Source organism: Planctomycetia bacterium (assembly GCA_015075745.1).
GTDB lineage: Bacteria > Planctomycetota > Phycisphaerae > UBA1845 > UTPLA1 > UTPLA1.
Window position 1 is genome coordinate 3,229,601 of sequence record JABTTW010000001.1, and the last position, 56,501, is coordinate 3,286,101.

At 61.1% G+C, this 56,501-nt stretch carries 57 protein-coding genes (2 of these 57 running past the window's edge); 27 read left to right on the top strand and 30 right to left on the bottom strand.

The genetic code is table 11. The features are described from left to right. Positions 1 to 269, bottom strand: the 5' portion of a protein-coding gene (locus HS101_12760) for a hypothetical protein (protein MBE7507132.1). 472 nt of this gene lie to the left of the window's left edge; the window shows 269 of its 741 coding nt (coding positions 1-269); the start codon lies at positions 267 to 269; its stop codon lies beyond the left edge, outside the window. Between the two features lie 298 nt (positions 270 to 567). On the opposite strand from HS101_12760, the gene HS101_12765 reads away from it, so the two are divergent. Next, a complete protein-coding gene (locus HS101_12765) occupies positions 568 to 1,209 on the top strand; it encodes a hypothetical protein (GenBank protein ID MBE7507133.1) in 642 nt (213 codons plus the stop codon). A 45-nt stretch (positions 1,210 to 1,254) separates the two neighbouring features. On the opposite strand, the gene HS101_12770 is transcribed toward HS101_12765, so the two are convergent. The 5 genes from HS101_12770 to HS101_12790 form a co-directional block, all read right to left on the bottom strand. Further along, positions 1,255 to 1,812, bottom strand: a complete 558-nt coding sequence (locus HS101_12770) for a hypothetical protein (GenBank protein MBE7507134.1) — start codon at positions 1,810 to 1,812, stop codon at positions 1,255 to 1,257. A 301-nt stretch (positions 1,813 to 2,113) separates the two neighbouring features. Further along, positions 2,114 to 3,283 carry an ImmA/IrrE family metallo-endopeptidase gene (locus HS101_12775; GenBank protein ID MBE7507135.1) on the bottom strand — a complete coding sequence of 390 codons (1,170 nt, stop codon included), beginning with the start codon at positions 3,281 to 3,283 and terminating at the stop codon, positions 2,114 to 2,116. A 97-nt stretch (positions 3,284 to 3,380) separates the two neighbouring features. After that, positions 3,381 to 3,998 (bottom strand): hypothetical protein, encoded by a 618-nt coding sequence (locus HS101_12780; GenBank protein MBE7507136.1) that lies wholly within the window; start codon positions 3,996 to 3,998, stop codon positions 3,381 to 3,383. A gap of 203 nt (positions 3,999 to 4,201) precedes the next feature. After that, positions 4,202 to 4,846, bottom strand: coding sequence for a hypothetical protein (locus HS101_12785; protein ID MBE7507137.1), 645 nt, complete (start codon positions 4,844 to 4,846; stop codon positions 4,202 to 4,204). Positions 4,847 to 5,325: 479 nt separating this feature from the next. Then, on the bottom strand, positions 5,326 to 5,871 hold the full coding sequence (locus HS101_12790) for a hypothetical protein (protein ID MBE7507138.1): 546 nt from the start codon (positions 5,869 to 5,871) through the stop codon (positions 5,326 to 5,328). Positions 5,872 to 6,038: 167 nt separating this feature from the next. Between HS101_12790 and HS101_12795 the strand changes: the two genes are divergently transcribed. Together HS101_12795 and HS101_12800 are read left to right on the top strand one after the other, a co-directional pair. Further along, complete coding sequence (locus HS101_12795) at positions 6,039 to 6,566, top strand: GNAT family N-acetyltransferase (GenBank protein ID MBE7507139.1); 528 nt, start codon at positions 6,039 to 6,041, stop codon at positions 6,564 to 6,566. A gap of 33 nt (positions 6,567 to 6,599) precedes the next feature. Further along, a complete protein-coding gene (locus HS101_12800; GenBank protein MBE7507140.1) occupies positions 6,600 to 7,049 on the top strand; it encodes a ClbS/DfsB family four-helix bundle protein in 450 nt (149 codons plus the stop codon). A 12-nt stretch (positions 7,050 to 7,061) separates the two neighbouring features. Here HS101_12800 and HS101_12805 read toward each other — a convergent pair whose 3' ends face one another. Further along, complete coding sequence (locus tag HS101_12805; GenBank protein MBE7507141.1) at positions 7,062 to 8,105, bottom strand: class I SAM-dependent methyltransferase; 1,044 nt, start codon at positions 8,103 to 8,105, stop codon at positions 7,062 to 7,064. Between the two features lie 107 nt (positions 8,106 to 8,212). Between HS101_12805 and HS101_12810 the strand changes: the two genes are divergently transcribed. Further along, positions 8,213 to 9,394: a hypothetical protein gene (locus HS101_12810; GenBank protein ID MBE7507142.1), complete on the top strand. Its 1,182-nt coding sequence runs from the start codon at positions 8,213 to 8,215 to the stop codon at positions 9,392 to 9,394. Between the two features lie 53 nt (positions 9,395 to 9,447). On the opposite strand, the gene HS101_12815 is transcribed toward HS101_12810, so the two are convergent. Next, positions 9,448 to 9,645 (bottom strand): hypothetical protein, encoded by a 198-nt coding sequence (locus tag HS101_12815; GenBank protein ID MBE7507143.1) that lies wholly within the window; start codon positions 9,643 to 9,645, stop codon positions 9,448 to 9,450. Positions 9,646 to 9,986: 341 nt separating this feature from the next. On the opposite strand from HS101_12815, the gene HS101_12820 reads away from it, so the two are divergent. The 7 genes from HS101_12820 to HS101_12850 all read left to right on the top strand — a co-directional run bounded on the left by HS101_12820 (position 9,987) and on the right by HS101_12850 (position 18,709). Beyond that, positions 9,987 to 10,724, top strand: coding sequence for a hypothetical protein (locus HS101_12820; protein MBE7507144.1), 738 nt, complete (start codon positions 9,987 to 9,989; stop codon positions 10,722 to 10,724). A 41-nt stretch (positions 10,725 to 10,765) separates the two neighbouring features. Further along, positions 10,766 to 11,020: a 50S ribosomal protein L27 gene (rpmA, locus tag HS101_12825; GenBank protein MBE7507145.1), complete on the top strand. Its 255-nt coding sequence runs from the start codon at positions 10,766 to 10,768 to the stop codon at positions 11,018 to 11,020. A gap of 127 nt (positions 11,021 to 11,147) precedes the next feature. After that, the gene (gene obgE, locus HS101_12830) at positions 11,148 to 12,173 is read left to right on the top strand and encodes a GTPase ObgE (protein ID MBE7507146.1); all 1,026 of its coding nucleotides are present in this window, start codon (positions 11,148 to 11,150) and stop codon (positions 12,171 to 12,173) included. 421 nt (positions 12,174 to 12,594) lie between these two features. After that, a complete protein-coding gene (locus HS101_12835; GenBank protein ID MBE7507147.1) occupies positions 12,595 to 13,437 on the top strand; it encodes a PEP-CTERM sorting domain-containing protein in 843 nt (280 codons plus the stop codon). A 220-nt stretch (positions 13,438 to 13,657) separates the two neighbouring features. Further along, positions 13,658 to 14,158, top strand: coding sequence for a sigma-70 family RNA polymerase sigma factor (locus HS101_12840; GenBank protein ID MBE7507148.1), 501 nt, complete (start codon positions 13,658 to 13,660; stop codon positions 14,156 to 14,158). Positions 14,159 to 15,124: 966 nt separating this feature from the next. Next, positions 15,125 to 16,762: a VWA domain-containing protein gene (locus HS101_12845; protein MBE7507149.1), complete on the top strand. Its 1,638-nt coding sequence runs from the start codon at positions 15,125 to 15,127 to the stop codon at positions 16,760 to 16,762. Between the two features lie 264 nt (positions 16,763 to 17,026). Next, positions 17,027 to 18,709 carry a peroxiredoxin gene (locus HS101_12850; protein ID MBE7507150.1) on the top strand — a complete coding sequence of 561 codons (1,683 nt, stop codon included), beginning with the start codon at positions 17,027 to 17,029 and terminating at the stop codon, positions 18,707 to 18,709. A 71-nt stretch (positions 18,710 to 18,780) separates the two neighbouring features. Here HS101_12850 and HS101_12855 read toward each other — a convergent pair whose 3' ends face one another. From HS101_12855 to HS101_12880, 6 genes are all read right to left on the bottom strand, one after another. Further along, a complete protein-coding gene (locus HS101_12855) occupies positions 18,781 to 19,014 on the bottom strand; it encodes a type II toxin-antitoxin system MqsA family antitoxin (protein ID MBE7507151.1) in 234 nt (77 codons plus the stop codon). Between the two features lie 92 nt (positions 19,015 to 19,106). Next, positions 19,107 to 19,910: a GIY-YIG nuclease family protein gene (locus HS101_12860; protein MBE7507152.1), complete on the bottom strand. Its 804-nt coding sequence runs from the start codon at positions 19,908 to 19,910 to the stop codon at positions 19,107 to 19,109. A gap of 70 nt (positions 19,911 to 19,980) precedes the next feature. Further along, the gene (gene hydA / locus HS101_12865; GenBank protein ID MBE7507153.1) at positions 19,981 to 21,384 is read right to left on the bottom strand and encodes a dihydropyrimidinase; all 1,404 of its coding nucleotides are present in this window, start codon (positions 21,382 to 21,384) and stop codon (positions 19,981 to 19,983) included. A gap of 155 nt (positions 21,385 to 21,539) precedes the next feature. Beyond that, positions 21,540 to 23,267, bottom strand: a complete 1,728-nt coding sequence (locus tag HS101_12870) for a hypothetical protein (GenBank protein ID MBE7507154.1) — start codon at positions 23,265 to 23,267, stop codon at positions 21,540 to 21,542. A 14-nt stretch (positions 23,268 to 23,281) separates the two neighbouring features. Then, positions 23,282 to 24,046: an ABC transporter ATP-binding protein gene (locus HS101_12875; protein ID MBE7507155.1), complete on the bottom strand. Its 765-nt coding sequence runs from the start codon at positions 24,044 to 24,046 to the stop codon at positions 23,282 to 23,284. A gap of 19 nt (positions 24,047 to 24,065) precedes the next feature. Beyond that, positions 24,066 to 24,911 carry a hypothetical protein gene (locus HS101_12880; protein ID MBE7507156.1) on the bottom strand — a complete coding sequence of 282 codons (846 nt, stop codon included), beginning with the start codon at positions 24,909 to 24,911 and terminating at the stop codon, positions 24,066 to 24,068. 221 nt (positions 24,912 to 25,132) lie between these two features. Here HS101_12880 and HS101_12885 point away from each other — a divergent pair, with 221 nt between their 5' ends. Then, positions 25,133 to 25,897, top strand: coding sequence for a hypothetical protein (locus HS101_12885; protein MBE7507157.1), 765 nt, complete (start codon positions 25,133 to 25,135; stop codon positions 25,895 to 25,897). A 13-nt stretch (positions 25,898 to 25,910) separates the two neighbouring features. Here the strand turns inward: HS101_12885 and HS101_12890 are convergent, their stop codons facing one another. Next, positions 25,911 to 26,426, bottom strand: a complete 516-nt coding sequence (locus HS101_12890; GenBank protein MBE7507158.1) for a hypothetical protein — start codon at positions 26,424 to 26,426, stop codon at positions 25,911 to 25,913. A gap of 180 nt (positions 26,427 to 26,606) precedes the next feature. Next, positions 26,607 to 27,854 carry an RHS repeat-associated core domain-containing protein gene (locus tag HS101_12895; GenBank protein MBE7507159.1) on the bottom strand — a complete coding sequence of 416 codons (1,248 nt, stop codon included), beginning with the start codon at positions 27,852 to 27,854 and terminating at the stop codon, positions 26,607 to 26,609. Between the two features lie 459 nt (positions 27,855 to 28,313). Here HS101_12895 and HS101_12900 point away from each other — a divergent pair, with 459 nt between their 5' ends. Both HS101_12900 and HS101_12905 read left to right on the top strand, forming a co-directional pair. Beyond that, the gene (locus HS101_12900; GenBank protein MBE7507160.1) at positions 28,314 to 28,604 is read left to right on the top strand and encodes a hypothetical protein; all 291 of its coding nucleotides are present in this window, start codon (positions 28,314 to 28,316) and stop codon (positions 28,602 to 28,604) included. Continuing rightward, positions 28,601 to 29,107: a transposase gene (locus HS101_12905; GenBank protein MBE7507161.1), complete on the top strand. Its 507-nt coding sequence runs from the start codon at positions 28,601 to 28,603 to the stop codon at positions 29,105 to 29,107. Before HS101_12900 ends, HS101_12905 begins: the two co-directional genes overlap by 4 nt. A gap of 175 nt (positions 29,108 to 29,282) precedes the next feature. Here HS101_12905 and HS101_12910 read toward each other — a convergent pair whose 3' ends face one another. The 4 genes from HS101_12910 to HS101_12925 form a co-directional block, all read right to left on the bottom strand. Continuing rightward, the gene (locus HS101_12910) at positions 29,283 to 29,687 is read right to left on the bottom strand and encodes a DUF983 domain-containing protein (GenBank protein ID MBE7507162.1); all 405 of its coding nucleotides are present in this window, start codon (positions 29,685 to 29,687) and stop codon (positions 29,283 to 29,285) included. 95 nt (positions 29,688 to 29,782) lie between these two features. Next, a complete protein-coding gene (locus HS101_12915; protein MBE7507163.1) occupies positions 29,783 to 33,028 on the bottom strand; it encodes a thrombospondin type 3 repeat-containing protein in 3,246 nt (1,081 codons plus the stop codon). After that, positions 33,025 to 33,996 (bottom strand): hypothetical protein, encoded by a 972-nt coding sequence (locus tag HS101_12920; GenBank protein MBE7507164.1) that lies wholly within the window; start codon positions 33,994 to 33,996, stop codon positions 33,025 to 33,027. Before HS101_12920 ends, HS101_12915 begins: the two co-directional genes overlap by 4 nt. 335 nt (positions 33,997 to 34,331) lie before the next feature. Continuing rightward, entirely contained in the window at positions 34,332 to 34,847 is a 516-nt protein-coding gene (locus tag HS101_12925) for a hypothetical protein (protein ID MBE7507165.1), read from the bottom strand. Positions 34,848 to 35,073: 226 nt separating this feature from the next. Between HS101_12925 and HS101_12930 the strand changes: the two genes are divergently transcribed. The 8 genes from HS101_12930 to HS101_12965 all read left to right on the top strand — a co-directional run bounded on the left by HS101_12930 (position 35,074) and on the right by HS101_12965 (position 39,933). Continuing rightward, a complete protein-coding gene (locus HS101_12930) occupies positions 35,074 to 36,399 on the top strand; it encodes a class I SAM-dependent rRNA methyltransferase (GenBank protein ID MBE7507166.1) in 1,326 nt (441 codons plus the stop codon). A gap of 26 nt (positions 36,400 to 36,425) precedes the next feature. Then, entirely contained in the window at positions 36,426 to 36,659 is a 234-nt protein-coding gene (locus HS101_12935) for a DUF4160 domain-containing protein (protein MBE7507167.1), read from the top strand. Further along, positions 36,643 to 36,897, top strand: a complete 255-nt coding sequence (locus HS101_12940; GenBank protein ID MBE7507168.1) for a DUF2442 domain-containing protein — start codon at positions 36,643 to 36,645, stop codon at positions 36,895 to 36,897. The genes HS101_12935 and HS101_12940 overlap by 17 nt, the downstream gene beginning before the upstream one ends. A gap of 25 nt (positions 36,898 to 36,922) precedes the next feature. Then, on the top strand, positions 36,923 to 37,069 hold the full coding sequence (locus HS101_12945) for a hypothetical protein (GenBank protein MBE7507169.1): 147 nt from the start codon (positions 36,923 to 36,925) through the stop codon (positions 37,067 to 37,069). 62 nt (positions 37,070 to 37,131) lie between these two features. Beyond that, complete coding sequence (locus tag HS101_12950) at positions 37,132 to 37,311, top strand: hypothetical protein (protein ID MBE7507170.1); 180 nt, start codon at positions 37,132 to 37,134, stop codon at positions 37,309 to 37,311. A 24-nt stretch (positions 37,312 to 37,335) separates the two neighbouring features. Beyond that, positions 37,336 to 37,533, top strand: coding sequence for a DUF2283 domain-containing protein (locus tag HS101_12955; protein MBE7507171.1), 198 nt, complete (start codon positions 37,336 to 37,338; stop codon positions 37,531 to 37,533). Between the two features lie 310 nt (positions 37,534 to 37,843). Continuing rightward, positions 37,844 to 38,404 carry a hypothetical protein gene (locus HS101_12960; GenBank protein ID MBE7507172.1) on the top strand — a complete coding sequence of 187 codons (561 nt, stop codon included), beginning with the start codon at positions 37,844 to 37,846 and terminating at the stop codon, positions 38,402 to 38,404. A gap of 578 nt (positions 38,405 to 38,982) precedes the next feature. Next, positions 38,983 to 39,933, top strand: coding sequence for a DMT family transporter (locus HS101_12965; protein MBE7507173.1), 951 nt, complete (start codon positions 38,983 to 38,985; stop codon positions 39,931 to 39,933). A 133-nt stretch (positions 39,934 to 40,066) separates the two neighbouring features. Here HS101_12965 and HS101_12970 read toward each other — a convergent pair whose 3' ends face one another. Next, positions 40,067 to 40,435, bottom strand: coding sequence for a hypothetical protein (locus HS101_12970; protein MBE7507174.1), 369 nt, complete (start codon positions 40,433 to 40,435; stop codon positions 40,067 to 40,069). Between the two features lie 136 nt (positions 40,436 to 40,571). On the opposite strand from HS101_12970, the gene HS101_12975 reads away from it, so the two are divergent. Beyond that, entirely contained in the window at positions 40,572 to 40,946 is a 375-nt protein-coding gene (locus tag HS101_12975; protein ID MBE7507175.1) for a sulfurtransferase, read from the top strand. Between the two features lie 22 nt (positions 40,947 to 40,968). Here the strand turns inward: HS101_12975 and HS101_12980 are convergent, their stop codons facing one another. From HS101_12980 to HS101_12995, 4 genes are read right to left on the bottom strand one after another with little or no spacing between them, the layout of a single operon-like run. After that, positions 40,969 to 41,421 (bottom strand): GAF domain-containing protein, encoded by a 453-nt coding sequence (locus HS101_12980; GenBank protein ID MBE7507176.1) that lies wholly within the window; start codon positions 41,419 to 41,421, stop codon positions 40,969 to 40,971. A gap of 32 nt (positions 41,422 to 41,453) precedes the next feature. Then, entirely contained in the window at positions 41,454 to 42,440 is a 987-nt protein-coding gene (locus HS101_12985) for a diguanylate cyclase (protein ID MBE7507177.1), read from the bottom strand. A gap of 15 nt (positions 42,441 to 42,455) precedes the next feature. Beyond that, a complete protein-coding gene (locus HS101_12990; GenBank protein MBE7507178.1) occupies positions 42,456 to 44,510 on the bottom strand; it encodes a response regulator in 2,055 nt (684 codons plus the stop codon). Continuing rightward, a complete protein-coding gene (locus HS101_12995) occupies positions 44,507 to 46,321 on the bottom strand; it encodes a PAS domain S-box protein (GenBank protein MBE7507179.1) in 1,815 nt (604 codons plus the stop codon). The genes HS101_12990 and HS101_12995 overlap by 4 nt, the downstream gene beginning before the upstream one ends. Before the next feature lie 285 nt (positions 46,322 to 46,606). Between HS101_12995 and HS101_13000 the strand changes: the two genes are divergently transcribed. Beyond that, positions 46,607 to 47,200 (top strand): hypothetical protein, encoded by a 594-nt coding sequence (locus tag HS101_13000; GenBank protein ID MBE7507180.1) that lies wholly within the window; start codon positions 46,607 to 46,609, stop codon positions 47,198 to 47,200. Between the two features lie 33 nt (positions 47,201 to 47,233). Here HS101_13000 and HS101_13005 read toward each other — a convergent pair whose 3' ends face one another. Together HS101_13005 and HS101_13010 are read right to left on the bottom strand one after the other, a co-directional pair. After that, on the bottom strand, positions 47,234 to 47,659 hold the full coding sequence (locus HS101_13005) for a rhodanese-like domain-containing protein (GenBank protein ID MBE7507181.1): 426 nt from the start codon (positions 47,657 to 47,659) through the stop codon (positions 47,234 to 47,236). Between the two features lie 29 nt (positions 47,660 to 47,688). Continuing rightward, a complete protein-coding gene (locus HS101_13010; protein MBE7507182.1) occupies positions 47,689 to 48,807 on the bottom strand; it encodes an aminopeptidase P family protein in 1,119 nt (372 codons plus the stop codon). Positions 48,808 to 49,152: 345 nt separating this feature from the next. Between HS101_13010 and HS101_13015 the strand changes: the two genes are divergently transcribed. Continuing rightward, positions 49,153 to 49,731, top strand: a complete 579-nt coding sequence (locus HS101_13015; protein MBE7507183.1) for a CHRD domain-containing protein — start codon at positions 49,153 to 49,155, stop codon at positions 49,729 to 49,731. A 292-nt stretch (positions 49,732 to 50,023) separates the two neighbouring features. Here the strand turns inward: HS101_13015 and HS101_13020 are convergent, their stop codons facing one another. Beyond that, entirely contained in the window at positions 50,024 to 51,343 is a 1,320-nt protein-coding gene (locus HS101_13020; GenBank protein ID MBE7507184.1) for an IS1380 family transposase, read from the bottom strand. A 146-nt stretch (positions 51,344 to 51,489) separates the two neighbouring features. Between HS101_13020 and HS101_13025 the strand changes: the two genes are divergently transcribed. After that, positions 51,490 to 52,206, top strand: a complete 717-nt coding sequence (locus tag HS101_13025; protein ID MBE7507185.1) for a hypothetical protein — start codon at positions 51,490 to 51,492, stop codon at positions 52,204 to 52,206. A gap of 181 nt (positions 52,207 to 52,387) precedes the next feature. On the opposite strand, the gene HS101_13030 is transcribed toward HS101_13025, so the two are convergent. Beyond that, positions 52,388 to 53,260 (bottom strand): hypothetical protein, encoded by an 873-nt coding sequence (locus tag HS101_13030; GenBank protein ID MBE7507186.1) that lies wholly within the window; start codon positions 53,258 to 53,260, stop codon positions 52,388 to 52,390. Positions 53,261 to 54,260: 1,000 nt separating this feature from the next. Between HS101_13030 and HS101_13035 the strand changes: the two genes are divergently transcribed. Next, positions 54,261 to 56,186 (top strand): NCS2 family permease, encoded by a 1,926-nt coding sequence (locus HS101_13035; protein ID MBE7507187.1) that lies wholly within the window; start codon positions 54,261 to 54,263, stop codon positions 56,184 to 56,186. Here HS101_13035 and lpxA read toward each other — a convergent pair. Then, positions 56,162 to 56,501 carry the 3' end of an acyl-ACP--UDP-N-acetylglucosamine O-acyltransferase gene (gene lpxA / locus HS101_13040; GenBank protein ID MBE7507188.1) on the bottom strand. 473 nt of this gene lie beyond the right edge of the window, so 340 of the gene's 813 nt are visible here — the last part of the coding sequence; the start codon falls outside the window, past its right edge; it ends in the stop codon at positions 56,162 to 56,164. The two genes, HS101_13035 and lpxA, sit on opposite strands and share 25 nt — an antisense overlap.

Here is a 56,501-nt window from a genome sequence, read left to right on the forward strand (position 1 = left end):
TGAGTCTTGTCCTTCGCGTAATCGCCGATTGGAACGTCCACGATATCTAGAACTTGGAGTGGCGAGCCATCCTCCAACTTCATGTGGCGAGGTAGCAACTCCCCCTCTGGCTGGTCGCTGATCGGGCGAATCCAATTACCCACAGTGCCATCGTCACCAAGTTCGCGGCCAGCAACGCACCTTCCGGGCTTCTTCTTGTATGAGTTTGCGAGCACGATAATTCGCTTCGACGGCATGGGAATCTGGGCCTCCGGTCGTTCGGCAATCATAGGGTCATTTGGACTTCCTGTGGATGCGAATGCAGAGGCTGCATGCCCTGCAACCCCGCCTGGAGCCGAGGCTCGATACCAAGGTAATTATAAGCGTCGTTTGGTCGTCGGGGGGAGTGAGGCGCCGTTGGATGGGGCTTCACCTTTCATTGGCATCAGCGGCTCAACGCCCGCCGTGAGTCATCAGACACTTGAGTTTCTCTTGCCCGCAATCAGTCCTTGGCGTTTTCGTCGCCCTTGGGCGGCCCGAGCAGGCGGAATGCCGCAAAGGCGCGTACCATGCATCTCTGTGAGAACGATGCTGAGAATCATCCATACCGCTCTATCGCGCCGAAAGTTCTGCTGGCATGTCCTGATGGTCGGCTTACTGCTGTCCGCCGGGTGCAGCCGTAAGTCCGCCAAACGGTGGAACCCGGGCTCGCCGGAGCCGGGGCAGACCTGCGTCTTTCTCCTGTTGGGGTTTGGCGATCTGGACGGATCGCAAGGGCTTGACCAACTCGCCGCGACGCTCAAGGACAAGGGGTGCTTTGCCGATCTCGAACCCTATCGCAAATGGAAAGCCATCGCGCGAGACGTTCTGAAAAATCCGCCGGCCAGGCTCGTGCTCATCGGGCATTCGCACGGTGGCGTGGATGCGATCAATATCGCCCATGTTCTGAATGAGAAGGGCGTGAGCGTGCAGCTCCTCGTGCTGCTGGACGTGGGCCGGCCGGACCCGATTCCGGCGAATGTCGATGTGGCGGTGCATTACTATGTGAACCCGCCCACCCTGTCATTCCGAGATGGGCCGCGGTCCAAGCTGGAGCCGGGCAACACGCACACGCAATTGATCCATGTCGCCGTGGGGCCGGAGGGCGATCTGCCGGAGGCACGGGATGTCGATCACATGGACATCTGCGCATCGCCCGCGATACAGAAGCTGATCGCGGACAGATTGTGAGCACGTGAGTTTGGCTCGGAAGGGGTCAGATCACTCCGTCACTGCTCAATGCGGCCAGCGCCACGCAAAAATCAGCCCCGTAATCACCCCGTACACAATCCCATCCAGAATCCCCGCCACGATCGTGCGCCGGTACGATCCGAACCAGATGTTGTTCGGGATGAACGAAAACGCATACGTCAAAATGCCCGCCGTGCCGACGACCTGAAAGACCTTGCCGAACGCCGCCGGACTCGGCAGGGCGACCGAGGCGAGATACGCGATGAAGGTGCTCGCGATGAGATAGACGACAAACGTCGCGATCATCTTCCCGCCCATCGTCAGCGGCGGCTGCCACAGGCTCAGGTGGCCGATCGGGCCTTCGTTGATGAGCTTGTTGATCCGCTCCGACTTCATCGCCTCGCGGCCGCGGAAGTCGGGGAAGACATAGTTGCCCGGCTTGATGCCGCTCTTGCGGATGAAATCCAGGAACGCGTCCTCGTCGGGCATGCCGATGAAGTCGTTCTTGTGATGGGGCAGGGCCATCCAGACGATGGCCGAGACGATCCAGACGGCTGCGGAAGAAATGAGAATGGGCAGCCACAGGGTAGAAAGAAATTCCATGGTTGGGTCCCTTTCATGTTGGCCGGGCGGTAGTGCAATCGAAAGCGCGGGAAAAGGGAAGGGAAAAGTTGGATACTCTGTCCCCCATTCAATAGGCTTGTCCTACGGTATCACCCCGCGAACGCTCGTCAGCGTCGAAAACTCCACCCCGTCCAGCAGCCGCGGCTCCAGCGCCGTAATCCGCCAGCCGCCACGCGCCCAAGTGAAGCTGGCCTGTTACGAGATCCAATTATTCGCCGGCCCCATTTACTTTTGCAGATAAACTGCATGGACCGCGAGGACTCAAGTTCTTCCTATGTACTTAGGAATCGTCAGACTGCACGTAATCGGACATGCGAAAGATGCGGCCCGTTCTTTGCGAGACGATGGAATCATAGGAAGTTTTTGGCATCTGCAGCGACACTTCAGTCTTCGGATACGCTGGAGGAGCCAATGATAAGCCAAGATTCTTCTCTATGTCTCTAATCGTACCTGCCCCGAGTTTTTCAAAATCGCTCAGTTTGACGCCAGAGTCTTTTAACACCATTTGGATCGCTCTTCGAAGCAACCGCGGCTCTTCAGTAGGAATCTCATTATCAAGCGGCTCACGCGTTCTCCAAGATCGGCGATTCAACTCGGTCATAGCGCGTCGATAGGAATGCTCGCTCAACAGTCCAAGTTGAGAGGCACGAACGAGAATCGCAGAAATTGAGAGCCCCCAAAGTTTCTTCAACGCGATTAAGTCATCGAGCCCACCACGAACAAACGACTTTCCAAAAGTAGACGCCGGCGCCAAGAAAGCTCCGGCAAAGCGATGCGCCTGTTTTTCCAAGGCCTTGTGAATCTCGGGCAATGTTTCCATGTCGATCTGGCGATGCAACACCATATGTGCCAACTCGTGAACCGCATCAAACCGAGACCTCACTGCCGATCGCTTTTCTGTGTTTAATGCAATGTACGGTGTGTCGTCATCAGGGCTCCACTCAGAGAACGCGTCGAGCGCCTTCGAATCGAAAATTGTCCGAGTAACAATTACACCGTGGTTTTCCAGTAGGAGAACGACATTCGTGATAGGTCCGTCGCCAATTCCCAGTCCCCTCCGTGCTTCGCTCGCGAGCTCTTCGACTTCTTCGTTGGATAGTAACTGCGGCTTTCCTTTGGATAACTGCGGTATACAAACCCTTGGAAAGTCGACGAACTTCCGAAGGAACGCCACTATTCTGCGCCGCCACTTCTGCCTTTGGACCTGCCTCCTTCTCTCAGATGCCGTTGCTGAAGCGAATGACCGAAAAAAAACCGTTCCGACGACCTCGTTAGATTCCTGAACAAAGAAGTCCCTGGGAAGATTGAGCACGGAGCAGATTCGTTCCATCACAACTGGCGATGGTGTCTGATACCCCTTCTCGTATTGCGAGACCGCCTGCCGAGATACCTCTATCAATTCAGCTAGAACAGTACCATTAAGTCCTCTAGCCTCTCTTGCTTCGCGCAATCGGCCTCCGACAAACTCGGGAGTCCCGGGTCTCATGCTCTACCCACCGCTTCCAGTCTTGATCAAATCAAATAGTACAGGGTGCTGTGCAAGCCACCTATCGTCGTAACTCTCCCTCAACTTTTCCGAGCCTGCGCAGTACTGGTACCGAAGTATCCTGGATAGTCTCCGCGACAATATTTGCGATCGTGGCCTTTCTCGTAAATTCGAGGAGATCTATTCGCTCGACAATCTGTCGATCACGATCGGGGAACAATACTTCCACGAAGCCGGCAGATGCGGGATCAACAGTTGGGCCATGTGTTATAATCGCGTACACGAACCCTCCCTCGGGCCTGTCCTCCTCAAAGAGGCGCAGCTGTGTCGTTGCTAGTAACGCAAGTCGAAAATCTGCATCTCCTGGTAGGGTCCCAGCAGCCTCGGTCTTCGAGATAGTCACGACAAATCCGTTAAGGCTTAACTCGACGTGTTGCGAACTGTTGTTTCGGTTGGATATCCACTCCGGTTGGAGTTCGTATCTGGACGCGATTTCGAAGAAGTGCGACTCAACCAAACCCCAACGCTCTGTTCCCGCAACGTTTCGCTGTACCTCGGGGCTGAGCTCACTAGCCTTTAGCTGAGCGGCCGGGTAGGCCGCACGAATTGCGGCCACGAGGTCAAAAAGGAAGTCCTGCGGAATACACTTCAAGAACGCGTCACTCACCGACTTACTCATATACAACTCCTCGGGGGCTGATCCGCAGCTACCGCGACATCTTGGGGCATTCTGCGCGTGCTTCGGCTGTTTGTCAAGTTATTTCTTGGATTCGTGATGAGCCACCTAACTATTGTGGCTGAAGACACTTAGAGATGAATCGGGCTGGTCGGATAACATCAATCAGTGCGTTTTCGCGCTCGAATTGGGGGCTAAGGGCCTCCCTACGGTATCACCCCGCGAACGCTCGTCAGCGTCGAAAACTCCACCCCGTCCAGCAGCCGAGGCTCCAGCGCCGTGATCCGCCAGCCGCCGTTCGCGTCCGCCTCCTCTGCCCACGCCAGCCGCCACGCGCCCCAGTGAAGCTGCCCGACGTCGCCGCCGACGCTCACCGTTGCCCGCGCGGCGAGGATCAGCTCCGCAATTCGGCCGGTCACGGTGATGTCGCGCCGATGCGTGCGCGTGTCGTAGATGCGCACGCGGGCCAGGGCCGTCTCGATGAATTCCAGCACCGCCGTCTTGTCCATCCCCTCGCTGTCGTATTGGTCGCTGAACAGATCGGCCAGTGCCGCGCGGTCGGCACGTTCCACGGCGGCGATAAACCGGTTCGTCGCCAGGCTGATCCGCTCGCGATCGGTCACCACGGCGTACTGCACCGCGAACAGCAGGGCGATCAACGCAAATGTGCCGGGAACGATCGCCCGAGGGCTGAAAATCGCGCGGCCCACGCCGCCGCCTGCCCCGTCAGACGCGTCATCAACGGCAAACACCATCCGCTTGCGAATCACCAGCGCGGCGGACATCAGGATGAACGCGAGAATCCCCAGCCGGATCGGGCTCTCCAGAAACAGCGTCTGCGCGAAATCCATGTCCAGCTTCCTAATAGCCCGGCGTCCCGGCTGTGTCTCACCCTTATAAACAGCCGCCCGGTCCTGCGTCGCGGCGTAAAAGGGCGAGAGCGCTGAGCAAGTGTAATGGACGGAGGGCGGAGTCGGTGATGGAACGGGCCATGTCACAAGTGCATACGAAACCGGCGGCGGTGTGTCACGCTGTTTTCGCGCAAAACCACCTTTTTCGCGCGCCGCCCCAACACATGCCCGCCAAAGGAGTTGCAAGCGAAAAAAATCGGCTGTGTCACCTTATGTCACCTTCGATCTTGCAGCACTTGTGCGCGAGAAAAGTGCGTGCCCATACCCTCGGCCCCTTGGTCCCTCGACCCCTAGGCCCCTTTTTTCGCCTTATGTCACCTTGGTTTTTGACGAGTATGGAGCCGCCGCCGAGCGGATTTGCAGCGCGGTTTTCCCGGCAAGCTTCAGGTGAGTGTGGTGTATCGAGGGGCCTGCGGTCTTTACCGCTTCGGGCTGGAGAGCATTTCCGAAACGACCTGCGTGAGAATCTGCCGGTTCGGCTCGTCGAGGTTGGCCATCGCCCGATTGAACCGATCGAGGCGGTCCTTCTCTTCCATGTAGGCCCGCAGGCTGGGCATGAGGCGGACGGCGTCCTTGGAGACACCGCGAAGCTGGCTCATCGTGGCCTCGTCCTCGCATCGCGCGAGGCGCTCCATCTCGCCGATGAGCCGCTGGAGTTCGTTGATCCAGTCCTGAAGGTTGTTCTCGACGCGCAGATAGCTCTCCGCGTCACCGACGACGACCGATTGCAGGACCGACTTCTCTTCTTCCGAAAGCGGCCGGCCCGCGCGAAGGTTCTTCAGCGCCGACTTCGATCGCTCCGAGAGCATGGACTGCTGCATCTCGCGGACCGTCGCCTCGAACCGGTTGATCTGCTGCTCGAGCGTCTCGAAATGCTCAGGCGACCGGGTCGAGATCGCCTCGCGCGTCAAAGCCTTGAGTCCATTGATCACGCTGGCCAGCGGGTTTGCGGTCGTGGTGCTCACGGCAATATCCTCCGATGCGAAGTCAACAAATCACGCGGCCCAAAGACAGGTCGCGGCGTTCGGATTCATCGGACGGTCAGCCGCTCAACTTGGTGTATTTGCCCGCAGCGCAGCCCTTATACTGGGACCCTTGAGCGATGCGCTGCTCCAAGCCGCCGAGGTACGTCATGAGCCGCTTTATTATTCGACCCGCGACGTCCGGCGATCTCGCGCCACTGGCCCGCGTCAATCTGAACTCGTGGCGCGCGGCCTATCGGGGCCTTATGCCCGCCGAGGGTCTGGCGGCCCTGACGCTTGCCGAGTTCGAGGCCGTCTGGGTGGAGAATCTGGCGGCGGAGAATCGACGGAATCTGGCGGCCGGGGTTGATGGGGAGATCGCCGGATTCGTTTCATTCGGCCCGACGCGTGATGAAGGCGCCGACGGCGGCGTCGGAGAGATCTTCGGCCTCTATCTCGATTCCGCCTTCTGGAATCGCGGAATCGGTCACGCCCTGTGTGACGAGGCCCTGGCATCGATGAAGCGCGACAGCTTTCGCGAAGTGGCGCTTTGGGTCCTGCGCGGAAATGCCCGGGCGATACGTTTCTACGAGTTGGCCGGGTTCATTCTGGAGGACGGCGCGCACATGAGCGTCCGCCGCTGGGACGTCGATCTGCCGCACATCCGCTATCGGCGCAGTTTGACGGGGCGGTCGTGATGTCTTGTCGGTCCGCTCGTCCGACCCTACATTGTGCCGATGCAGGTTCGCGACGCCATTCTTCAGCGACTGACCGATCGGATGATGCGCATGCGCGTCGTCCTCGAAGAGTTCGACGACACCGGCGCCGAGGCGTGCAAGGTCGGCCCGAAGTGGAACGTCCGCGATCTCGTCGGCCACTTTGTCTTCTGGGATGTCGAAGTGGCCGCGCGGCTCGGCGAGATCGCCGCCGGAAAGCCCGCCCCCAAGTACGACTTCGACAAGGTCAATGCCGAGGTCTATCAGAAGTACCGGCGCATGTCGTACGTCATGCTCCTGCCGCAACTGCGCGCCGCCGAGGAGCGCCTCATCGCCGCCGTGCGAGCCGTGCCCGACAAGCTGCTCATCGACTCGCCCGCCCGCGAGTGGATCGACGAAGCCGCCATCGAGCACTACGACCACCATTGGCCAAGTCTCGCCGCCGTCGCAACCCGCGGAAATTAAGTCGGCACTCTGTTAGCGTGAATCGTCGACTCGGAATTGCACTAATCCGCCGCGAACGGCGCGGAGGGTGAGATTGTCGCCCGAGCGTTCTGATGACGTGGATCGGGAGGCGTTCTTGAGTGCCAGTTCCCTGATCAATTGGATCGCCGCCGCTTCGTCAGCCGGCGGGCGACTGCTTAGAAACCCGAAGGCGGAATGTCGACCAAGTCGCGAGAGCATCCGTCCCACGCGCCAGCCAAGCGCCTGAGGCAGACGCTGCACCCAAGCCAGGAGTTCCGGCCGTGCGCCCCAACCTTCATAGCGATAATGTGTATAGCTGCTGGCGACGATTTGCCCGAAGCCCGCGGCTTGTGCGAGATGCGACAGACTTCGCTCGTCGAAGAAGTTGATATGAAATCGGTTGAGACCGATCCACCGCCGGCCGGTCCACCTTCGCCAGAATCCGCCCCAGTTCGGCGTGTCGATGCAGACCGATCCGTCCGTGGCGAGAATGCGTCGCACGTCGCGCAGCAGCAGGGCCGGTTGCGGCACGTGCTCGATCACGTCGCCGAGGAAGACAACGTCGAATCGTCGCAGTGTGTCTACGTGGCGAGCCAACGGCCCCGCGCGGACTTCCAGGCCGAATCGAACCGCGGCCTGACTGGCGGCTTCGGCGGAGACATCGAGGCCGACGACCTCCCAGCCGCGTGCCCGCGCAAGCGCGGACAGATGGCCCAGGGCGCATCCGACATCGAGGAGCCGCCGCTCGCCATGCGATTCCAGCGGGGCGAGGTGGATCATGTACTGCTGAACTGCTCGCGCCCAGCGATGCGCGTCGCTCTCTTCAAAGACGTAGTAGTCCGCCGAATAGAGCCGCGACAACTCGGCCGGCGTGTAGCGCGGCTGCTGCTGCACCATGCCGCAGTCGGCGCACCGAAAGAGGTCGAAGGGGCAGGCGACTCCGCTTCGCAGGACGCGGCGCGGCGAATCGAGCGTCGTGCCGCAGGCGGCGCATTCATAGCGGGCGGCCTGCTGGGCGGCCTGGATGGCGTTCGCATTCATCGAGGTGGCAATCATCGTCATGTTCGTATGAAATATCGACCGTTTCCGATGGTCCGTCCCCGGCCGATTTCGGCCGAACCGCCGCAAACGACGGCGGCTGCTTGCTTTGGAGGATTTTTTCCGTGCCCAATCAACGACATCTGAGAATCCTGAAAGACCTCGTCAACCTGCCGACGGCCCCGTTCGTCGAGGGCTGCGTCATCGACTATATCCGGCGATTCGTCGCCGGCCGGCCGCAATTGACGACGAGCGCGGACCGGTTCGGCAACCTCCGCGTGCGATACACCCCGACCGGCGCCGACCGCTCAAAGGGCCGCCCGGTGCTCTTCGCCGCACACATGGACCATCCCGGATTCTGCGCGACCAGGATGATCGACAAGGATCATGTCCACGCCGAGTGGCGAGGCTGGGTCATGGGCTCGTATTTTCTAAATGAACGAGTGCAGTTTCGCAGCGGATCGCGCTGGATATCCGGTCGAATCGTCAAAGTCATTCCGCAGAAGCCCACCAGCGCCGAGGGCCGACGCGCCGTGGCCAGCGCCCGATCCTTCGGCGCCGAAGCACCGCCCGCCGCCGTGGTCGTCAAAGTGCGCGAACCCGTCGAACCGGGCAGCCCGGGCATGTGGGGCATCGGCGACGCGGTGATCCGCGGCCACCAGATTCGCGCCCGAATGTGCGACGATACCGCAGGCCTCGCGGGCATCCTGTGCATGTTGGATGATATCTGTCGCAAGAAGCTGCGCACCGTCTGCCACGCATTCTTCACCCGCGCCGAGGAAGTCGGATTCGCCGGGGCGCTTGCCGCCGTGGCCGACAAGACGGTGCCGAGGAACACCATCGTCGTCGCCGTGGAGTGCAGCAAGGCTGTCACCGGCGTCGCCCTGGGCGACGGTCCGGTCTTGCGCGTCGGTGATCGGGCATCCGTCTTCACGCCCTCCGCGACCGCCTATTGCCAGGTCGTCGCGGAGCAACTCGCCGCGCAGGACAAGTCATTCCGCTTTCAGCGCAAGCTGATGGACGGCGGGACCTGCGAATCGACCGCCTACTGCCACTACGGCTACGACGCGACGGGAATCTGTCTGCCGCTGGGCAACTATCACAATATGGATACGGACAAGAAGAAGATCGGCCCGGAGTTCATCGATCTGCGGGACTTTGAGAACCTGGTGAAGTGGTTCGTCGCACTGGCGGGCAGCCCGGCGAAGATGAAGTTCGACGGCAGTCACCCCGGTTTGGGCAAGCGTCTCGCGGCCCTGCTCAAGCAGCATCGCGGCCATCTGCTGAAGACCGCGAAGCATCTGTGACCCGCGATGAGCCGTACTTTATCGTGATCGAGTGAGTGGACCGTCGATGGTGACTACTTCGAGGAGTCGTCGGCTGGTTTCTTGGCGGCCGGGGCGTCGACGACTTTGGCCATCGGCACCGCGAACAGCGAATTGCAATAGTGACACTTCACCTGCTGGCCGCGGTACTTCGCGGGCACCTGCAGCACCTTCCGGCACTTCAGATTGGGGCAGATCATCATGACATTTGGATTGGTCGTCGGTGTATCCACGGCCGCTTCTCCTGAGGATTCGTCATGGGTGGGGATTCGGGGGTCCGTCCCTGCCCTTTTAGGATTCTCCCCTAATCGGTGATTCGGACCTCACAATTGAGTCAATTGAGGCCCAGAATAGCTGCCGAGACGCGGCACTCTATATTCGGGGCGCAAAAGCCGCATTTCGGCCGTCCAACCGGCATTACCGGACGGCCGCAAATTCATGGCACACCTCGTTTGCGTTGACAGGGTTTTGGGGCGTAATATGATGTAGGGCTCGATGCCCCGGGGTATCGGCGGGTAGATTTCCACGCCGAATGGCTGGTACCCAGATCCCGTTTCGAGAATGAGGCAAGTACATGTCCGGTTTGAGGCTGCGTGCACTATTGGCGACGGTTGTCCTGCTCTGTGCGGGGGCTGCCATCGCTCTGGCAACGCCTGAGCCCAGCGCCGTTCCGGTTGCCTGGGAGCTCAAGCTTGAGCCAACTGCGCCCATGCGGATCCAGGTCGATACCGGTTCCGGCCCGCGCATGTACTGGTACATGCTTTACACCGTCAGGAATGAGACCGGCGAAGATGTCGATTTCCTCCCGGAGATCGTTCGGGTCAGTGAGGCCGAGAGCGAGCTTCCCGCCGACAAGATCGCTGCGAATCCCGGTGCCGCGCCGACGGTCAACGTCGATCCGGCCATCGTCGGGCTCGACGCGAAAATCTTCAAAGCAATCAGCGCTCGGCATGCCAAGACCCACCCGTTCCTGGTCACGCCGGTTGAGGCGATCGGTCGATTGCTCCAGGGCGGCGACAACGCCCGCACCAGCGTCGCGGTCTTTCCCGACCTGAACCCACGGGTGAGCAAGTTCACCATCTACTTCGGCGGGCTCTCCGGAGAGCGCATCACCCGGCCGAATCCGGCTTATTCGGCCCGTCATGACGCATCCGGCGGCATGTCGAACGGCCATCGGGCCGACGATGAATCGAACCCTAAGTTGTTCGTCCTGCGAAAGACCCTGGCAATGCCTTATACTCTGCCGGGCGATCTTCGAACGCGAAGCAGCGCCACGCCGGTGCTCGGGCGAATGACCTGGGTCATGAGATAAACTGAGAATCAGACAGCGAAAGCGTTGAAAGGGAAGACGTCATGGCACACAAAAAGGGACAGGGCTCGACTCGGAACGGGCGAGACAGCAGGCCGCAATTCCTCGGTTTGAAGCGGTGGGACGGCCAAATGGTCTGCGTTGGCACGATCCTCGTCCGCCAGAACGGCACGCCCTTTAAGCCCGGCATGTACGTCGGTCGCGGCCGCGACGATACGCTATTCGCCCTTCGCGACGGCAAGGTGATCTTCCGGGGCCGCAAGGTCTCGATCGAGCCGGTTGCCGCCGCCGCCCAGTGACGATTCTTCCATCGCTTTCCTTTACGGACATTCGACGTGCCGCGCGCCGACCCCGTGTCGGTTGATCCTGTTTCGAGCTGCGCGGTGTTACTCTGAGGCGACCTGATTCCGGTCGGCCAAACTCATGCTGTTTATTGACGAGGCGATCATCTGCGTCCGCTCCGGCAGGGGCGGCGACGGCTGCGTCAGCTTTCGCCGTGAAAAGTACGTCCCCAAGGGCGGACCCGACGGCGGCGACGGCGGCGACGGCGGCAGCGTCATTCTGCTCGTCGATCCGCAATTCTCCACGCTCGTCGATCTCACCGGAAAGCACCACTGGACCGCGCAAAACGGCCAGTCCGGCATGGGCGACAATCGCAGCGGAAGCGCCGGCGACGACGAGATTGTGCGCGTTCCGCCGGGCACGCTTGTCTATGACCGCGACACAGGCATTTTGCTGAAGGACCTCGTCGAACCGAATTCCACGCTACGCGTCGTACGCGGCGGGGCGGGCGGTCGCGGCAATGCCAGATTCGCGACGGCGACTCATCAGACCCCGCGCGAGTTTGAAAAAGGCGAGGCCGGGCAGGAACGCTGGATACGGCTGGAGCTGAAGCTGATCGCCGATGTCGGCGTCATCGGTCTGCCCAACGCCGGCAAGAGCACGCTCCTTTCGCGCGTGTCGCGCGCTCGTCCGAAGATCGCCGATTACCCCTTTACGACGCTCGTACCGAATCTCGGCATCGTCTCGCTTTCGGGCTTTCGCCAGTTCGTCATGGCCGATGTGCCGGGGCTGATCGAAGGGGCCCACGAAGGCGTCGGCCTCGGCGACAAGTTTCTGCGGCATATCGAGCGCACGCGCGTCGTCCTGCACCTGATCGACCTGTACCCGCTCGAAGGTAATCCCCGTCCGGCCGAGGCTTATCGGATCATTCGCAACGAGCTAGAGAAATACAGCCCGACCCTCGCGTCCAAGCCGGAAATGATCGTGGCCAATAAGCTCGATCTCGCCGGTGACGCGAATCCGCCCGAGTTGGCGGAGCTTGCCGAAGAACTCGGCGGCGCAAAGGTCGTCGGCATTTCCGCCGTCAGCGGCCGCGGCCTGGAAAAAGTCACCAATCAATTATGGGAACTGATCGACACGGCCCGAACCCAGGATGCCGCCGCCGACTAGCCGGTGACCTCTTCATCGTTGATCGGACGTGGCGGGGGAGTCGACGGCTGTCGCATCGCTCTCGCATTCATCAGCTCGTCACTTTTCGGAAGTGGTGCGGCCCGATTCGCAATTCTCCATACCCGTAACCTGCGTTTTACCGCTCGTCCCCCGCGTTTTAGTGAGTGCCAGTTCCCGTTGCGTGATACGCATTTCAACGGCACCGCATAATCCCACCCTTCGGCACGCGCGATTTATCTTCACATCAAAGGCGAAATCGCAGGTGCGCCGGGCATATTATCAGATGAACACAATTACTTTGTGCGGGGACTCCGTTCGGCCCGGTCGTTGCTGAATGTCGAAAGAGATTTTCGCATCCGCAGGGGATGTGACTCTTGCGAGAACGGCTGCCCGAGAGGGGCGGGCACAAAGGGGGTTATTCATGATGAAGATATTGGGCAGAATCGCACTCGTTTGCGCTTTGGCTTCGCTCGGCTCGGCCGGCGTCGCCAAGGCACAAATCGGCGAGCCGCAGGGCTCGTTTAACATCACGGTCAAGCAGGGCATGAATGTCATCGCCAGTGACACCGTGACCATCGGCATGGGCGGAGAGCTCTCCGACCTGAAGGCCACGTTTCAGGACGGTGATCCTGAAAGCTTTACCCAGATCGGCACGATCGGCGGAGGAAGTTCGCCGATCATCCTGAAGGTCACCACCGACGGTGATCCGAGCTTCCGCGTCGCCCACTGGTACATCGACGTGCCGGTGAGCCTAATGAACATCGACGCGCCCGGCCCGACTTCGCTGTTCCAGCCCGGAGCCGGCGACATCGAAGTGACCATTTCGAGCTTTGAGTTTGACAACCTGGCCCTGGCCATGCCGTTCATGCTCAACAGCCCGAACTACTACACCTCGTACATGCGTGACTTCAATGGCCACTTCTACAACACGCCCGGCACCCATGCCTACAACCAGTTCGGCAACGGACTGATCGACGTGCAGGTGCCCGGTTCGTTGTACACCGATGGCACGGCGAATCCTTATCAGTTCGACGTGCTGGCCAGCGGCGTCAGCTCTTCGTGGACGTGGAAGAACATCCTCGCCCCGACGAACGCGACAAAGGTGACGAACCAGTTCGGCAACCTGCTGAACCCGTTCGATCCCGGTTATGTCTTTGAACTCGGCCTGTCGGTGGCCTTCGTGCAGATACCGGAGCCCGGTACGCTGTCACTGCTGGTCCCGGCCGCCCTGATGGTCATCCGCCGCCGCCGCAAGCGGTGCTAAAGACCCACAGTCGCCACACTTCATGCACGACGCAGAGCCGGTACCCAGTACCGGCTCTTCGTCATTTTTACGGCGTTACCGGCACCACCGCATCGCAAACGGCGCCCACGGAAATGATTTTCATCGCCCAATGGAACCAACTCCCGAATTTCCCGTCTAAGAAACCGGCCGCTCGCGCGTCATACTGTCTGACGGGGACCGGGCGGCAGCGGGAGATGCGATGAATCGCCCAGAGCGAAGCAGGTGGATCACCGAGGCCCTCGATCAGTACGAGGGCCGCCTCGTCCGCTATGCCAATCGGCTGACCGGTAACCTCGACCAGGCTCGCGATGTCGTACAGGAGACCTTCGCCCGGCTCTGCGGGCAGGACCCCGGTGCGCTCAACGGCCGACTCGGGCCCTGGCTCTTCGCGGTCTGCCGCAACCGGGCGATCGAGATTCGACGAAAGGACCGCCGCATGTATGCAGCCGGAGAGTTAACGATGGAGAGCATGGCTGACGACGCCGTGACACCGGCCGAGTCAGCCGAAGACCGTGAACAGTCGGGCGGCATCCTGCGGCATCTGGCGAGCCTGCCGGACAGCCAGCAGGAAGTCGTCCGGCTGAAGTTTCAGGAATCGATGAGCTACCGCGAGATCAGCGAAGTGACCGGTCACAGCGTCAGCAACGTGGGCTTCCTCCTGCACACGGCGTTGAAGACCCTCCGCGAGAAGATGACGTAGGGTGGGCTTGGCCCACCAATTCTTCGGCAGAGCGCCGATTGAGATTCCTGTAGCGCCACCCCTTGTGGGTGGCGAGGAACGCCGCAAGTGAACGCGAGACTCTTGAATGTGACGACCCCACGGAATCGAATTCGTGGACTTTGAAAGTGAGAACGTGCCATGAACGCCCAATTCGACGAAGCCAAACTGACCGCCTACGCCCTCGGCGAACTCGACGAGGCCGACCGCGCCGACATCGAGCGCCTGCTGGACGAGTCGCCCGACGCCCGCGACGAGGTGGAATCAATCCGCAGCGTGGCGGGCCTGCTGACGGAGGAACTCTCCGCCGAACCGACGGCGGCGCTGAACGCAACGCATCGGCAGCAGATCGAGGCGACGCTGCTGGCCGGAAAGATACGCAAGTGGGCCTCTAGGGCACTGGCCGCGTCGTTTCTGCTTGCAGTGGTTGGCGTGTCGGTCTCGTATTTCATGCCCAGTTTAAGCAGAGCCCGCGACCTCGAGGGTAAACTCAGCGCGCAGCTCAATCGCCTCGGCAATGCAATGTACGTTTACGCGGATAACGACTCACAGCCGAAACAAGAGAGACAACTTGCATATGGCGGACCGGTGCCTCAACCCAGCGGCGGCGCGCAGTTGCTCGGCGGGGGAGGAAGAGACTCGTCCATTAGTTCGAGTGGGTATTCTGTCAACATGAGAGGTCGTAGCGATGCGTGCCTGGTACCGGGCGGCGAGCCGTCACAGAGCAATATGGAAATCGATGCCGGCGGGAGCCAACTTTCGAAGAAGGGATGCAAGATATTCGGGTTGGAGGACATGGCGTTCACAGAGCCGCAGCTTCGCGGCCAAGAAATAAGACTTGATCAAATTGGCCAAGGCACAAATCCGCAGGGCGGCCTCGGTGGCGGGAGGTTCCTACGAAGGAGTGGCCAGGGGCTGCGCAAGGACGAAAACGGTCTTTGGGTTTACATGGATGTCAATGCCGACCCTGCCGGTAGATACTCGCAAAAGTGGCCTGAGATCGTCGCCAAGCGCCCGGCGAGCGAGGGTGATGACGAAACACTTCATTCACTCGGCTATATCGTCGGAAGCCCTGAACTGCCAAATGATCGCGATTCCGAGAATCCCGCCGACCCTTGGTGGAACCGCCCGCGCGAAGGCCATCAGCCATACACCGAAAACACCGGCGAGGCCTACGCCCGCATCTTCGACAACCCGTTCCTCCCGGCGATGCAGAATCCGCTGTCCACCTTCTCCATCGACGTCGATACCGCGTCATACTCCAACATCCGCCGCATGCTCACCGCCGGGCAGCGTCCGCCCGCCGACGCCGTGCGCATCGAGGAGATGATCAACTACTTCTCCTATGACTACGCGCCGCCGACCGGCGAGCATCCCTTCAGCGTGAACCTGGAGACGGCCTCGTGCCCGTGGAATGAGCAGCACCGCCTCGTCCGCGTCGGCCTCAAGGGCGTCGAGATCGAGCCGGCCAAGCGACCGGTCTGCAACCTCGTCTTCCTCATCGACGTTTCCGGCTCGATGGACTGCCCCAACAAGCTTCCGCTGGTCAAACAGGCCCTGTCGATGCTCGTCGGTCAGCTTTCGCCCGAGGACCGCGTGGCGATGGTCGTGTATGCCGGTGCATCCGGACTGGCACTACCCTCCACCTCGGCGGGCCAGCGCGAGAAGATCCTCGACGCGCTCGATCACTTGAACGCCGGCGGCAGCACCAACGGCGGCGAGGGAATCCAGCTCGCCTACCAGATCGCCGAACAGAACCGCACCGAGGGCGGCGTCAATCGCGTCATCCTCGCCACCGACGGCGACTTCAACGTCGGCATTACCGATCAGAAGGACCTCACCAAGCTCATCACCGACGAGGCCAAGAGCGGCGTTTTCCTTTCCGTCCTCGGCTTCGGCATGGGCAACCTTAAGGACGCGACCCTCGAACAACTCGCCGACAAGGGCAACGGCAACTACGCCTACATCGACACCTTCGCCGAGGCCAAGAAGGTGCTCGTCGATCAGATCGGCGGCACGCTCATCACCATCGCCAAGGACGTGAAGATTCAGATCGAGTTCAACCCGGCGCAGGTGGCGCAGTATCGCCTCATCGGCTACGAGAATCGCATGCTCGCCGCCCAGGATTTCAACGATGACAAGAAGGATGCCGGTGAGATCGGCGCAGGCCACACCGTCACCGCGCTCTACGAGATAGTCCCCACGACAGCGACGCTGGCAGGCGTGGACACGTTGAAATACCAGACACTGGCGGCAGAGGAATTACGCCCCAGTGATACGCCCGCCAGCAAAGAGACGCTGACGGTCAAGCTCCGCTACAAGCAGCCCACCGGCCAGACCAGCCAACTGCTCGAAGTCCCGCTCACCGATAACGGCCAGACGTTTGACGCCGCCTCACCGGACCTGCGTTTCGCCGCCTCTGTCGCCGGTTTCGGCATGCTCCTGCGCAGCAGCCCGCACAAGGGCGACCTGACCTACGACGCCGCAATCGGCATGGCCGTGGCATCGATGGGCCGCGACCCCAGCGGCCAGCGGAGCGAGTTCATCGACCTGGTCCGAAAGGCCAAAACGATTTCCGGACACTAGTCGGCCGCGAGCCTGTGCAACCATCCACATACCGCCGCCGGTCCGCCCCGTAATAACCCGGCGGGCCGCGGCGGACTGTTTTTTTTTTCGCCGATTCGTTCCCTTTTCGACGTTTCATCAGGTAGAATCAACAACCGCGTCGGGCGGCTTTCCCCGCAGCGAGTATGCGGTGGATTCGCCCTGCCTGACATGGGTATTTGGAGGTGGCAGACCAGCCCGATGGGGACGGCGGGCAATCACCACATTCGTGGCATTCCTCGCAGGATGAATACTACTATGGATCAAAGAACACAGTCAGGGCATTCACTTGTCCGCGCCATCGGCGCCATGGTCATCATCGCGTCGGCGGCAACGGCCTCGGCGCAAAACCGCACCATCGACGGCACCGGCAACAACATGAGCCACGGCGTCTGGGGCAGCACGAATCAGCATCTCGATCGTGTCGGCCCGGCCGCTTATGCCGACGGCATGTCCATGCCGGCCGGCGGCTCTCGCCCCAGCGCGCGCGCAGTGAGTAACGGTATCGCCGCACAGACCGGCTCGATCGTCAACGATCGAATGCTCAGCGACTGGGTCTGGCAGTGGGGACAGTTTCTCGATCACGATCTGGACCTGACCGACGCCGCCAGCCCGGCCGAGTCGTTTCCGATTCCCGTTCCGATGGGTGATCCGTTCTTCGATCCGTTCAACACCGGGACGCAGACCATTCCCTTGAGCCGCTCGGCCTATGACCCGGTCACCGGGTCAATTAATGCCCGTCAGCAGATGAACCAGATCACCTCGTGGATCGACGCGTCAAACGTTTATGGCTCCGATATGACACGCGCCAATGCGCTGCGAACCATGTCCGGCGGCCGTCTTGCCACCAGCGCCGGCGACCTGCTTCCGTTCAACACCGGCGGCCTGCCCAACGCAGGCGGCACGAGCGCGTCGCTCTTCCTCGCCGGAGACATTCGCTCGAATGAGCAGTCCGGCCTCGCCGCGACCCACACCCTCTTCGTCCGCGAGCACAACCGCCTCGCCGACCAGATCGCGACCGCCAACCCCGGCATGAACGATGAGGACATCTACCAGCAGGCGCGCAAGATCGTCGGCGCCCAGTTGCAGGTCATCACCTATAACGAGTTTCTCCCGGCCCTGCTCGGTTCCGCCGCGCCGAGCCCGATGTCGATCGGCTACGACGACTCCATCAACCCCAACATCATGAATGAGTTCGCCAATGCCTGTTACCGCGTCGGCCACACCATGCTCTCGCCGACGATTCTGCGACTCGACAACGCGGGCAACGTGATTCCGCAGGGCAACCTGGCCCTTCAAGACGCCTTTTTCAACCCCAACAACATCATCAACGGCGGCGGCATCGACCCGATCCTCAAGGGCCTCGCTTCGCAGGCCATGCAGGAGATCGATAACCAGATTGTCGACGACGTCCGAAACTTCCTCTTCGGCCCTCCCGGCTCCGGCGGCATGGACCTGGCCTCACTCAACATCCAGCGCGGCCGCGACCACGGCCTGCCGGACTACAATTCGACGCGCGTGATGATGGGCCTGACCTCCGTCTCCAGCTTCGCGGACATTTCGAGCGACCCGGCGGTGCAGGCGGCCCTGATGTCGCTTTACGGAACGGTGAACGATATCGATCTGTGGGTCGGCGCCCTGGCCGAGGATCATCTGGCCGGCTCAAGCGTCGGCGAACTGATCGCCGCGGTCCTGAGCGAGCAGTTCATGCGTCTCCGCGACGGCGACCGCTACTGGTACGAGCGCGACGACTTCTTCGTGAACAACCCCTCGCTGCTCGCAGAGCTGCAGGCCACGCGCCTCTCCGACATCATCCGCCGCAACAGCGACATCACCAACATCCAGGACAACGTCTTCCTCATCCCCGAACCGGCCACGCTCGGTCTGCTGGTGTTTGGCGGTCTGCTGCTCCGGGAGCGCCGGCGCTAATGTACTGACAGGGAGCAATCGAGGCGAAGCATCGCCCTCGTCAGTGCCTTCGTGTCAAACCCGTAGCGAGATTAAAGGGCGTAGTCGTAGAGCGGCACGTTTCCGGAAGGCGCATCCACGGACGAGAGAATCTGTTCAATGTGCCGGACCGTCTCCGGGCTGAGAAGTGAATCTCCGCATACCGAACAGACTTCCGCCGGGACACCGTCGATCACCACCAATTGCCCTTTATGGCGCACCGTGTGCGCAATCAGTTTGTCCTGATACTCTCCGGGGCATCCTTGGAATGAGCATCTCGCCATCATTTTCCACTTTCGATTGGCGTCACCCATCGAGGAGGCGGCGGAACATACGCCGTAATTGAAAGCGCTCCTTGCGCCTACCAGCATGCAGATTTCTAGTTCTCATTTAGACCGAACACCCGGCTCCCGAGCTTCCTCTTGGTCAGTGCCTCGTGAGCAAGCACTTCGTCACGCGTCGCATTGTGTTCAAGCACGCGAAGGATCGAAAACTGAAAGTGGCGGTACCGATGGGGATATTTGCTGAGCAGGTCCTTTAAGCGTTTGTTTCCGCCGGAAGGGTTCTTGCCGTAAGCCTTCCATCGATTCCAGATTCCGCCCGCGCCGTAGGCGCTGCCGATGTACTGCATTCCCGACCGTGTATCGAGAATCATGTAAATTCCACTGACGCTGGATAACATACGCTGAAGCTCTCGATTAGCATCCGAATGTCGGACCATTGTTGAAAGCTTGTCAAAATTCAGGACAAGGTTGTAATAGCCCGGAAACTCCATCACGTAGCCACGCGGCAGAACCTCGGCGATTTCCTTATTGCCCTGCCGGTGCAACCACTGCGCCCAAGAACGTGTGCCCATTCCCCAGTTCACGATCAGCCTGAGCTTCAAATCGTCATATCCTGGCAGCTCCCGTGTCTTGTATCGAAACCCCCTTTGCCTTCCACTTCGTCGGGATATTACTTCCCATGCGCCGACGAACTTCGCGAACTTATCCCTTTCCGCGATGAAGCTGATAATGTATCGTGCGCTACCGAAGACATCCCAGGCTTGCCCGTTTTGATAGCTTTCGAATCGTCCAGTTTGATAGAGTTCCCAGAGGTCTTTGCGCATGTCTTTGTGCCGGACGACCTTCGTCTCAATGTTGCTCCTAAATGAACTAAACTGCTCAAGATCGAGGATGTTCATGCGTGGAATCTCGTCATTCGATGTGAAGGTTCTTTAGCGAACTAAACTGAAACCGCCCCGCCGCACTCGACTACAGCCGCCCCGCCGTCTCTCTCGGCAGCCACTTGCCCCAGCCGTTAGTCCCGCAGAACTTGTAGTCGTCCACGATCACCTTTCCCCGCGACAGCGTCGTCCGCGAGAAGCCTGCGAGGTTCCACCCCTGATACGGCGACCAGTCCGCGTTCGTCTCCATCTTGGCGTGGTCCACCTTGATCTTCTTTTCCGGGTGGATGATGGCGATGTCGGCGTCGTGGCCCTTCTTGATGACGCCCTTGCGATCACCCAGCCCCATGATCTTCGCCGGCGCCGTGCAGCACTTCTCGACGAAGTCGTTCACCGATAGCCGGTCCTTCATCACCCCGTGCGTAAAGACGATCGGCAGCAGCGTCTCCAGCCCCGGCATGCCCATCGGGATCTTCGTCCAGTCGCCCTGCCACATCGCCTTCTGCTCGCGCGTGAAGGTGCAGGTGTCGGTCGAGACCGCGCACACCGTGTCCGCCGATAGTCCCTTCCAAAGCCGCTTCTGATCCGACTTCTTCTTGATCTGCGGACAGCAGCCATACAGGTGCCCGTCCGGTCCCTCGAAGAGCGAATCGTCAAGCACCAGGTACTGCGCGCAGGTCTCAGCGAACACGTTCTTGAGCCCGCGCTTGTGCGCGTCGCGGATGATGTCCGTCCCCTCGGCGGTCGACATATGCACGATGTACAGCCGTCCGCCGGTCACCTCGGCCCACTTCACCGCCCGCTGAATCGCCTCCGCCTCGATGTAGTTTGGCCGCGTAATGCCGTGCAGCACCGCGCCGTACTTCTTCATCTCCGCCTCATTGTGGTGCCGCTCGATCAGCTCATCGAGCACCCGGCTGCTCTCCGCGTGAATCAACAGCATCGCGTCCAGCTCGCGGCACTTCTCCAGCGCCCCGAAGATCGCCGCATCGTCCGACTGCCAGCCCTCGCGCTCGTAAATCATGAACTCCTTGAACGTGGGGAAGCCCTTCTTCACCATGTCGGCCATCTGGTGCTTGTGCTGGTTCCACTTGGTGACGGCCACGTGAAAGGTGTAGTCGATGCACGCCTTGCCGTCGGCCTTGGCCATCCAGTTGTCCACCGCCTGCTGAAGCGACTCGTCGCCGTAGGGAATGGCGAAGTCGATCAGCGTGGTCACGCCGCCGCGCGCCGCCGCCCGCGTGCCGGTGTTGTAGTCGTCGGACGACGTCGTCCCGCAGAAGGGAAGCGCCAGATGCACGTGCACATCCACCCCGCCGGGAATGACGTAGTGCCCCTTGGCGTCGATGATCTTCGCCCCGTTCTTGCCGGCCTTCCTGGCCAGCTCCTTGCCGACCGCGGCGATCTTCTCGCCGACGATGCCGACATCGGCCTTCTCGCTCTTGTTTGCGTTGACGATCGTTCCGTTGGTGATAATCGTGTCGAAGTGCATAACCGCCTTCTCCAAACCTGGATGGATTCCCTGACGATTGATTCCGCCTGCATTGTCTTATTTGTCTGTCAGGGGGTCAATTGCGGGGCCAACCGTCCCGCCGGGGCGAATGAGTTTCCGAGCCTAAACGAGGATGTGGCTTGGGCCTGTTCTCGTCAGAACTCCGCCCTTTGAAATGCCCTGATGCCGATGCGCATCGCCGTCGAGCCCGCGCCGAGGCCGATGAGCAGCACGCCGCCGAACAGCGCCATGCCGACCTCGTCGAGCCGGTTCAAATCGCCCTGGCCGACCATCCGCAGGCAGATCCACCCGACAAGGGCAAGGCACAGCGTCACCAGCGCGACCGACGCGATGAGATTCACCGTGCCGCCCAGGCCGGATGCCACTCGCCCGGCACTCGATTCGTTGTAGCTCGGCAGTCTCGCGCCCAGGCCGATGGCCATTCCGCAAAGCCCCACGCAGACGGCGAAGGTCGCACCCGCCTGAACCGCGGCAAGAGTGGGGGGCAGTTGCAGCGCACGGATGGACAGGATCGTCACCGTCACCGCCGCGAAACCGCAGATCGTCAGAGCGTATGTCAGCTTGGCCCACATCACCGACGCCCGCTGCATGGGCCACAGGCCGACCAGCCACATCTGCCGGCCCTCCATCGACACCATCGGGAAGACAAATCGACTCGTGAAGGTCGAAAGGATGAGCGTCACAGCCCCCTGGTTGAGGAAGCAGATCAGGGCCTGCCACTGGAGGTTGAACCCCTCTGGCCGCGAGCGCGGCAGATACAGCAGGTACAGCGAGAGAAGGCCAAAAAGGATCGCCAACTGCGACCACTGGGCCGGGTCGCGCAGAAAGTTGCGAACGTCCTTGAGCACCAGCATGCGGCTTCGAGAGGGCAGGTAGAAAAAGAGCAGATGCGTCATCCACAGGCTTGCCCGGCCCTGGATGCGGCGCGAGCGCTCACCGCCGCTCTGGGCCCCGGCGAAGGCCGACGGCAGCAGCCGTCCGACCAGCGTCACCGCCGCCCAACTGAAGAACAAACCGGTGGACGAGATCACCCCGAGATAGAACATCGCATCGTCGAGTCGACTGTCGATGCTGAAGCGAATGGCGTTGGTGACCCACGTGGAGGGTAGCAGAGCGCCCCTGAGGTACTCCATTTCGCCGAGGAAGTCCTGCAACCACTCGCCCGAGTTCGCCGCCGAAAGCGTCCACAGTCGCCCCCACCAAAGCACCAGGGCAAGCAGCATCAGCCCGGCGGCATAGATCAGCGTCCGCGCCGCAACCCGCGGCAGCCAGATCGCCACGACGGTCGCCGCAACCAACCCGATCGCGCCGGGAATCGGAACGAACCCGATCAGCGACAGCGAGAAGATCAGATAAAAATGCCACGGCAGCCCCAGCACATTGCCGATGGCCATCATCAGCGGCAGGCCCAATAGCAGCAGCGACCAACTCGCGAAGAACAGCGCCTCCAGATACATGATGGTGACGACGTGTCGCGGGTGCGTCGGGGCGGTCAGCAAAAACGACGGCTCGGCCCGGCTGTACAACGCGCTATAGACAAGGACCGCCGCCGAGAACGAAAGCAGCACGGTCATCGCCAGCACGAAAATGTGAAAGACGAGCGGAATGGCGATCACGGCCTGCTGCTCGAAGCGCCGCATGAACGTAAATACGTAGTCGAAGACCGCGTACAGCGAGCCCCAGATCACCGCCATGAAAAGCACGACCAGCATCAGTCGCAGTGGCGACTGATCGGCCAGTTGCAGGACGCGATTCCTCAAGAGCCGCAGCTTCAGCCTCAAGAGCAGCGATAATCCGCCGCCGCGCGGCGCAAGGGCATCGCCGGTCAGGTGGGGGGCCAGGCTTGCCGGGACTTGCGTCATTTCCGTCGATAACCTCAGGCCGCGTTGACCGAGTTGCGCGCTGCCTCGGCGTCTGCGTCGGGCTGCGTCAGTTCCAGGAAGATGTCCTCGAGCCGGTGCTCACGCTTCGCGCGGGCCTTCAACTCCTCAAGCGTGCCGCAGGCGACGATGCGCCCGTGATTGATGATGGCGATTCGATCGGCAATGGCCTCGGCAACGTCCAGCGTATGCGTGGACATGAACACCGTCAGCCCGGCGTCGGCGCGCTCGCGAAACAACTCCTTCACCGTCCGAACCGTTCGCGGGTCGAGGCCCACCATCGGCTCGTCGACGATCAGCACCTTCGGCTCGTGCAATAACGCCGCGGCGAGGACAACCCGCTGCTTCATGCCGTGCGAGTAGCTCTCCGCCAGTTGATCCGCGAAGCCGGTCACCTGAAGTCGGGCCATATAGCGACTGCTGCGAAGCTCGATCGTCGCAGGGTCGAGCCCGTACATCCGCCCCACAAAGTGCAGAAACTCCCGCGCCGACAGTTTCTCGTACAGGTACGGCTGATCCGGCACATAGGCGAGCTTGGCCTTCGCCTCCTGCGCGTCCATCGACATCGGAAGTCCGCACACCTCGACCGTGCCCGAGTCGGGCAGCAGCAGACCGGTCAGCATCTTGATCGTCGTCGTCTTGCCCGCGCCGTTGGGCCCGAGAAAGGCGAAGACCTCCCCGGGGTTGACCGTCAGGCTCACGCCGTCGACCGCCCGCAGCCGGCCGTAACACTTGGTCACATTGTCGAGTCTGATCGCCATGCGATGCATCGGCTCCGTTTCAGCGATGATCCTTCACACTCTGTTCGTCCTTTGACGGCGGCTCCTGTGAGCGGCCGGTAGCCGTGGCGGCTCGATACAACTCCTGATCAAACACCTCGTCGGTCAGCACCCACTTCCCGAGCAGGGGGATCAGCACTTCCTGCCGAACCACCCGGCCCGAGTCGTCCGCCCACGCGATGGTGCCTTCCGTCTCTATACGGAAACACTCAACCGGCTCGCCGCGCGACTCGATCGTCTCCCTGCCGGTGACGGTCACGAGCTGGTTCTTGAACTCAATATCGCCGCCCTTGAGGACCGCCAGCGGGTCCAGCAGTCGAAGCCGCCAGCGCTGCCCCACATGGAGCCCCTCCAGATGCGTGAACGGCCGAAGCATCTCCCCCAGCCCTTCGCTGACGCGCCAGTCGAGCGGGATCACCGTCGTCGTGCCGCCGATCGTCGCGGTACATACATAGTCGTGACCGATTCGCTCGCCGATCACCGAGATCGGCACCGCCGCGCCATGCAGATAGAAGGCAAAGCGAAAGAGCCTCCCATCCGGTTCGTAGGTCAGGTCGGTGTCGATTAAGAGTCGCCCCCGCGTCGGCAGGTATGAGGCCAGCGCCGACAGGTCCAGATCGGTCGAGCTATGCACCGTGGTCAGTTGCGGGCCCGGCGTGGTGGTGACGAACGTCGTGCCGATTCGCTTTCCCGCGCTGTTTGCGATGCCGCACTGATACTTGCCGTCGCGCGTGAGTTGATTCGGCGCGTCCTTCGCCGTCCAGTACGGCAGAACGTCACGCCGCACCAGCGCCGTCATGGCCGCCAGCCAAACAAGGGTAATAACAACGCCGAGACTTCGATTCATGGGCGGGTTACCGGTTTACGGCCAGGCTGCCGCTGCCTACAGGAAATCGAGCAGCCCATCGGGTCCGCCCAGGGAGTGTACCGTGATTGATTCTATGTAGTCGCGGAATCGTCGGTCAATCGGCCCGATATTTTCGCCGTCCCCATCCAGCCCGCCCGCCAAAGCCGCCATGCCTTATTTGGACCTTGACATGCCCCCAAGCCCCGCGTTCTGCTTGCGACGTGATTGATGAACCCGCACAGATCGAGCAGCCGGGCCCCTCGCGACGATTTTCAGCGAAACGCCGCGCGCTCATCGCCGCAGGCCTCGTCGTCGGCCTGCCCCTGCTCGTCACCTTCTTCCTTGCGGTGAGGACGCCAGGGTGGTATCGCCCGCCGGTCATCGCCCCCGAGGAGCGCCAGCTCGTGCGAAACAACCTCGTCGCCGCCGAGCAGGCCTTCACCGAAAGCGTCCGCGGCCCGGGCGACCCTTTTACGTATCATCTTCATGCAGGCGATGTGAACCGCTGGATCTCCATGCGCCGGGAGATATATCCTCTCATCGACCAGCTACTCCCGCCGATGCTCGACGACCCCTTCGTCGCCTTTGAAGACGGCCGCATCACCATCGCCGGCCGCTACCGGCTGGCGGGCATGCGCGTCGTCGTCTCGCTGGAAATCCTGGCGCGCTACGCGTCCGGCGACATCATCCTCACCGCCGGGAAGATTCGCTGCGGCTCGCTGCCCCTGCCCACGCGCTTCGTGGAGGAGACGATCTCGCGCCCCATCCGCCGCGGCCCCGACAAAGTCTGGCCGGGCAGCCCCGCCATGTCCGGCGACCTCTTGACCGGTTTTCACTTGGATGGAAGCGCCTGGTGGAAAAACGGTGGCATCGACTACCGCGTAACGGGTTTAAGAGTTGAAAAGGGCATCCTAAGCCTCGACATAAAACCGCTGGGCCGTCATGTCCCCCGAAAAGGCCCCGCCCCAAACCATCCCTCGTTGTGATGAGTCGGAAAGGTTACTTGAATGTGCGCATTAGCGTAATGCCTTCGGTTTCAAACGCTCTTTGGATCTCGTCTTCGTAACCCGAGCGCACATAAACGACCAACGGAACACCCGGCTGCTCAATCAAACGAAACGTCACTCCGCTACCTGGATATTCCTGCCAGCGACTGGTCGATACCTGCACATCGCCTGCAACAGTAAACGATGAGACTCCTGCTTTCAGAACGACGATGGCAGCGGATTGCCCGACGATCCAGCAAAGCAGGGTAGCCACAGTCAAAGGATGGACATGACCGGACGGCCGCGCGCTGCGTTGACCTCCGAATCGCCGGCTGGCCAGGATTGTCAATACGAGCACAATCGCAGCAACAATGAGTGCAAAGAAACACAAGCAATACGCAATCGTGCGACGCTCCGGAGACACAATCACGACAACAGGTGTGCCTACGAATGCTCCGAGGTTTACGGCGGTCCCTACGCTCAGGAGACCGGAGACGATCACCAGAATGGTCGCACGGCGCACGTTCATTGTTTATTTTGAGCTAACAAGCTTCCTAATCGCAAGATTTGAAGCAATGGGAGGCTCCTCCAACGCTGAGCACTTACATAGAGTCGAAGTGTTCCCCGGTCTTTGCGCCGGTACATCGGGTTTATAGCGTTTGCTGTTAAGATAATGACACTCATCAATTACCTATCACGCCTAGCAGTCCTAATGAATATTGTCCCGAAATGGCCCAGTCGGCCGATCACTTCCCAAGTCTTGAAAGCCAGCGCTAATACAATTGTCAAATATCGCATGATACCAATTGCGATTTGCGGCTCTTTTAAGAGTGTCCAGATCATCAATATCATTCGTGGTGCGATCTGCAGGTCGGTGCGGTCTGCCGATGCACAGAATCGTCGAGACGCCGTCTACACCCCAGATCCAAGAACCGATTGCGCGTAAGACTTCCTCGAAAGTCCCTTCGCTTCCGTCGTTTGGCGCAAAGCTGATTTGATAGTACCCGATACGGTCACTACCGACCGTAACTGTTGGGTGCCAAAGGTGCCAGTCAATCCATCGGTCCAACCCAGTCGGATCCATCCATTTAACGGGCTCATTACCCACGTACGCATAAACATTCCACCCACCCGCAATCCCGATCGGATCGCGCTGCACAAACCGCCCGCACGCCGGGTCGTAGTACCGCTCGCCGACGTGCAGCCAGCCAAGCTCCTCCAGCGGGTCGCAGGAAAACGTCTCGCCCACCGGCCCGCACTGCTCCGTCCCCGCAGCCTGATACCCCCACGCCCCGGCATACCCATACCGCCCGCCGCCGACCCCGTTCGCATAAACCCGCTCCCCAAACGCCGTATAAACCGCCCGCCCCGCACTCAGCGGCGACCCGGCACTGGCCCCGCTCGTCGCCTCCGTCGTGCCGATCAGGTTGCCATGCAGATAAGTCTGCCGCGAACCCGCCGCCGCCGTGTAATCATAATCGATCACGCCCGGCTCACGAGCAGTTTTTTCGGTGACTACCGCAGCGTTCGACTGGTCAAGGGCGACAGTGTAGTCGCCGTGAATGCTCTGCCCGGCGTAGTCGGACCACTTACCTTGATCAAGTGACGCCCCCGTCACATGGTACGGCCGCACCATGTACCGCTGCCGCCCGCCGTCGTAGCGATACTCCATCGCCGCCTGAAACTCCAGATGCGTCGTCTCCGGGTGAGTGCCCTCACCGACTGTGTTGGGCACTTCCTCAATTTGCCATCGGCGCGACAGGGCCAGCCAGACTTTCCCCTGCGTGCTGTAAATCAACTGCGTGCCCCGGTACCACTGGTTGTCGTCGTTCTCCGGATCGACATCCCCGGCGATCTCACGCACGACATACTTCACGCGACCCGACTTGTCGTAAGTGTAGACCCGCTTCTCAAGTGTCTCGTTGGTGCCGGCGAGGTAAGTCCTGCTCTCCACCATTCGGTTGCCCTGGCTGCCGTACGTCCCAGGATCAGACACGTCGTAAATGTACGCCGTGTTTACCCCGGACAGTACGTCCTCTTTCAGCAGCCGGTTACCCGCCGCGTCGTACAAGTAACGATACTGATAATCAGTCGGGCTGGGTGCCTGGCCGTAGCGAACTTCTTCGATCAGCCTGTTGCGCTGGTCATACGTGAAATCGATGGTCGTCACAACGCCGTCTGCGTCGATTTCGTTGATCCGGTCGACGAGCCCGTCGTTTGTCCAGACGTACTCAAGCTCGAGGATCGTCTCCGGCGTCACAAAGAAGAAAAAGGGGACATTCTAGAATGCCATTAAGTTAGCACTCGATTCGCCGTAAGTTCTTTTACCGGGCGCACTTAGGCGCGCTGGCGCGAAGCGAGGCCTCCCGGGAAGATGTTGTTTATTCACGACAACGTCTTCACCAGGAGGCCACGGATGGCCAGTATCGCGCGTGTGCTGGGACGGATCAAGACGAATCTGGCGAGCTATCTCGAACCGGTCCATATCGAAAGTCTTTGTCAGGAGTTCGGCCATGTGTGGCGGTGCCGCATCCTCGATCCGGTGACGACCCTGCATCTCTTTATTCTGCAGATTCTTCACGGGAACACGGCGTGCAGTCATCTGGCGCATCTGGCAAGGTTGTTGGAGTTGAGGCCATCCTCTCGCCGTCCGTTCACCGCGTCGGCTTACTGCCAGGCCCGGAGTCGATCACGCTTCGCGAATTGAAATACAAGGTCGGCCCGCGCGGCTTTCGGGTTCGCGCGGTCACGCTGGTCACCACCCTGCTGGATGCCGAAACCTATCCGGCATCGGAACTGGCGGAACTCTATCGGCGGCGCTGGGAGGTCGAGACCAACCTGCGGCACCTGAAGACAACGCTGGGCATGGACATTCTGCACTGCAAGACCGTGGACGGCATCCTGAAGGAGATGTGGATGTTCGCGCTGGTGTACAACCTTGTGCGCCTGGTCATGCTCGAAACGGCCCGCCAACGCGAGGTCGAGCCGGCTCGCGTGAGTTTCATCGACGCCGCCCGCTGGCTGGCCCTCGCCGCAGGCAACGCGGACACCGCCTGTGTCGTCCACCTGGCATCGCTGATCATCAACCCCGCCCGCGCCCATCGCGTCGAACCCCGCGTCATCAAACGACGCCTCAAAGAATTCCTGCTCATGAAAAAACCACGCGACCAACTGAGACAAGACCTGCGACGCGGGAATCTTGTGGCTTAACTACATGGCATTCAGGATATTCTATTTTATCTGGCATGATTCCCTCGCGCCTTTAGCCTTCCCGCATGCCGTGCGCTGCACGGGCCGCTCTCGGCGGACTCTGTATTCACGCCATTCATCTCGGCGATGGTCTCCATCGACGTTGTTGGCGCTGACGAAGACTGCGCCGCGTTTTTCACTTCTGATCGCTCGGCAAATCCGTCTCGGCGGGGCGGTGGGAGGATTGGTTCTTGCGCTCGGAGAGGTAGTCCACGGCGAGGGCCAGGCCTTTGCGGTAGGGGAGGGTCAGCACGATGAAGAGCACGGCCGCGACGAGGACGACTGCGCGGCCGAGCCAGATGTTCGCCGGCTCAAGGAGCAGCATGGCGATGATGATGAACCCGGTGAAGCCGGCGGTGGAGTAATACATGAACCAGTAGGAGTTGCCTTCGAGCGGTTCGTATTTGAGGGCGCACTGGTCGCACGCCTCGGCGAGCTGATACCAGCCGTGAAAGAGCCGGCCCACGCCGCATCGCGGGCATCGGCGGCGAAGGCCACGGGCGAGGACTTGGAGGATCGGAGTTGTGTCGGGCGACGGCATGGGGGGATCATACGCGAGCGGGCGGAGTGGTGCCGCCGGGAGCGCAGAATCAGAGGTGCCGGGAGGCGCTGGGCGACTGAGCCCGTCGAGCCTTGTCAGTCGCGGGCGCCCGATCTTCGTTTCATAATGAAGGCGGCGATGTCGCGGCCGTCTACGGTGCCGTCGGCGTTGACGTCGGCGGCGCACATGGCGTCAGGATCGGCGGAAAGCGGATCGAGCAATACGAGGACGAACGGCTCGAGGTCTTCCGGGCCCAGGTGCGAATCGCCGTCGACATCTCCGGCGCGTCTGGCTGGGCATATGTCGCACGCGTCGCCGATCGCGTCGTTGTCTGCATCCGACTGCGATGCATTGCTGATGGCCGGGCAGTTGTCCTCGACATTCGGAATGCCGTCGGCGTCGAGGTCGTGGTAGTTCATGGCCCATAGTTCGCGGCCGGTGACATCGTCGTTGGCGCGGCAGTAGAGAAGATCGCCGCTGATAGTCAGCTCCGCGGGATCGGACGATGCAGGGCCGGGGGCGATGTCGGGAAGTTGCGCGGTGCCGGGTTCGGTGCCGTCGGTGTACCAGAGCTCCATGCCGGCGGCGTCGGTGAAGGCGGTGAAGATGACCATTTTTCCGTAGGGGAGCTTGACGAAGTTGTCCGGCAGGCTGCTGCTGTTGGGGCCGGGCCGGATGTCCTTGATCATGAACGTGCCGGGAATGGTGCCGTCGCTTCGCCAGGGCTCGTCGCCGTGGACGCCGTCGTTGGCGGTGAAGAAGAGGAGATTGCCGACAGCAGTGAGACTCTTCGGGTAGGAGCCGACGCTGCCGGGGCGGATGTCCTTGACCCTGCGCGTGCCGACGTCGGTGCCGTCGCTCCACCAAAGTTCGACGCCGGCGCCGTCGCCTGCGTCGGCGGTGAAGTAGAGATGCGAACCGACCGGCGTGAGCCAGTCGATGTCCGATCCGTCAGGGCCGGGGCGGATGTCTTTGACAATCAGCGTACTTTCGGGCGTGCCGTCGGATTTCCAGAGTTCGAGGCCGGCCAGGTCGCTTCCGGCGATAAAGAACAATTGATCGTCTACATTTAATAGGCTCGTTGGGCGATGGTCGGGATTGGGCCAGATATCCGCAAGAACTTCCGTGCCGAGTTCGGTGCCGTCGGATCGCCAAAGCGCATCGTGCGAAGGTTGAGATGTCGGAACCGGCTGGGCGGTGAAGTAGGCCGTGTCACCCACGCGCCTCAGTTCGCGGATCGGCGACGCGGCGTCACCGCTGCTGATCTCCTTGAGCTTGAACGTACCGGGAAGGGTGCCGTCCGTGCGCCAGAGGTCATCGTCGCGGTTCTGACCGGATAGCGGAAAGATCGCAGCGCCACTGATGACCGGCAAAGGGGACTCGATCGCGTAAAGGGTCTTGTTCGCAGCGGCGAGTGATGTAGCAATATAAGTTCCAGCGGGGAAGCCGGTCGATGTCCAGACGTCTAGCGTCGTGGTGTTGCCGCGTGCGCCGAAGAAAACCAGATTGTCTGTCAGAGAAGTGAGGCCGACCTGGAATGGGGGATTGAAGGACTGGTCACCAAGCCCAGTGGAAACGGGAATGGTGCCCGAAGTAGTGCCATCGCTTCGCCACAATTCGGTACCGACGACGCCGTCATCGCATAGGAAGAGGAGCGAACTGTCGTAAGGCATCAGGTGGCGGGGGTCGGAATGGGAGAGTTCGTCGCGGACGTTTTTAACGAGTGTCGTTCCGACGGGGGTTCCATCCGACTTCCAAAGTTCGAGGCCGGAAGCGCCCATTTCAGCGACAAAGAAGAGCTGATTGAGCATCGGTGGAAGAATTCTCGGATTGGAGGACCCGGCGATCAGGTCGGCGATAAGAGTTGTTCCTTCCTCCGTCCCGTCGGATATCCAGAGTTCGCGGCCCTCACTGGTCGTCTCGGCCGTGAAGAAAAGTCCGCCGCCGAAACTTGTTAGGTGATTGGGCCCGCGTCTGTTGACGTTGCGATCGGTTCGGATGTCCTTGACGACGACCGTGCCAAGTTCGGTTCCGTCTGTTTTCCAGAGTTCCTCGCCGACCGTCGAATTGGATGCGACGAAGAAAAGTTGTCCGTCGTACCAGGTGAATTCATGAGGGAAAGAGTTGGAAGTTCCAGGGTAAATATCTTTGACCATCTGCGTGCCGGCGGCCGTTCCGTCAGTTCGGCAAAGTTCCCAACCATTATTGATTTCCCCCTGTCTCCGAACCCATCCGACGAAGTAGAGTGCATCACTCGTCGGAAACAGCGAGTATGGAGAGATGATGTATGCGGATAGCGCATAGGGGAGAACAACCATCGTGCCCGGCTCGGTGCCGTCGGTCTTCCAAAGGAGTCGTTGATAGCTCGTTGTACTCGACGTTGCAACAAAGTACACATCCCCACCCCACGATGTGAATTCGTATGGAAATGAGGGATAATCGGACGCGGGGTAAATGTCCTTGAGCATGTTTGTGCCCGCGTTGGTGCCGTCACTGATCCAAGGTTCAAGGCCGTGCATGCCGTCATCTGCGGCGAAGTAGAGAAGGTCGTCGTGGACCAAGAATGCGACGGCTGTGCAATCGCGCGGGCCGGGCCAGATATCTTTCACCAGCGATGTTCCAAGGTCCGTCCCATCGGTACGCCAGAGCTCCAGACCGATTGAGCCGTCGTCGGCCAGAAAGTAGAGCACGGTGTCATCGAGCGCGGCGAAAGTGGGATGGCTGGAGAGTGGGCCTGCGCGGACATCGCGCAGCAAGGTAGTGCCCGCGGGCGTTCCATCGCTGATCCAGGGCTCGCGCCCGTGAAATCCGTCGTCGGCGAAAAAGACCATGAGGCCCGCGAGAACGGTGACGGATGCTCCTTCAGAGCTTTCCGGTCCCGTCCTGATGTCGGCGACAAGGTGTGTGTTAACGGCAGTCCCATCAGTGGCCCACAGTTCGTCGCCATGCGTGCCGTCGTTGGCGAAGAAGTAAACCTGTGAACCCAGGCCCACGAACGAGTGCGGCCATGAGCCGGTCCGACCGGGATGGATGTCCATGACAAGGGCCGTGCCACCAGGAGTGCCGTCGCTTCGCCAAAGCTCGACCCCGTCAGTGCCATCACACGCGAACAGCATCAGCGTGGGCGACATCTCAATAAACTCGCCGACGTAGTCGGTGTCCAGCCCGCCGGGGTTGGGTGACATGCGAATGTCCGTGACAATTGACGGAGACGATCCTGACGCATAGGCGGCGAAGATCAATGGAACGAACGAGGCGAGCAGACGGCGACGGCAGTGGTCAATCGTTAATCTCAATCGGCCCCAGCGTGTTTCATGCTTGTTAGGCTGTAGAGCGCTCATTTCTCGATCCTCCGCATCGTTGTTGAGGACCCGATCGACGGCCCTTCGGATCGATCGGTGGCGATGGGATGCGAGACTCCGAAGTAGTAGCCAAGGGGAAGGGGCATGGTGTCGAACCGGCCCCAGGTGCCGCGCGCGTCGTATTCCCAATACCCAAAGACATGCTCGTAATACGTGTCGTCGCCGAAGTCCGTGTAGTCGGCATGGCCATCGGCGTAGTTGGTCAGGAAGTATCCGCGCCTGCCGTGATTCCCTTCGAGTTCTCCGCGCTGGATGTAGCCCCAGACGTCATTGGTGAAGAGCGTCTGAAACACCCTTGTCTCGGAAAAGGCGAGAGTCTGTGAGGGTGAAGGGACCCTGCTCGCGGGTGTGCCGAATAAGCCTACGGAAAAGGTGTTAAGACCTCCGCCCCCCATCCCGCCTCCGGCGTTGTTGTCAACGTACTGCAGATTATTGAGCCGAAACGCGACGCCGTTCCCCTTGAAGTACGGCGTTTCTGTTTCCAGAGGATTCGAGCCAAATTGTGGCCAGCGCTGCCAGCCGAAGTCATCCCCGAGACATTGAAATGGTTTGAAGTACGCCGTGTCGCCGGGCAGCGTCTCGGCGGCGGTGATCTTTTGCCCGTACAGCAGTTGATTGAAAGGGCGCGTACGAGGGTCGAACTCCTGACCCCATCCGACAAAAGGCATCGTTCCAGGTCCGCCGCCGTAGTCGGCATAGCCGGCGAAATAGAAATTCAGGGCACGAGGGTGAATCGGGCCGAGAACTCCGTCAGGGTCGCGGGCGGCGTAGGTGGCCATGAGTTGTGCGAGGACGCGAAGGTTGGCTTTTTCAGCGTCGATCAGAGCGGCGGATCTGGCGCTGGAGATGCCTGGGATGACGAGCCCGAGCACGAGGGAAAGGACGGAACCAGCGGCGATGGCCTCGACGACAGTCAGGCCGGGCCGCGTGAAGCGAGCGCGTGACATGGGAGTGGCCTCCTTCGGGCGGACGCGCAGGCACGGGCGAACCACGCCAAGCGCTCACGCGTTCAATCTGCTGCAACCGGTGTGCCGCGGAAGGGGCTTATCCTCGAATGAAAAGAAACAGAACAAAAAATGCGGTTTGATGAATCATCGTGGCCCTCTCCGCAGGTAGCCGGGAGGCGGACAAACATCCTCCTCACCGCCTAATCATACGCGGGTGGCTAAGTGTCTATCCAATCGCGGGCAGGAAATTCCCGAAGCCATGGAAAATCACGCTGGGGATATCTCCCTCAGTGGAGATGCGATCTATCGCTTTCAATTGGCTGCGCCGATTCGACTCAATCCGTCGCCGTGCAGGCGTGCCAGTGGCGGAACAGGACGATGGCGAACCACAGGCCGCCGATGGCGTAGGCCGCGCCGCCGTACCAGCCCTGATTGGGGTATTGGCCGTTGAGCGACTCCAGCGCCGAGCCGGTGCCGATGGCGTAGAAGACGAAGAAGACCAATAGGAACGTACCGAAGAAGTAGCGATCGGTATCGCGCAGGGACTTGTTCCCCTCGAGCCAGGCCTCCCACGTGGTGATGCCTTCCATGTGCGGCTCGACGTGATGCTTGAGGTAGGTGCCGGCGCGGATGATCGAGTTCTGCTCCATCACGAAGGCGAGCATCAGCACGAGGATGATGAACGGCATCGATGCGGAGGCGAAGACCGCATTGGACGCCAGGGCAGCGTAGCCGACGGCCGGGATCACCATCGTCCCGAGGACGAGGATGATGAAGATGCGCGCCTTGCTGGCTCGAATCTCATCGCGGAGCGTCAAGTACTGCTGCTTCATGAATTCTTCGATCGGCATGGGAATACCTCCAAGGGTGGGCAATTGTTTCGGCATTGGCTCACGCTCTCTCCCCCGCATCATTATGCGTCGGATGGAGGGTTTTTGTCGAGTATTTGCGATGTAAATCGGCGAAAGCGGCCGATTGGGCGTCTTCGCCGCTGCCGTGGATGCCTCCGACGCCGAACAAACACTCCGAATCGCGCCCGGTTTGCGTTTGCCCGTGGCGGCACCGACACTAGGGCCTATGGCAGATGCAAGATACAGTCGAAAGCCGGGGGATCGACCGCCGCGGCGGGAGAGGCCGGGCGGTGCCGGTCGCGGTCCTGCGCCAGGCAGCCGGCGCGATGACGATGCGGGGGCGGCGGCGCCGGCCGGCGCACAGTCGCCGTGGGTGCAACTGCGCTCGGCATCGTTTCACCCGTTCATCTTCGAGCGAATGGTGCGAACGGCGGACCCGGCGGCGCGGCCCGGCGACGTCGTGAATGTCTACGACAAGATGGGGCGGTTCTTCGGCCGAGGGATGTACAGTCCCAAGTCGCAGATCGTGCTGCGCATGCTGTCGCACGACGACCGGCCGATCGACGACGCCTTCTGGCAATCGGCGATCGCGCAGGCGGTGGCGTTTCGCCGGACGCTTAATCTCGACGCGGTGACCGACGCCTATCGGCTCGTCCACGCCGAGGGCGACGGGCTCAGCGGGCTGATCCTCGAGCGCTATGCCGATTGTCTGGTGATGGAGGTCTTCTCGCTGGGGATCTACCAGCGCGCGGGAATGCTCATGCGCGCGGCGGCCGAGGCGATGGGGCCGCCCACAAGTCTCGACCGGCCGGACAAGGCCTCGCCGACGTGGCGGACGATCATCCGCGCGGACGAGGCGATCGAGCGGATCGAGGGCTTTCGCGTTCGCGCCGACGAGCGCGAGATGTCCGGCAAGGTGACGATCCGCGAGCACGGCATTCGCTATCGCGTCGATGCGTCCGGCGGGCAGAAGACCGGCTTCTTTTGCGATCAGCGCGACAATCGCCTGCGTCTGGCGACCCTGTGCAAGGATGCGACGGTGCTCGACGGCTGCTGCTACACCGGCGGCTTCGGCCTGGCCGCCAAGGTCCTCGGCGGGGCGAAGGAAGTGACCTCGGTCGACATCGACGAAGACGCCCTGGCCATCGCCAAGGAGAACGTCAACCTCAACAACACGCGCCTCAGCCTGGTCCACTCGGACATGTTCAACTATCTGCGGCAGATGCTGGCCATCAATCGGCAGTTCGACGTGGTGATCCTCGACCCGCCGAAGCTGGCCGCCTCGCGCACGCTGGTGGACGATGCCCTGCGGAAGTACCACGACCTCAACAGCCTCGGCATGAAGATGGTCCGGCCCGGCGGCATCCTGCTGACGTGCAGTTGCAGCGGCCTCATCTCGCGCGACATGTTCATGCAGACGGTGCAGCGGGCCCGGCCGATGGGGCGGAACCTGCAACTGTTCGAGTACACCGGCGCGGCAGCGGACCACCCGGTGATGATGAGCTGCCCGGAGTCGGCTTATTTGAAGGCGGCGTGGTTTCGGGTGCTATGAGGGCCATTGAGCGTGTGAGGGTCTATATGCCTACGATCTTCCGTTGGCAGGGGTTTCGATTTCATTTCTACAGCGACGAAGGTCATGAGCCGCCCCACGTCCATGTGCGCCGCGACGACGATACGTGCAAATTCTGGCTGGATCCGGTCTCGTTAGCGTATAATGACGGTATGAAGAAGCATGAGTTGACGCAGCTTTGTTCGATCACCGAGGAACATCGTGAAGAGTTCCTGAGGAAGTGGCATGAGTACTTTGGCTAGCAATACCGGAGGCGCCCGAGCCGTTCGGGCATGGATCGACGGGCGCAAGGTGCGCATCGAACTTGAGGACGGGCGCGAGATCGCATTTCCGGCTGACAGGTTTCGGCGCCTGCGCGATGCGACGGACGAGCAACTGCGCGAGATGCGCATCGAAGCCCGGGGTCGGGCGCTTCGCTGGGAAACCCTCGACGAAGACTTGACGATCGACGGCGTCTTGGCTGCGCGATGGCATCCGTGATGCGATAGCCGTCGCATTTCGCGACATGTTCGTGCAGACGGTGCAGCGGGCTCGGCCGATAGGAAGGAACCTACAACTGTTCGAGTACACCGGCGCGGCGGCGGACCACCCGGTGATGATGAGCTGCCCGGAGTCGGCGTATTTGAAGGCGGCGTGGTTTAGGGTGCTGTAAAGCGAGTGTTCGAAATGGCTGATATCGGCTCTGCTGTATAGACCGATCACGCCAAGGGACGGATGGTTCGGCGCGGCATCGACGAATCCGAGGTTCGACGCATCTTGGCACAACCTGAAGCCGTGCTGCCCGATCGTCCCGGCCGTGTCGTCGCGCAGGATTTGTCAGGCAACCATCTCCTGCGTGTATTCGTGGACATTGATCGACAATCCCGAAGTGGTAACCGCCTACCGAACGAGTAGAATAGAGAAATACAGGAGAAGCCCATGAAGGCCACCTACGACGCCAGGACCGATACGCTGACGCTGGAGCTTCGCTCCGATCCTGTTGCGGAAAGCGACGAGGACAAGCCGGGCGTGATCCTGGACTACGATGCGCAGGGCAACCTGGTGAGCATCGAAATACTGGACGCCTCCCGCCGAGTCACCGAAGCGCGCAGCATGGATTTCAAAGTCGCGGGTTGATGCGAACAGCGACAGCGTGCTCTGAACATTTCGCATTGATGGCACGGATCACGTATCGACGCGGCTTTGCACGATCACGGAAGAACACCGTGATACATTCTTGACGAAGTGGCATCAGTAATTTGGCAAGCAATTCTGAAGGCGCGCAGGCTATTCGGGCATGGATCGACGGCGTTCTGGGCTACACCCTCCGGCGAAAGGCGGGAACGAATTCGTAGAGGACGTTGTCATCAGATCGGGATGACGTCCTGGCGGAATTGAAAGTCCGTTGTGTCGATTGCAGTCGTTACAAAATCGACTAGGAGACAACATGAATCGGTTGTGTAGTACGATCGCAGTGCTAATAGCTGTTTCTTTCTTGCCGGTCTTTGCTCTCAGCACGCACTCAGGCGTCACCGAGGTGGGCAGTCATGCGGGCGACGACTACGACTTGAACGCTATCGTCATCGCGACAGGTGGGGTCGATCGAGGTAAAACAGATTCATATGTTCGACTCATAAGAAAAGGGGGGGCCGTCCAATACAAACACAAGCTCTCTTGTCCAATAGGAGCGGTTCCCGATGAGGATGTCGGGGGGTGTGGCTATCAAAGCCGCGAGATCGACGCGGACGAAGCCACTTCAAGACCTGAGAATCCCCAAGGCGAATTCGAGGGCATCCTTTATCACAAGGTCATTTCCAAAGGCTTTCCGCTGAAGGCGGATGTTAGCTTTGAGCGCAAGAACACTACACGGAAAGAGATTGAGATTAAAATAGAAGGAACGGTCGTCTTCGATCGAGTAGGTGATACGGCCGTAGTCAGGAGCAACTGCGGCAAGTACTTCCTGGTCCTCACAATTCAACGCCATACGCGTGGACGTGACCCGTTATGAGGCATGCTGGGGACACGCCCTTTTTCCGTACCCCCTTCCGCGCTCTGCGTGAAGCGGCGGCAATCCTTCCAAGAACATCTCGCCATTCATGTCTCACGATGGATCATTCGCTCCGGTCACCCGGCATCGGCGCGGACATGGAGCAAGTGTTCATGAATAGAGTTCAATCCACCCATGCTCGGCTGGATGGCGCGCGATGCGGAAGCGAAATCACTCGGCCCCTTGTCCTCTGAAACCCTTACCCCTGAAGGGCGCGGCGCCTCCTTGTGCCAGCCGATTTCACCAAAAACCGCCGAAAACGCGACTTGCCCCAACACGTTTCCGCCACAGGAGTTTCGAGCGAAAAAAATCGCGTGTGTCACCTTATGTCACCTTCGATTTTGCTCCGCCGGCGCTGTTGGTTTCGCCCCGGCGGTGTCGATTAACGGCGTGCGGCCGGCGGGCATACAATCGCGGGCGCATTCGCCGACCCTAAGGGGCGGCGCTACAGTGTTTCGCGATGGCGGCGCAACGGAGGCGAACGCGCGAAGTACGAAGGTAAGCAATCAATCGCCCGGTAGGGCGTGATCGGTGGGTAAATGGGGCTGGTAATCTCTCTCATCCTGATGACCGTCATCGGCGGGCTCACGCCGATCGGGGCGCGGATGGCGGTGGACGAGATTCCGCCGATGTTCGCCGCCTGGCTGCGATTCGGGACCGCGGGAATTCTCCTCTACGCCACCATGCGGGCACGGGGCCAGCGGCTGCCGTTTAATCGGAGTCATCTGCCGGCGCTACTTGGCATTTCGCTGCTGTGCGTGCCGATCAATCAGCTCGGCTTTCTCGGGGGCATCAAGCTGACGAATGCATCGCACGCCGCGCTTTTTTATGCCCTGACGCCGGTGCTGGTGTTCTGGGGGTCGGTGCTGGCGCGGAAGTCGTCGTACTCCGGGATCATGCTCGTCTCGGCGGTGCTGGCCTTCGCCGGGGCCACGTGCGTGCTGTACCCATCGCTGCGCGTTTCGTTTCAATCGTCGTCTGGCTGGAGCGACATGTTCCTCGGCGACCTGCTGCTGATGCTGGCGGTCGCGTCGTGGGCGGCGTTTGTCATTTCCAGCAAGGCATTCCTGCAAAAGTACGGCGCATTGGCTTCGCTGACGGCGGTGTTCCTGCTCGGCGCTGCCGTGCATACCCCGTTCGGGCTGTGGTCGCTGCGATCCTTTGACGCGCCCGGCGTCACGTGGCGGGGAGTCAGCGGGTTCTTCTTCATCACCGTGGTCAGCAGCTATCTGGGCTATCTGTTGACTTACATCGTGATCGCCAAATACGACGCCACGCGGGCGATGATCGTGGTCAATGCACAATTCCTCATCACCGTCCTCGTGGAGCGGGTGTTCTTCGATGTGCCGCTCACGATCTACTTTGCCGGCGGATCGGTTCTGATCCTCTCGGCGATCGGATTGGACGTGATGCGTTCGTGGTCGGCGCCGCTGCCCGCCAAGGCAGGCGTTCCGATCATCGCTCCCGAATCGCCGCGAGATAGCGCGTGATCTGGTCGATGTGCGACAGGTCGTGCCCCGCGTGCCGCTCCTTTCGCAGTGGGCGAACGACAATTCGCGAATGAAACCGGCTCGTTAATCGTAAGGTACGGGTCGGCCGGCCGTCGTTTTCGATGGGAGGGGGTCAGGAGGCCGCGGCCCCGCAATACTTCTGGAAAATCGCGGGCAGCTCCTCAGTGAAGCGGGATCGCGGCAGGGTGATGTCGGCCCCGGCCTCGGTCGTCATCTGGGCCAGTTTGGCGTCCACATGCGAATAAAACGCGACAATCGTCGGTCGCGGGTCGAGGCCGGCGGCGTGGGCAATCGCGTCGACGCCTTCACTTTCCGGCAGGGCCATGTCCACGAAGACCAGCCGCGTATCACCGCCGGAAAGGGCGGCGCGGGCAGCGCTGGGCAGCGAGGCGGCGCGAGCATCCAGCCCCAGGGACTTGCCGGTACCGGTGATCTTGGTGGAAAAAATTAAATCGCGCGTAATCGCGACGGCAATCGCCATGCGGCCACTTCTCCCTTCGGCAGTAGATCGAGTCGGCGCAGCAAAGTCAAATAATGGAGGCGGCGTCCTTGACCGGGCCGCAGCTGGCTCGGAGAATCGGAATCGAACTCGCACCCATGAAAGTGGAGGGCACGCTATGACCAAACATGCACCAAGGTTTCTGAAGCTCGTCGATGACGCCCGGGAGCACGTCCATGAGGTGACGATCGACGAGGTGAAGCCGCGCATCGATCGCGGCGAGAATTTCTATCTGATCGACGTCCGCGAGGAGAGCGAGTGGGCCGAGGGACATCTGCCGAATTCGATTCATCTCGGCAAGGGCGTCATTGAGCGCGACATCGAGGCACGCGTGTCGGACGCGAACGCAGAGGTTGTGCTGTATTGCGGCGGGGGATATCGATCGGCGCTGGCCGCCGAGGCGCTGAAGAAGATGGGTTATCGCAACGTCATCTCCATGGACGGGGGGATTCGTGCGTGGCGCGAGGCGGGCTATCCGGTGGTGAAAGACTAAGTCGCGCCCGCATCGGTCGATGTCAGGTCGTGAGCCCCGCTTTTCTCAGAAGCATGTTCAGTCCAAGAACGTCGGAGTCGTCAAAGGCGCCGACGTCGTAGCTGTCGAGATCCAGCACGCCCCAGCATGCGCCTAGTGCGTCAATAAGTGGAACAACGACTTCGGACTTGTCGCGCGGGTCGCAGGCGATGTAGTTGGCTCCCAGGTCGGCGACATCCCGGACGACAAGGGGCTGCCTCGACGTGAATGACTTTCCACACGCGCCATGCAGGCCGATGGGCGAGCAGGCTGGCTTGTCGCGCCGGGGGCCGAGAATGAGCTCGTCGCCGCCGCGGTCAACATAAAAGCCGAGCCACGAGATGCCCGCCGGGTGGAGCGCGGGCCACGTCGCATCGACGAAGGCCTGCATGTCGGCATCGCGGTCGCCGGTGGGGGGGCGAATCGACTTTTCAATTTGAGCGTAGGGCCTGGACATCAACGGTAGTGTCGAGGCGGCCCGGCGGCGAATCAAGGGGTGGGGACGGCTTCGGCGATGGTGACGCGATTTCGCCCCGAGCGCTTGGACTCGTAGAGCGCCTTGTCGGCGGCGACCAGCACATCATCGGGCGTGATGTGGCTCGACGTTCGCTCGGCGACGCCCGCGCTGAGGGTGACGGGAATGGTCACTCCCTCGAAAGAGCAGACCATCGCCGCGACACTTGCGCGGATGTGCTCGGCGCAGGTGGCGCCGCCCTCACTGCCGACGTTTGGGCAGATGACAAGGAATTCCTCGCCGCCGGTTCGACAGACGATGTCCGTGGTGCGCACCGTCTCCTTCATGCACTCGGCGACGGACTTGAGAACCAGATCGCCGGCGGCGTGTCCATAGGTGTCGTTGACCTGCTTAAAGTGGTCGATGTCCATGGCGACGATGCTGAAGCTGGACTTGTATCGACTCTGGTTTTCCCATTGTTCCCTGAGTCGGCCGATTGCCTCGCGGCGATTGAGCAGGCCGGTGAGTTCATCCGTCACGGCAATCATGTTGAGCTTGTTGTTCAGGGCCTCGAGCTTCTGGTGTGAAACAGCCATCTCCGCGTTGAGGCGATGAATCTCCCGCTGCCGCTTTACGGCGCGGCGCTCAAGGTCGATGATGCGCTCGCCGGCCCTGAGCCGGGCGGTGAGCTCGGTTCGGTTGATCGGCTTCTTCAGGAAGTCGTCGACGCCCGACTCGAAGGCCTCCACGAGGTTTTCGATGTCCGACTGCGCGGTGACCATGACGACATAGGTGAAGCCGATGCCTTCCTGCTGTCGGAGCGCTTTGGCCAGGGCGAGTCCGTCCATCTCGGGCATGACCCAATCCGTAATGACGATGTCCGGGGCAATCTGGAGCGCCATGTGGAGGGCCTCCTTGCCGTTGGGGGCGCTGTGGATTTCGTACCCCGAATTGGCGAGGTACTTCTCCAGCAGCCGGACGCTGAAGCTGTCGTCATCAACGATGAGCAGTCGTTTAACCATATGGACTCTTGTGGACTATCGCGGTGCGCCGCTGGCCCGATGACACATATCCGCGATCTGGCGGACCTGATCGTTGAGTTTCTGAATGTCCTTGGTGTGTTTGGCGGTGTCTTCCAGCCTGGCGGCATGATCCGTAATGGCTGGGAATCCATATCCGCCCGCGGAGCCCTTGAGTTGATGAGCCAGTCGGGCGAGCGACTCGATATCCCGGGCGGCGAGCATGTCCTGGAGCTGCGATGCCTTGCCGGGCAATGCGTCGACAAATTCCCTGACCAGCTCGTGCATGTCCGGATCGCCGGCCAGTGTGCTGATGATCGGTTCAGATGTTGCGTTCTTTTGGCCCATGTCAATTCCTCCTTCGTGGTGTATCCAGTGGTGAATCGTGTGAATGAGTTTTTCCTGGGTGATCGGCTTTGCTTCGCAGGCCATGCAGCCGGCCTCCATCATCTGGTTGATCTCGTGAGGCTGGATGCCGGCGCTGAGGCCGATGATCGGCTTGCGGAATCCCCTGGCGCGCAATTGGGCGGTCGCTTCGACGCCGGACATGATGGGCAACTGTCGGTCCATGAGAATCATGTCGAACGGTTTGTCCGAGGATTCGGCGGCAAGCGCCATTTCGACGACGGCCTTTCCATCCGGTGCGACGGTGGAATCGATGTCGGCTCGGCGCAGGAATTCGGAGAGCAACCGCTGTGAATCCTCGTTGTCTTCGGCGAGGAGCACTCGAACGGCGCCGAGGCTGGATGATGGATGCTCGCGATCGAGAGTATTCGTCGGCTCAGCATCGGGCAGCGATCGTGCGTCAGCCGCGGCATCCTGACCGACGCCCGCGGTCGCGACCGTGAGCCGAAAGGTGCTGCCCTTGCCCGGTTGGCTGTCCAGCTCGATGTCTCCGCCGAGCAACTGGGCGAACTGCTTGCTGATGACCAGCCCCAGGCCCGTGCCGAGACCGGATGCACGGCCCTGATTATCCGCCTGGCTGAACCTGTTGAAGATATCCCTCTGCTGCGCGAGCGTGAGCCCGATCCCGGTGTCAATGACGTCGAATTGCATGCAGACGTTGTCTTGATTGTTGCGCGACTGCCGCAGCACGATTCTGACGCTGCCTCGTTCCGTGAACTTGATGGCGTTGGTGACGAGGTTGATCAGAATCTGCCTGATCCGCACGGGATCGCTCTCGATGATGTCGGGTATCGGGCCGTCAACGTCGGCGGTGAGGCCGAGTCCCTTTTCGTCGGCCATGACCTGCAGCAGGTCTCGTACTTCCTCGACGATGTCAACGGGCCGGCAGGGGGCCGGCTCGATGCGGAATTGTCCGGCATCGATCTTCGACAGCTCGAGGACTTCGTTGATGACTTCGAGGAGGTGGTTGCCGTTACGAAGGATGGTTTCGAGGGCCTTGACGCGCTGGGGCGGGGCCTTGCTAATGTCGCCATCGGAATGGAGCAGTTCGGCGTACCCAAGAATGGCGCTGAGCGGCGAGCGGAGCTCATGGCTCATGTTGGCCAGGAAGTCGCTCTTTTCCCGACACGCCTTTTCGGCGGCGGCCTTCTCGATGGTCGCGGTCTGGTTGGAGGCGGTGAGCATGCTGGCTTTTTGCAGGAGCCGGTCATTGGCGGCGGCGACTTCTGCGTTGACTCTGTGGAGTCGCATGGCGTTCTGCCGGTAGGAGGCCTCGAGGCGGATGATCCGCTCGGCCGACCGGACACGCGAAATGAGTTCCTGCTCGTTAAAGGGCTTGCGGATGCAGTCGTCCGCGCCGGCGTCGAAGGCCGCCGAGAGCGTGGCCGCGTCGGACTTGGCGGTCATGACCACGACATAGGTGAAGCCGACGGTCTCGGCAGTTCGAATGAAGCGGCACAGCTCGAAACCATTCAGGACGGGCATGACCAGATCGGTGATGACCAGCTCGGGCCCGTGGTTCTCGATGATGCTTCGCGCTTCGCGACCGTCCCGCGCGGTCAGGACCAGAAGTCCTCTCTTCTGGAGAAAAGAGGCGATCAATTCCACGAACGCCCGATTGTCGTCGGCGACAAGAACCTTGATCTGTCCATTATTGATCATACTCATGGCACCCCGCATTCGGCGATCGCGGCCTTCGCACGCGCTGCGACGCCGTTGATCAGTGAAATCAGTCTTGCGCGCATGATCGGCTTGGATTCGTATTCATCGCATCCCGCGCTGAGGCATTTCGCCCGATCCTCGACCATGGCGTGGGCCGTCAGCGCGATGATCGGCAGTTTGCAGCCGCTCTTGCGCAGTTGACGCGTGGCGGCGTATCCGTCGAGGACGGGCATCTGCATGTCCATGAGAATCAAGTCGAAGGCTATGTCCGTATTCGAGGCGACCTGCACGGCGTCGATGACCTTCTGACCGTCGTCCACCGCCGTCACCTGGGCGCCGGCTTTTGTAAGGAAGTGCGAGATCAGCCTGCGACTGTCCGGGCTGTCTTCGGCGAGGAGAATGCGATACGGTCCGTCGATCCTTAACTCCGGTTCCGAAGACATATCCAGATCGTGGTGACCGTGATTTCGAGACTGGACAGCGCCCATCACGTCGACATCGATGGGTCGCGCGTGAACGGTCACTCGAAAATGCGAGCCTTCTCCCAGTTTGGATCCGACAAGGACGAGGTCGCCCTTCATCAGCCGGGCGAGCCGCCGGGATATGTCGAGTCCCAGGCCCGTTCCGCCGAAGCGCCGGGTGACGGAGGAGTCTTCCTGGAAGAACGGGGAGAACAACTGATTCTGCTTCTTCGGACTGATGCCGAGGCCGGTGTCGATGACGTCGAATTGAATCAGGTCATCATGGGATTCGGGTTTCGAGACGCGAACGGTCACGCCGCCTTGGGGGGTGAACTTGATGGCATTGCCGACGAGATTGAGAAGAATCTGCCTGAGGCGCGTCGGGTCGGTCTCGACGGCGGCGGGCAACTGGCGCTCGACTTCGAGATTGACATAGAGTCCGCCGAGATTCGCCCGGCTCCTCATGAGTTCGCAGACCCCGGCGACGAGGTCGCGCGGGTCCGTCGGAATCTCTTCGATGGTCAGCTTGCCGCTTTCGACTTTGGAGAGGTCGAGGATGTCGTTGAGAATGGCGATGAGGTGTTCGCCGTTCTTGCGGATCGTGGCGATGGCGTTCTGCCATTCGCGCGGGGCGTCTGCCTTTGCGGCGAGTCCGCCGAGGATTTCGGCGTAACCGAGAATGGCGGTCATCGGCGTTCGGATTTCATGGCTCATGTTGGCGAGGAACTCGCTCTTGGCCTGAGTCGCGGCTTCGGCCTTGATCATGGCGTCCTGAAGGGCGGCGTTGCCCGCCTCAAGCTTGCGGCCCTGGGTGACGAGTTTGTCCCGCTGCGCTTCAAGGTTTTCATTTGCCAGGGCCAGGGCCATGGCATGGGCCGCCACCTGCGACTCGGCCTGTTTGCGGTCGGAGATGTCACGAACGAAGCCGGTGAACTTGCGAACGCCGTCGACCACCATCTCGCTGACGGCGAGGTCCATGGGGAATGTCGAAGCGTCCCGGCGACGGCCGACGACCTCGCGACCGATGCCGATGATCTTTCGGACGCCGGTTTGCAGGTAATGCCGGAGATAGGCGTCGTGCTCATCGCAATAGGGCGACGGCATGAGCATCTTGACGTTGTGTCCGATCATCTCCTCCTCGGAGTAACCAAACAGCCTCGTCGCGACGTTGTTGGCGATCTCGATGATGCCGGTCGCGTCGATGACGATGATCCCATCCACGGTCGTGTCGAAGACGGACCGAAGCAGCTCGTCACGCGCCCGATTGGATGTGTCTACGGGTGACTCGTCCGTCCGTGAGGGCCTCGCGGTCGAACCACTGCGCTGGGGATCAATTGTGGAGAACTTTGAGTGCACGATGGTCGCCCCGAATGCCCTGCAGGTCTTCCCCAAGTCGCCGAGGAATACCGAGAATCACCGAATCGCGGCCGGATCATGGATCAAACCGCGAAGCCCAGAACCGAAGCTCTCCCCGTAGCGCGGCTGCGCACGAGCAGACAGCTTCCCGGTGTCGTTCATCGTCCGGGTTCGTTCACGATGTGAGCAGTTTTGTAGATAAGGCATCCGCCGGTTGGAGGCCCGATACGGACGTGGCCGTCGGTCGAATTGACACGATATCGGCCGCAAACTACAAGAATCGGCGTGAGATTCGTCCTGATTATCGGCGTGTTGTTCGTTGGTCTGGTCGTCGTCGCGGCCTTCGTTTCAAGGCGGCGGCGGATTGAGACAGGCTCGCGCGCCATCGCGGCATGGACCGGCAGCACGGCCGAATCGCGGGCCGCCGCCGTGCGGGCGCTACTCGATGATGCGGCGCCGAACGCCGGCGCATCATTCCTGCTGGCCGCCGATCATCTGCGGCACGGTCGGGTGAAGGAGGCCGCGCGAGAATTCGGCATTGCCTACCACGGCGATTTCCGACTGGAAGCCGCCGCCTTGCTGACGTTTGCCTGCCTCAAGGCGCAGGAGGGTTCTGAGTCGGACATCGTCGAGCAGATCGTCCGGACCTGGCAGGAAATGAAACAACCGGAGCTGGGTAAGAGTCGCATCGAGCAGGCGTTGTTGCAATGCCTGGTCGAGACGACGCGCGATCCACCGCCGCTGTCGCCGATCGGCAGGCTGATATGGAGCGTGGTCCCCGCGAACGGTTGCAGCCAGATTGAGCAACACCTGATCGGCAACGCGCCGGCCTGGGCGGCGTGCCTTCGGGCGGACTCCGCGGAGCCGTCGAGCGTTTGAGCAGGTCCGCGGTCTCACTGTTGAAGATGCAGATTACTCGCCCGTTGCGACGGTCATGCCCGCGCTCTGCCAGGCCTTGATCCCGCCCTCAAAAACGCTGACATTCCGATGCCCCCAGCGGATCGCCTTGTCCGCCGCCATGCGACTGACCGGACAGCCGCCGCCGGCACAATAAAAAACCAACGGCTTGTCCTTGTCGGCAGGCAGCATCGACTCGGTCATCTTCTCATAGTCGACATTCACCGCCCCGGGAATGTGGCCCTTGACGAAGTGCTCGTGATCAAGGGAATGGATGACCTCGACATCGCTGTGGGCCATCAGATTCTTCAGCGCCTGCGGCGACTCCACCTGCGTGATGCGCGGGGCATCGGCCGACTCTTTCGTTGTCGTCTCGGTTGCGCATCCGGCGAACAGAAGGGAGGCGGCCACCGTCATCGTCAAGACCACAGCATGCTTCATCGCGTGGTTCTCCAGCGAGCTTGGCGTCACTATACCGGGATCTCAATCAAGTCTTTCGGCGTGGTCGTGAGGTTGTCGCACCCAGTCGGCGTCACCGCGACGAGGTCTTCGATGCGAATGCCGCCCCAGCCTGCGTAGTACAATCCCGGCTCGACGCTGAAGACCATGCCCGGTGCGACGGGATTGCGGAAGGTCGGCTTGAGCCGCGGGTCTTCGTGAATCGCAAGTCCGACGCCGTGGCCGGTTCCGTGCATGAATGCGTCGGCGCAGTTCTTCGATTTGAAGTAGTCTCGGCAGACGGCATCGAGGTCGTGGCAGATGGCGCCCGGCTTCACCGCGGCGATACAGGTTTTCTGCGCCGTCAGCACGAGATCGTACACCTCTCGATACCGATCGTCCGCCTTGCCGAAGAACAACATGCGAGTCATGTCGCCGCAGTATCCCTCATAGATGCCGCCGAAATCGAGCAGCACCATCTGATTCTTTTCGAGCTTGCGCGTCGGCGAAGGCGTGTAGTGCGGATTGCAGGCCGTCTCGCCGAACCCGACGATCGGCGCGAATGAGTTACCGTCGCTGTTGGATCGCAGGAAAGTTTCGATCTCCACGCCGACCTGCTTCTCGGTCATGCCCGGCTTGATGAAGGCCTTCATATGATCGAAGCACTGTCCGGTGATGGCCTGGGCCTTGCGGATCAGTTCGACTTCGTCGGCCGTCTTGATGACACGCAGCGTGGTCAGGATGTCGTCGGCGGGTTTCCAGTCGATGTCGGGCGAGAACTCCATCAGTGCCACGGCGTCGCCATAAAGGACTGCGCCGCGCTCGAAGCCGACCGTCTTGCGGCCGCTGCCGATGATTTCGCGAATCTTGTCGGCGAAGGTGCGCGCGGTCGTCGGCGAGGTGATGAGCTGCGGCGTGATGCCGGAGAGCTTGCGCACGCCGGAGATGTATCGCCCGTCGCAGAGCAGATGACACTCGCCATTGTAGATGACGGCGTAGCCTTCCGGGTCGCCGAAGTGCTGCACCTCGCCGGGCATCGTCGTCTTGAAGCCCGCGAGGTACTGGACGTTTTTCGGATTGGCGACGAACAGGGCGTCGAGGCCTTCGGCCTGCATCGCCTGCTGCACCTGGGACAATCGATTCGTACTCATGGCGTCGCCTCCTGGGATTCGGTGTTCCGCGTCTGGGCGTACATTATGAGTGCGCGGGCGGGAATCTGGCAAACCGGGGCAATTTGCGATTCGCCGCCTGCGTTGCGCGGCCGTAACTTCCTATCAAATCGACATTTCAGCTTACGGCTCGACATGCTTTCGACGCCGCGAGAGGGGTTCGACATCCGCCGCGGGCGGCTTGATTTTCACCGTGAGTTCCGGTACGCTTTTCCTCACCGAGCAAGGGCTTTGTGCCGAACATTCGGCGGGTCCGTAGAAATGCATTGGTGGGTCAGCCGTGCACTTCTATCCGGGAAATCTTTACATATGAACGGAGGAACGGAAATGACTCGCTTTGCAAGGCTGACTATTTGTGCGCTCGCGCTCGGATTGGCGGTCGCCCCGGCAAGCGCCACCATCATCTCATACGAAGCCTTTCTCGACGGCCCCAGTGAAGCGCCGCCGAACGCTTCCCCCGGCACCGGCTACGCCACTTTGGTCTACGACGATGTCGCTCACACCATGCAGATGCATGTGGATTTCGCCGGCCTCATCGGAACCACCACCGCCGCCCACACCCACGGTCCGACCGCGGTCCCCGGCGTCAGCACGGCAGGCGTCATGACGACCACCCCGTTCTTCGCGGGCTTCCCGATCGGCGTTTCCAGCGGGATGTACGACATCCTCATGGATATGACCCTTTCGTCGAGCTACAACCCGTCTTTCATCACGGCGAATGGCGGAACCACCGCCAGCGCGGAGATCGCTTTGGCCAACGCTATCGCCCAGGGTCGCGCTTATTTGAACATTCATTCCACCACTTTTGGAGGCGGTGAGATTCGCGGCTTCTGGCAACTGGTGCCCGAGCCGTCCGCGCTCTCGCTCCTGGCCGTTGCAGGTCTCCTCATTCGACGACGGCGCTAGTGGGACCATCGTCGAATTCTTTCTCGCGAAGTCCGTCATCCTTGGCGCGGCAGGTCCGCCCTTAACAGGTGAGCCTGCCGCGCCGATGACGGCTTCGAATCAACCGACTTCACTCGCAGATAATCCCCAAAGCTCTTCGTCTTTACACGGTTAGCCCGCATATTTCATCAGTGATCTTCGAATGGTGATGGACGGAGTTTTTCGGCTTTGTGCGTGAGCGGAGGGACGAAGGTGGAGGTTGGAGCGCGCAGGGCCCCCTTACCCCCAAGCGGTGATCAGGTTGTTTTTCGGGTCATGATGGGGCGGGCGGGATCAGGCGGAGTCGTGGAACCAGGGATCGCCACAGGTCCTGCAGGGGGCAGCTGCTCGACAGTCGCAGTACGACGCGGCGCACGGAGACGACCACCCGCGCGGCGACCTTGAGGAGTTTCAGGCGAATGGTGTTCACCTGGGCCTCGGCCAGTTCGGTGCCGGCCAGGGCCGTGCGGCGCAGCGTTTCCACCAGGACGTAGGCCGCCGAGGACAACAGCAGCCGGAACTGATTGGCCAGGAAGGCGTGGCAACTGGTGCGATCGGCGAAGAGCCCGAGCTGCTGCTCCTTGATGCGGTTCTCCATGTCGCCGCGGGCCGTGTACAGACCGTCGTAGATATCGTTCGGCGTGCGGTCGGTCAGGTTGGTCACCACGAATCGAACGTTGGGCCCCTGAACCAGCCGCTCGGCCTTGACGATCACGCGGCGCGGGCGATCCCAGGTCTGCGCCGCGTACTCGATCTCGTGGAAGTTCCGCACCTTCTGCTGCGTGGTGGCGAACTGGGCCTCGGCCGCCTGCATGAAGGACTCGGCCGCTTTCTCCAGGACGGTGTTGCGGGCCAGGCCCAGCACGTACTTGACGCCGTGCCGGTCGCACCATTTCATCATTCGCCGGCGGCAGAAGCCGGAATCCCCGCGGACGATGATCCGCACCCCGGGCCACGCCTGTCGCAAGCGCTGCACCAGCAGCTTCAGGATGGGCCAGGCGTGATGGGCCCCGTCGATGTTGCTGGGCCGCAGGTAGGAGACCAGCAGCCGCGAGCCGCAGAACACATACAGCGGTAGGAAGCAGTGGTGGTCGTAATAGCCGTGGAAGAAGCGGCCTTCCTGGTTGCCGTGGATCGGATCGTCGGTCGCGTCGAAGTCGAGGATCAATTCCTCCGGCGGCGATTCATAGGACGCGATGAACTGCTCCACCAGCACACGCGACATTCGTGCCAGGTCGCCGCGCGTGACGCGGTTCTCCAGCCGGCACAAGGTCGGACTGCTGGCCAGCGGCTCATCCGCGCTCGGCGGCCGCCCGGTCAGGACCGCCAGCACGGGATCGCTCCGCAGGGCTTGATGGTCGTTGAGATCTTCGTAGCCCATCGCAATGGCAAAGATGCGCTGGGCCAGCATGACCCGCTGGTCATGTTGAATTCGGGCCGGATCACGCGGGTCGTTGATGACCCCGGCCAGTTGATCGACCAGGCCCAGACGCCGCTCGACCTCCCGAAGCAGCAGACCCCCGGCGTCTGAGGTGAGCGTTCCGCCTGTGAAATCGGCCACGATTTTCTTGCGGCCGAGACTGGAAAAGAACATCGGTTTGCTGTTACAGTCTGTCACGAAAAAGCCTCCCTGCCTATGGACCGGAATGTTCTTACGAAACCCCAGTCTACAAGGCTTCGAGGCTTTTTCTATTCCTATTCAACGCCGACCTGATGAAATATTCGGGTTAGGGGGCATCCATGCCGCTCGCCAAGGTATGTCAGATCGTTTGCGCCGTCGCGACAGCTGTCATCCTCAGTAGGGCGCAGTTCGCGCTGGCCCACGGCGTCGTCATCGGCCAAAGCGCCGCCGGTGATCTGAAAGTCCACATCGAAGTCAACCAGCCGATCGAACTGCCGCCCTCGGTCTTTCCCGGCATCATCGGCGCGGCCAATGCCAGTCCCGGCATCGCCTCCGCGGAGATCGACGAGTCCGACGAAGACCTCTTCCTGCTCGACCCCGGCTGCGATATCCAGTTCATCTTCATCGACGCCGATCCCGGCCTGCAGATCGTCACCTCGCACGTCTGGGTGCCCGGTGAAACGTTCGAGTTCGGCCCGCCGTTTTTCGATGGTCATCTCGTCTTCAACATCCCCGCCGGCACGGTCGGCCTCATCTACAGCCTTCGCTTTCGCCTGCACGACCACAACGGCGTCCACGCGGACAGCCCGATTTACGAGTTGAGCTTCACCCCGGTCGAGACGGTCTGCGCCTGCCGCGGCGATACCGACGCCGACAAGGCGTTGACCGGCGCCGACATGCAGTCGTTCATCGACTGCCTCATGTCCACCCCGTCCGAGGGGCCGGTCGATCAGGCGTGCGCCTGTTCAGACATGGACGGCGACGCCGCGCTGGACGATCACGACATCGAGATGCTCGTCGATCGCCTGATCGCTTCGGAAACCTGCGAAGAATAGCGCGCCGGCGATTTGGCCTCCCAAACAGATTCCAGTAAGAACGATTGAACCGTCGGAGCAAGTCGCGGAGGACTGTAGATGCGCGGTATTCGCTGCCGGCATCGATTGTGGCCGGAACAGCTCTATATATTAAAACGCAGGCAGTGGCCGCCGACCCATGGCCTATGCGTCAGTTATGACATCAACCGCCGCCGGGAGGTGCTGGTGCAGGCTGTTGGGGCACGACTCGACCGTCGCACCACTTGATACAAAGATTGTATGCCTCAACAGCCGCGTTGATACGATTCGAATAGCGATTACTTGCGCCCGTCAAACATGTAGCCAAGTCGTTCGGATTGCCCGGGTCTCCATCCTGTGGACCGTGCAATTCCATGCAGCGTTCGGTCTCAGTGGAGAAGTCCGTTTCGCAACTGTTCAACTTGGCAATGTAAACCCCAAGGCATCCCGTTTTGCACGGATTAATCGGAAAGAGCAGTGTCTCCACGCCATTCTGGTTTTCTACAGAGAACTCGGCGATCTCGCGCTGAGACACTGTTTGAATCCCCGAGAAGTTCGGAAGGGTTAGCCCCGGTGTCGTCACGGCTTGCGCGGCGTCCATCACCGTACCAGCTCCCGCGATAGCGTATCCGGTTGTCGTGACACCTCGATTCCAAATCAAGGTCGCCGTCGTGCCAATCACGGCTTTATTTGCGGGAAGTGCCTGACCGTTGTCATGCCAGATAAACAACTGAACGGACTTGTTAGGATGAGCGTTGCAATACGCTCTTACAACAGAAGCGTACGGCGGCTCGTCCTGCTGATGACGAGCAATGATGATGACTCGCTTCCATGGCCCCTGATTCAACCGTGTCGTGAGTGCCTCGACTGTAGTCGTGAGAACATGTTGTTGACTTTGCCCTGAAACGACGCCTTGCCAGGCGTATGCATGCACGATCGTTCCCGGTGACTTATCGCAATAGATGAGCGTTGTTGGCAGTTGTGCGGTGCCCGGTGGATCTGCGAAGACAATCGATGCACAGGCCAAGACAAACAAGCTGGACAAATAGCGTGCCATGATTCCTCCTGCCATGCGGCAGCAAATGTACACTTCGCTAAGTATTGTACACGCCCCCCCCCATAATTGTGTCAAGAGGGTTTCGACGCAGGGAATCAAGCCTAATGATTCAACAATTTGGCGCGCACATGGAGCAAGTGTGATCCATTGAGGGGATTCCCTGCCATGGCAATCGCACGACCCATCTGTCCGCCTCCTCATCACCGGCGACTTCGCTCGCACATTTCAATGTCTCACCCATTTCCTGTTTCACTTTTTCACCGGCGCTTTTTCTGGACTTACAAACGAACTTTCCCGAAATTTTCCGTGCCTGTTCGGGCATACACTGGTCTTGTTTCACTTTGCCGTTTTTCACCAAAATCCGCCCAATTCGCGAAGCGCCCCAACACGCGACCGTCACGAGAGTTGCAAGCGTCCCCCAGAACTTTTTTCGCCTATTGTCACCTTCAAAAACCCGCCGCCGCACTCAATCAGAACCCACGCCGCAAGGCGTGGCCAGAACGACGCTCGACGCGAAGCAACGCCCGGAAATCGCAACATCGCCCATGTTCGAGGATTGTCTCAGCCACCGCTTGCGCGATGGGTTCCGATGCATGCCCGCCCGCGCAACCCCGCCGCCGCGCACCATTTCGACGTTTCGACTTTTCGATTTTTCGACGTTTCCACCTGCCACCGCAACCCATGCCCGCCACAAGCGTTGGCACGATTTCCGAAAGGCTTGTGTCACCTTATGTCACCTTCGATTGGGGCCGGCCGGCGAGCGTCTTTCGCGGCTGCCGGTCGAAGGAGAATCGCCCGGTGTGGAAGTTCCGGGGCCTCGTCGCGGGCGCGAGAGGTCGCCGAACATTTTTTCGATCCTCCCTGCGACTTCCTCGCGGCTCTGTTCAAAACCCGTCCGGGCTGGGTATAACGCCGGGCGGGCGAATATTTGCGGCGCTTCGGCCAAATCAGGGCCGGGGCGACTGCGCGCCGGAACCTCTGCACCCACGAGGAAGAGGCCATGAAGCGATATAAGTGGTTCGTCAAAGGCGACCTCGACGGATTTTTCGGCCTGGCCGTCGATAACCTGGTCCAGGTGCTCGTGATCGTCGCCCTCTGCAAGGGGCTTTGCGGGTTCACCGACGACCTGCTTTTCCGCCGCGTGATGCCCGGCATCGCCGTCAGCCTGCTGATCGGCAACATCTACTACGCCCTGCACGCCCGGCGCGTCGCCAAGCGCGACAAGAATGCATCCTGCACGGCCCTGCCCTACGGGATCAATACGCCGAGCGTCTTCGCCTACATCCTTTTCATCCTCGCCCCGGTCTATCAGCGGTATCTCGGCGAACTCGGCCCGGAGCAGGCCGGCGAGGTGGCGTGGAAGATCGGCCTCGTCGCCTGCATCGGCAGCGGGGCGATCGAGTTCTTTTGTGCATTCGTCGGCGGCTGGGTGCGGCGGGTGACGCCGCGCGCGGCGCTTCTCTCTGCCCTGGCGGCCATCGGGATCATCTTCATCGCCAGTCCGTTCGCCTTTCAGATCTTCGAGCGTCCGCTGGTGGCGATCGTGCCGCTGTTCATCGTGCTGATCGGCTACTTTGCCCGTGTGCGCTTCCCGATGGGCATGCCGAGCGGGCTCGCGGCGCTGGGAGTCGGGACGCTTCTTGCGTGGACGGTGCCGCTGATTCCCGGTCTGGGCCCGACGATGATGAGCGGCGACGCGGTGAGGACGGCGCTGTCCGGCGTGGGCAAGACGTTCAATGAACTTCGGACGTCGTCGATCTCCGAGGCGCTCTTCCTGCCGCACTACTTCGGGCGCGAGATATGGGATTTTATCCGCCAGGACACCACGCTGTTGTGGTCGTTCCTCGGCGTCATCGTGCCGATGGGGCTGATCAACGCGATTGGTTCGCTGCAGAACATCGAGTCGGCCGAGGCGGCGGGCGACAAGTTCTCGACCGGTCCATGCATGGCGGTCAACGGCATCGGCTCGATCGCCGCGGGCCTCTTCGGGAGCTGCTTCCCGACGACGATCTACATCGGCCACCCCGGCTGGAAGGCGCTGGGGGCGCGCTGCGGTTACTCCATCCTCAACGGCGTCTTCTTCACGGTCGTGTTCCTATTGGGCCTGGGGATGCTGATCGTCAGCGCCATCCCCATGGAGGCGGGCATGGCCATCGTGCTCTACATCGGTGTCATGATCGCGGCACAGAGCTACGAGGCGACGCCGACAAAGCACTATCCGGCGGTGGCCCTCGGTTTCTTCCCGGCCGTGGCGATGATGGCGGTGCTGCTGATGCCGCAGATTCTCGCCGGCGTCGGCGCAGAGGGCGGGATACTCCCGATGATCAACGCTCACGGCGCGGCGCTGGAAGACGCGGCGCGGCGAACCGATTCGTGGTGGCCCATCGGGGTCTATGCATTGGCGGGAGCAAACAGCGGCTTTGTCATCACCGGTATGCTCATCTCGGCGATCACGGCGTTTCTGATCGACCGGCAATTTAAGACGGCGGCGATCTGGTGCATCATCGCCGGGGTCGTGACGCTGCTGGGCTTCCATCATGCCTATCGCGTGCAGCCCGGGCCCTACGAATACACGCCGCGCGAACTGCTCGTCTGGCAGCGGACCGAAGATCGCTTCAAGGAGACGAACGCGTATCTCGACGTGCCGGAGGGGACGTTCATGTTCCGCGGCTATCGCATCGCCGGCGGTTATCTCACCGCGGCCGGAATGATGTTCGTCATTCACGGCATGCGGCGCCGGCGCTCGGGATTTGATGATATTGGATTCGACGCGCACGGCGCAGGCCCGCCGCCGGTCGATCCGCCGAAATCGCAAATTCCGAAAGTGGAAATTCCCCGCCGAGAATCGGCAGAGGCTAACAAGCCGATTCCGTTATCCCCCGAGCTCGAGCAGCCGGGCGATCATTCGTCGCCGTCGTCGGGTTGATCGTCCTGCACCTTCCAGCCGCCGGCGAAGCCGAGCTTGGAGGGCGACTGGCAGAACTCAAGGATGCGCTTGCCGGTCTTGGTCTTCACTTGTCCGGCGAGTTGCTCGACGGCCTTTCGCCACGGCTGGCCCGAGCGATAGAGGGTGCGATAGCTCTGGCGGACTTCGAGAATCTCGTCGCCGGAAAACTGGCCGGAGCGGCGAAGACCGATGGCGTTGTGCCCGGCGCACTGCGACTCGTAAAGGGCCTTCAAATACGGCGGCACGTCTTTGCCGAGTCGCGTGCCGCCGCCGACCATGACGAACTCGCCGATG

Bases quoted from the DNA above. Each gene is read 5' to 3' on its own strand.
- HS101_12780 (MBE7507136.1), bottom strand. From the start codon at position 3,998: ATGAGTAAGTCGGTGAGTGACGCGTTCTTGAAGTGTATTCCGCAGGAC.
- HS101_12875 (MBE7507155.1), bottom strand. From the start codon at position 24,046: ATGGCGATCAGACTCGACAATGTGACCAAGTGTTACGGCCGGCTGCGG.
- HS101_12960 (MBE7507172.1), top strand. From the start codon at position 37,844: ATGAATCGGTTGTGTAGTACGATCGCAGTGCTAATAGCTGTTTCTTTC.
- HS101_12880 (MBE7507156.1), bottom strand. From the start codon at position 24,911: ATGAATCGAAGTCTCGGCGTTGTTATTACCCTTGTTTGGCTGGCGGCC.
- HS101_12860 (MBE7507152.1), bottom strand. From the start codon at position 19,910: ATGAACATCCTCGATCTTGAGCAGTTTAGTTCATTTAGGAGCAACATT.
- HS101_12785 (MBE7507137.1), bottom strand. From the start codon at position 4,846: ATGGATTTCGCGCAGACGCTGTTTCTGGAGAGCCCGATCCGGCTGGGG.
- HS101_12970 (MBE7507174.1), bottom strand. From the start codon at position 40,435: ATGGCGATTGCCGTCGCGATTACGCGCGATTTAATTTTTTCCACCAAG.
- HS101_12975 (MBE7507175.1), top strand. From the start codon at position 40,572: ATGACCAAACATGCACCAAGGTTTCTGAAGCTCGTCGATGACGCCCGG.
- HS101_12900 (MBE7507160.1), top strand. From the start codon at position 28,314: ATGGCCAGTATCGCGCGTGTGCTGGGACGGATCAAGACGAATCTGGCG.
- HS101_12895 (MBE7507159.1), bottom strand. From the start codon at position 27,854: ATGGTGGAGAGCAGGACTTACCTCGCCGGCACCAACGAGACACTTGAG.
- HS101_12845 (MBE7507149.1), top strand. From the start codon at position 15,125: ATGGATGTCAATGCCGACCCTGCCGGTAGATACTCGCAAAAGTGGCCT.
- HS101_12770 (MBE7507134.1), bottom strand. From the start codon at position 1,812: ATGGAATTTCTTTCTACCCTGTGGCTGCCCATTCTCATTTCTTCCGCA.
- HS101_12795 (MBE7507139.1), top strand. From the start codon at position 6,039: ATGAGCCGCTTTATTATTCGACCCGCGACGTCCGGCGATCTCGCGCCA.
- HS101_12985 (MBE7507177.1), bottom strand. From the start codon at position 42,440: ATGGTTAAACGACTGCTCATCGTTGATGACGACAGCTTCAGCGTCCGG.
- HS101_12890 (MBE7507158.1), bottom strand. From the start codon at position 26,426: ATGAACGTGCGCCGTGCGACCATTCTGGTGATCGTCTCCGGTCTCCTG.
- HS101_12840 (MBE7507148.1), top strand. From the start codon at position 13,658: ATGAATCGCCCAGAGCGAAGCAGGTGGATCACCGAGGCCCTCGATCAG.
- rpmA (MBE7507145.1), top strand. From the start codon at position 10,766: ATGGCACACAAAAAGGGACAGGGCTCGACTCGGAACGGGCGAGACAGC.
- HS101_12965 (MBE7507173.1), top strand. From the start codon at position 38,983: ATGGGGCTGGTAATCTCTCTCATCCTGATGACCGTCATCGGCGGGCTC.
- HS101_13035 (MBE7507187.1), top strand. From the start codon at position 54,261: ATGAAGCGATATAAGTGGTTCGTCAAAGGCGACCTCGACGGATTTTTC.
- HS101_12930 (MBE7507166.1), top strand. From the start codon at position 35,074: ATGGCAGATGCAAGATACAGTCGAAAGCCGGGGGATCGACCGCCGCGG.
- HS101_12910 (MBE7507162.1), bottom strand. From the start codon at position 29,687: ATGCCGTCGCCCGACACAACTCCGATCCTCCAAGTCCTCGCCCGTGGC.
- HS101_12805 (MBE7507141.1), bottom strand. From the start codon at position 8,105: ATGATTGCCACCTCGATGAATGCGAACGCCATCCAGGCCGCCCAGCAG.
- HS101_12915 (MBE7507163.1), bottom strand. From the start codon at position 33,028: ATGAGCGCTCTACAGCCTAACAAGCATGAAACACGCTGGGGCCGATTG.
- HS101_13020 (MBE7507184.1), bottom strand. From the start codon at position 51,343: ATGTTCTTTTCCAGTCTCGGCCGCAAGAAAATCGTGGCCGATTTCACA.
- HS101_12870 (MBE7507154.1), bottom strand. From the start codon at position 23,267: ATGACGCAAGTCCCGGCAAGCCTGGCCCCCCACCTGACCGGCGATGCC.
- HS101_12855 (MBE7507151.1), bottom strand. From the start codon at position 19,014: ATGATGGCGAGATGCTCATTCCAAGGATGCCCCGGAGAGTATCAGGAC.
- HS101_12920 (MBE7507164.1), bottom strand. From the start codon at position 33,996: ATGTCACGCGCTCGCTTCACGCGGCCCGGCCTGACTGTCGTCGAGGCC.
- HS101_12990 (MBE7507178.1), bottom strand. From the start codon at position 44,510: ATGAGTATGATCAATAATGGACAGATCAAGGTTCTTGTCGCCGACGAC.
- HS101_13030 (MBE7507186.1), bottom strand. From the start codon at position 53,260: ATGGCACGCTATTTGTCCAGCTTGTTTGTCTTGGCCTGTGCATCGATT.
- HS101_12820 (MBE7507144.1), top strand. From the start codon at position 9,987: ATGTCCGGTTTGAGGCTGCGTGCACTATTGGCGACGGTTGTCCTGCTC.
- HS101_12940 (MBE7507168.1), top strand. From the start codon at position 36,643: ATGAGTACTTTGGCTAGCAATACCGGAGGCGCCCGAGCCGTTCGGGCA.
- HS101_12850 (MBE7507150.1), top strand. From the start codon at position 17,027: ATGAATACTACTATGGATCAAAGAACACAGTCAGGGCATTCACTTGTC.
- HS101_12980 (MBE7507176.1), bottom strand. From the start codon at position 41,421: ATGTCCAGGCCCTACGCTCAAATTGAAAAGTCGATTCGCCCCCCCACC.
- HS101_12925 (MBE7507165.1), bottom strand. From the start codon at position 34,847: ATGCCGATCGAAGAATTCATGAAGCAGCAGTACTTGACGCTCCGCGAT.
- HS101_12835 (MBE7507147.1), top strand. From the start codon at position 12,595: ATGATGAAGATATTGGGCAGAATCGCACTCGTTTGCGCTTTGGCTTCG.
- HS101_13005 (MBE7507181.1), bottom strand. From the start codon at position 47,659: ATGAAGCATGCTGTGGTCTTGACGATGACGGTGGCCGCCTCCCTTCTG.
- hydA (MBE7507153.1), bottom strand. From the start codon at position 21,384: ATGCACTTCGACACGATTATCACCAACGGAACGATCGTCAACGCAAAC.
- HS101_12950 (MBE7507170.1), top strand. From the start codon at position 37,132: ATGGTTCGGCGCGGCATCGACGAATCCGAGGTTCGACGCATCTTGGCA.
- HS101_13015 (MBE7507183.1), top strand. From the start codon at position 49,153: ATGACTCGCTTTGCAAGGCTGACTATTTGTGCGCTCGCGCTCGGATTG.
- HS101_13025 (MBE7507185.1), top strand. From the start codon at position 51,490: ATGCCGCTCGCCAAGGTATGTCAGATCGTTTGCGCCGTCGCGACAGCT.
- HS101_12955 (MBE7507171.1), top strand. From the start codon at position 37,336: ATGAAGGCCACCTACGACGCCAGGACCGATACGCTGACGCTGGAGCTT.
- HS101_12945 (MBE7507169.1), top strand. From the start codon at position 36,923: ATGTTCGTGCAGACGGTGCAGCGGGCTCGGCCGATAGGAAGGAACCTA.
- HS101_12765 (MBE7507133.1), top strand. From the start codon at position 568: ATGCTGAGAATCATCCATACCGCTCTATCGCGCCGAAAGTTCTGCTGG.
- HS101_12935 (MBE7507167.1), top strand. From the start codon at position 36,426: ATGCCTACGATCTTCCGTTGGCAGGGGTTTCGATTTCATTTCTACAGC.
- HS101_13010 (MBE7507182.1), bottom strand. From the start codon at position 48,807: ATGAGTACGAATCGATTGTCCCAGGTGCAGCAGGCGATGCAGGCCGAA.